The 55,862-nt window shown below is 64.7% G+C and carries 51 protein-coding genes (1 of these 51 running past the window's edge); 22 read left to right on the forward strand and 29 right to left on the reverse strand.

Translation table 11 applies throughout. The annotated features are described in order from the left end of the window. Position 1: 1 nt before the first annotated feature. Positions 2-2,647: an ATP-dependent chaperone ClpB gene (clpB, locus tag Q8S60_RS09880; protein WP_305668501.1), complete on the reverse strand. Its 2,646-nt coding sequence runs from the start codon at positions 2,645-2,647 to the stop codon at positions 2-4. 206 nt (positions 2,648-2,853) lie between these two features. On the opposite strand from clpB, the gene Q8S60_RS09885 reads away from it, so the two are divergent. Then, positions 2,854-3,627 carry an MOSC domain-containing protein gene (locus Q8S60_RS09885; RefSeq protein ID WP_305274808.1) on the forward strand — a complete coding sequence of 258 codons (774 nt, stop codon included), beginning with the start codon at positions 2,854-2,856 and terminating at the stop codon, positions 3,625-3,627. Here Q8S60_RS09885 and Q8S60_RS09890 read toward each other — a convergent pair. From Q8S60_RS09890 to Q8S60_RS09920, 7 genes are all read right to left on the reverse strand, one after another. After that, entirely contained in the window at positions 3,624-4,343 is a 720-nt protein-coding gene (locus Q8S60_RS09890; RefSeq protein WP_305274809.1) for a DUF4167 domain-containing protein, read from the reverse strand. The genes Q8S60_RS09885 and Q8S60_RS09890 overlap by 4 nt on opposite strands. 482 nt (positions 4,344-4,825) lie before the next feature. Next, the gene (gene prmC / locus Q8S60_RS09895; RefSeq protein ID WP_305668502.1) at positions 4,826-5,680 is read right to left on the reverse strand and encodes a peptide chain release factor N(5)-glutamine methyltransferase; all 855 of its coding nucleotides are present in this window, start codon (positions 5,678-5,680) and stop codon (positions 4,826-4,828) included. Continuing rightward, entirely contained in the window at positions 5,677-6,744 is a 1,068-nt protein-coding gene (gene prfA / locus Q8S60_RS09900; protein WP_305274811.1) for a peptide chain release factor 1, read from the reverse strand. Before prfA ends, prmC begins: the two co-directional genes overlap by 4 nt. Positions 6,745-6,804: 60 nt before the next feature. Next, positions 6,805-7,956, reverse strand: a complete 1,152-nt coding sequence (ispG, locus tag Q8S60_RS09905) for a flavodoxin-dependent (E)-4-hydroxy-3-methylbut-2-enyl-diphosphate synthase (protein ID WP_305274812.1) — start codon at positions 7,954-7,956, stop codon at positions 6,805-6,807. 339 nt (positions 7,957-8,295) lie between these two features. Beyond that, positions 8,296-9,384: a helix-turn-helix domain-containing protein gene (locus Q8S60_RS09910; RefSeq protein ID WP_305668503.1), complete on the reverse strand. Its 1,089-nt coding sequence runs from the start codon at positions 9,382-9,384 to the stop codon at positions 8,296-8,298. Positions 9,385-9,649: 265 nt separating this feature from the next. Next, entirely contained in the window at positions 9,650-11,917 is a 2,268-nt protein-coding gene (gene ptsP / locus Q8S60_RS09915; RefSeq protein WP_305274814.1) for a phosphoenolpyruvate--protein phosphotransferase, read from the reverse strand. Positions 11,918-11,976: 59 nt separating this feature from the next. Then, positions 11,977-13,236, reverse strand: coding sequence for an aspartate kinase (locus Q8S60_RS09920; protein WP_305274815.1), 1,260 nt, complete (start codon positions 13,234-13,236; stop codon positions 11,977-11,979). Between the two features lie 220 nt (positions 13,237-13,456). Between Q8S60_RS09920 and ubiG the strand changes: the two genes are divergently transcribed. From ubiG to Q8S60_RS09935, 3 genes are read left to right on the forward strand one after another with little or no spacing between them, the layout of a single operon-like run. Then, positions 13,457-14,218 carry a bifunctional 2-polyprenyl-6-hydroxyphenol methylase/3-demethylubiquinol 3-O-methyltransferase UbiG gene (ubiG, locus tag Q8S60_RS09925; RefSeq protein WP_305274816.1) on the forward strand — a complete coding sequence of 254 codons (762 nt, stop codon included), beginning with the start codon at positions 13,457-13,459 and terminating at the stop codon, positions 14,216-14,218. An 11-nt stretch (positions 14,219-14,229) separates the two neighbouring features. Then, a complete protein-coding gene (locus Q8S60_RS09930; protein WP_305274817.1) occupies positions 14,230-14,601 on the forward strand; it encodes a cytochrome c5 family protein in 372 nt (123 codons plus the stop codon). After that, positions 14,598-15,980, forward strand: a complete 1,383-nt coding sequence (locus tag Q8S60_RS09935) for a D-arabinono-1,4-lactone oxidase (RefSeq protein ID WP_305274818.1) — start codon at positions 14,598-14,600, stop codon at positions 15,978-15,980. Before Q8S60_RS09930 ends, Q8S60_RS09935 begins: the two co-directional genes overlap by 4 nt. Positions 15,981-16,081: 101 nt before the next feature. Here the strand turns inward: Q8S60_RS09935 and Q8S60_RS09940 are convergent, their stop codons facing one another. Genes Q8S60_RS09940 through Q8S60_RS09955 form a run of 4 tightly spaced genes read right to left on the reverse strand, consistent with a single transcriptional unit; the run spans position 16,082 to position 18,477 of the window. Further along, positions 16,082-16,519 (reverse strand): DUF1178 family protein, encoded by a 438-nt coding sequence (locus Q8S60_RS09940; RefSeq protein WP_305274819.1) that lies wholly within the window; start codon positions 16,517-16,519, stop codon positions 16,082-16,084. Then, complete coding sequence (locus Q8S60_RS09945; protein WP_305274820.1) at positions 16,516-17,379, reverse strand: carbon-nitrogen hydrolase family protein; 864 nt, start codon at positions 17,377-17,379, stop codon at positions 16,516-16,518. The genes Q8S60_RS09940 and Q8S60_RS09945 overlap by 4 nt, the downstream gene beginning before the upstream one ends. Positions 17,380-17,384: 5 nt before the next feature. Then, the gene (gene grxC, locus Q8S60_RS09950; RefSeq protein ID WP_305274821.1) at positions 17,385-17,642 is read right to left on the reverse strand and encodes a glutaredoxin 3; all 258 of its coding nucleotides are present in this window, start codon (positions 17,640-17,642) and stop codon (positions 17,385-17,387) included. A 58-nt stretch (positions 17,643-17,700) separates the two neighbouring features. Next, the gene (locus Q8S60_RS09955; RefSeq protein ID WP_305274822.1) at positions 17,701-18,477 is read right to left on the reverse strand and encodes a ComF family protein; all 777 of its coding nucleotides are present in this window, start codon (positions 18,475-18,477) and stop codon (positions 17,701-17,703) included. Between the two features lie 24 nt (positions 18,478-18,501). Here Q8S60_RS09955 and Q8S60_RS09960 point away from each other — a divergent pair, with 24 nt between their 5' ends. Continuing rightward, positions 18,502-19,497, forward strand: a complete 996-nt coding sequence (locus tag Q8S60_RS09960; protein ID WP_305274823.1) for a methyltransferase domain-containing protein — start codon at positions 18,502-18,504, stop codon at positions 19,495-19,497. Here Q8S60_RS09960 and Q8S60_RS09965 read toward each other — a convergent pair. The 4 genes from Q8S60_RS09965 to Q8S60_RS09980 form a co-directional block, all read right to left on the reverse strand. Continuing rightward, complete coding sequence (locus tag Q8S60_RS09965) at positions 19,494-19,655, reverse strand: Flp family type IVb pilin (RefSeq protein WP_305274824.1); 162 nt, start codon at positions 19,653-19,655, stop codon at positions 19,494-19,496. The genes Q8S60_RS09960 and Q8S60_RS09965 overlap by 4 nt on opposite strands. Positions 19,656-19,686: 31 nt before the next feature. After that, the gene (locus tag Q8S60_RS09970) at positions 19,687-20,121 is read right to left on the reverse strand and encodes a (deoxy)nucleoside triphosphate pyrophosphohydrolase (RefSeq protein WP_305274825.1); all 435 of its coding nucleotides are present in this window, start codon (positions 20,119-20,121) and stop codon (positions 19,687-19,689) included. A 97-nt stretch (positions 20,122-20,218) separates the two neighbouring features. Continuing rightward, positions 20,219-21,424: a bifunctional glutamate N-acetyltransferase/amino-acid acetyltransferase ArgJ gene (gene argJ, locus Q8S60_RS09975; protein WP_305275114.1), complete on the reverse strand. Its 1,206-nt coding sequence runs from the start codon at positions 21,422-21,424 to the stop codon at positions 20,219-20,221. Positions 21,425-21,699: 275 nt separating this feature from the next. Beyond that, entirely contained in the window at positions 21,700-22,566 is an 867-nt protein-coding gene (locus tag Q8S60_RS09980) for a peptidylprolyl isomerase (protein ID WP_305274826.1), read from the reverse strand. A gap of 260 nt (positions 22,567-22,826) precedes the next feature. Between Q8S60_RS09980 and secA the strand changes: the two genes are divergently transcribed. Beyond that, complete coding sequence (secA, locus tag Q8S60_RS09985; RefSeq protein ID WP_305274827.1) at positions 22,827-25,550, forward strand: preprotein translocase subunit SecA; 2,724 nt, start codon at positions 22,827-22,829, stop codon at positions 25,548-25,550. Between the two features lie 70 nt (positions 25,551-25,620). On the opposite strand, the gene Q8S60_RS09990 is transcribed toward secA, so the two are convergent. Beyond that, positions 25,621-26,982 carry an MFS transporter gene (locus Q8S60_RS09990; protein ID WP_305274828.1) on the reverse strand — a complete coding sequence of 454 codons (1,362 nt, stop codon included), beginning with the start codon at positions 26,980-26,982 and terminating at the stop codon, positions 25,621-25,623. A gap of 166 nt (positions 26,983-27,148) precedes the next feature. On the opposite strand from Q8S60_RS09990, the gene Q8S60_RS09995 reads away from it, so the two are divergent. Genes Q8S60_RS09995 through Q8S60_RS10005 form a run of 3 tightly spaced genes read left to right on the forward strand, consistent with a single transcriptional unit; the run spans position 27,149 to position 31,335 of the window. Further along, a complete protein-coding gene (locus Q8S60_RS09995; protein ID WP_305274829.1) occupies positions 27,149-28,339 on the forward strand; it encodes an epoxide hydrolase family protein in 1,191 nt (396 codons plus the stop codon). A gap of 8 nt (positions 28,340-28,347) precedes the next feature. Further along, positions 28,348-29,568: an epoxide hydrolase family protein gene (locus Q8S60_RS10000; protein ID WP_305274830.1), complete on the forward strand. Its 1,221-nt coding sequence runs from the start codon at positions 28,348-28,350 to the stop codon at positions 29,566-29,568. Beyond that, positions 29,569-31,335, forward strand: coding sequence for an SLC13 family permease (locus Q8S60_RS10005; RefSeq protein WP_305274831.1), 1,767 nt, complete (start codon positions 29,569-29,571; stop codon positions 31,333-31,335). Between the two features lie 10 nt (positions 31,336-31,345). Here the strand turns inward: Q8S60_RS10005 and Q8S60_RS10010 are convergent, their stop codons facing one another. Together Q8S60_RS10010 and Q8S60_RS10015 are read right to left on the reverse strand one after the other, a co-directional pair. Continuing rightward, positions 31,346-31,870, reverse strand: a complete 525-nt coding sequence (locus Q8S60_RS10010; RefSeq protein WP_305274832.1) for a PAS domain-containing protein — start codon at positions 31,868-31,870, stop codon at positions 31,346-31,348. 94 nt (positions 31,871-31,964) lie between these two features. Continuing rightward, positions 31,965-32,924, reverse strand: coding sequence for an acetyl-CoA carboxylase carboxyltransferase subunit alpha (locus Q8S60_RS10015; protein WP_305274833.1), 960 nt, complete (start codon positions 32,922-32,924; stop codon positions 31,965-31,967). Between the two features lie 234 nt (positions 32,925-33,158). On the opposite strand from Q8S60_RS10015, the gene Q8S60_RS10020 reads away from it, so the two are divergent. Genes Q8S60_RS10020 through Q8S60_RS10030 form a run of 3 tightly spaced genes read left to right on the forward strand, consistent with a single transcriptional unit; the run spans position 33,159 to position 35,046 of the window. Beyond that, the gene (locus Q8S60_RS10020) at positions 33,159-33,584 is read left to right on the forward strand and encodes a hypothetical protein (protein WP_305274834.1); all 426 of its coding nucleotides are present in this window, start codon (positions 33,159-33,161) and stop codon (positions 33,582-33,584) included. A gap of 17 nt (positions 33,585-33,601) precedes the next feature. Beyond that, positions 33,602-34,156, forward strand: a complete 555-nt coding sequence (locus Q8S60_RS10025) for a hypothetical protein (protein ID WP_305274835.1) — start codon at positions 33,602-33,604, stop codon at positions 34,154-34,156. Beyond that, positions 34,153-35,046, forward strand: a complete 894-nt coding sequence (locus tag Q8S60_RS10030) for a sigma-70 family RNA polymerase sigma factor (RefSeq protein WP_305274836.1) — start codon at positions 34,153-34,155, stop codon at positions 35,044-35,046. Before Q8S60_RS10025 ends, Q8S60_RS10030 begins: the two co-directional genes overlap by 4 nt. A 7-nt stretch (positions 35,047-35,053) precedes the next feature. Here Q8S60_RS10030 and xerD read toward each other — a convergent pair whose 3' ends face one another. Genes xerD through Q8S60_RS10045 form a run of 3 tightly spaced genes read right to left on the reverse strand, consistent with a single transcriptional unit; the run spans position 35,054 to position 38,121 of the window. Continuing rightward, positions 35,054-36,013 (reverse strand): site-specific tyrosine recombinase XerD, encoded by a 960-nt coding sequence (gene xerD / locus Q8S60_RS10035; RefSeq protein WP_305274837.1) that lies wholly within the window; start codon positions 36,011-36,013, stop codon positions 35,054-35,056. Positions 36,014-36,029: 16 nt separating this feature from the next. After that, the gene (locus Q8S60_RS10040; RefSeq protein ID WP_305274838.1) at positions 36,030-37,997 is read right to left on the reverse strand and encodes a hypothetical protein; all 1,968 of its coding nucleotides are present in this window, start codon (positions 37,995-37,997) and stop codon (positions 36,030-36,032) included. Continuing rightward, positions 37,978-38,121, reverse strand: coding sequence for a hypothetical protein (locus Q8S60_RS10045; protein ID WP_305274839.1), 144 nt, complete (start codon positions 38,119-38,121; stop codon positions 37,978-37,980). Before Q8S60_RS10045 ends, Q8S60_RS10040 begins: the two co-directional genes overlap by 20 nt. 242 nt (positions 38,122-38,363) lie before the next feature. On the opposite strand from Q8S60_RS10045, the gene Q8S60_RS10050 reads away from it, so the two are divergent. The 3 genes from Q8S60_RS10050 to Q8S60_RS10060 are packed head-to-tail and all read left to right on the forward strand — an operon-like array spanning position 38,364 to position 41,395. After that, a complete protein-coding gene (locus Q8S60_RS10050) occupies positions 38,364-38,990 on the forward strand; it encodes a shikimate kinase (RefSeq protein ID WP_305274840.1) in 627 nt (208 codons plus the stop codon). Then, complete coding sequence (aroB, locus tag Q8S60_RS10055; protein ID WP_305274841.1) at positions 38,983-40,101, forward strand: 3-dehydroquinate synthase; 1,119 nt, start codon at positions 38,983-38,985, stop codon at positions 40,099-40,101. The genes Q8S60_RS10050 and aroB overlap by 8 nt, the downstream gene beginning before the upstream one ends. A 1-nt stretch (position 40,102) precedes the next feature. Continuing rightward, positions 40,103-41,395, forward strand: a complete 1,293-nt coding sequence (locus Q8S60_RS10060) for an HlyC/CorC family transporter (RefSeq protein ID WP_305274842.1) — start codon at positions 40,103-40,105, stop codon at positions 41,393-41,395. Between the two features lie 19 nt (positions 41,396-41,414). Here the strand turns inward: Q8S60_RS10060 and Q8S60_RS10065 are convergent, their stop codons facing one another. Beyond that, a complete protein-coding gene (locus Q8S60_RS10065; protein WP_305274843.1) occupies positions 41,415-41,702 on the reverse strand; it encodes a BolA family transcriptional regulator in 288 nt (95 codons plus the stop codon). Between the two features lie 83 nt (positions 41,703-41,785). On the opposite strand from Q8S60_RS10065, the gene Q8S60_RS10070 reads away from it, so the two are divergent. The 3 genes from Q8S60_RS10070 (at position 41,786) to cobT (ending at position 45,567) form a co-directional block, all read left to right on the forward strand. Beyond that, positions 41,786-42,472 (forward strand): J domain-containing protein, encoded by a 687-nt coding sequence (locus Q8S60_RS10070; protein WP_370867244.1) that lies wholly within the window; start codon positions 41,786-41,788, stop codon positions 42,470-42,472. 164 nt (positions 42,473-42,636) lie between these two features. Further along, complete coding sequence (gene cobS / locus Q8S60_RS10075; protein WP_305274845.1) at positions 42,637-43,611, forward strand: cobaltochelatase subunit CobS; 975 nt, start codon at positions 42,637-42,639, stop codon at positions 43,609-43,611. Between the two features lie 36 nt (positions 43,612-43,647). Then, a complete protein-coding gene (gene cobT / locus Q8S60_RS10080) occupies positions 43,648-45,567 on the forward strand; it encodes a cobaltochelatase subunit CobT (RefSeq protein WP_305274846.1) in 1,920 nt (639 codons plus the stop codon). Positions 45,568-45,576: 9 nt separating this feature from the next. Here the strand turns inward: cobT and Q8S60_RS10085 are convergent, their stop codons facing one another. Continuing rightward, positions 45,577-46,200, reverse strand: a complete 624-nt coding sequence (locus Q8S60_RS10085) for a metalloregulator ArsR/SmtB family transcription factor (protein WP_305274847.1) — start codon at positions 46,198-46,200, stop codon at positions 45,577-45,579. Between the two features lie 149 nt (positions 46,201-46,349). Between Q8S60_RS10085 and Q8S60_RS10090 the strand changes: the two genes are divergently transcribed. The 3 genes from Q8S60_RS10090 (at position 46,350) to Q8S60_RS10100 (ending at position 50,295) form a co-directional block, all read left to right on the forward strand. Next, a complete protein-coding gene (locus tag Q8S60_RS10090) occupies positions 46,350-47,522 on the forward strand; it encodes an MFS transporter (protein WP_305274848.1) in 1,173 nt (390 codons plus the stop codon). A gap of 73 nt (positions 47,523-47,595) precedes the next feature. After that, the gene (locus Q8S60_RS10095) at positions 47,596-48,987 is read left to right on the forward strand and encodes an MATE family efflux transporter (RefSeq protein ID WP_305668505.1); all 1,392 of its coding nucleotides are present in this window, start codon (positions 47,596-47,598) and stop codon (positions 48,985-48,987) included. Between the two features lie 219 nt (positions 48,988-49,206). Further along, positions 49,207-50,295: an esterase-like activity of phytase family protein gene (locus Q8S60_RS10100; RefSeq protein ID WP_305274849.1), complete on the forward strand. Its 1,089-nt coding sequence runs from the start codon at positions 49,207-49,209 to the stop codon at positions 50,293-50,295. Here Q8S60_RS10100 and Q8S60_RS10105 read toward each other — a convergent pair. The 3 genes from Q8S60_RS10105 to meaB all read right to left on the reverse strand — a co-directional run bounded on the left by Q8S60_RS10105 (position 50,213) and on the right by meaB (position 52,503). Next, positions 50,213-50,893, reverse strand: a complete 681-nt coding sequence (locus tag Q8S60_RS10105; protein ID WP_305274850.1) for a hypothetical protein — start codon at positions 50,891-50,893, stop codon at positions 50,213-50,215. The genes Q8S60_RS10100 and Q8S60_RS10105 overlap by 83 nt on opposite strands. Positions 50,894-51,052: 159 nt before the next feature. Beyond that, positions 51,053-51,343, reverse strand: a complete 291-nt coding sequence (gene rpmB / locus Q8S60_RS10110; RefSeq protein WP_305274851.1) for a 50S ribosomal protein L28 — start codon at positions 51,341-51,343, stop codon at positions 51,053-51,055. A gap of 113 nt (positions 51,344-51,456) precedes the next feature. Beyond that, positions 51,457-52,503, reverse strand: coding sequence for a methylmalonyl Co-A mutase-associated GTPase MeaB (gene meaB, locus Q8S60_RS10115; protein WP_305275116.1), 1,047 nt, complete (start codon positions 52,501-52,503; stop codon positions 51,457-51,459). A gap of 208 nt (positions 52,504-52,711) precedes the next feature. Between meaB and Q8S60_RS10120 the strand changes: the two genes are divergently transcribed. Continuing rightward, complete coding sequence (locus Q8S60_RS10120; RefSeq protein WP_305274852.1) at positions 52,712-53,512, forward strand: DUF3108 domain-containing protein; 801 nt, start codon at positions 52,712-52,714, stop codon at positions 53,510-53,512. Between the two features lie 6 nt (positions 53,513-53,518). On the opposite strand, the gene Q8S60_RS10125 is transcribed toward Q8S60_RS10120, so the two are convergent. Together Q8S60_RS10125 and scpA are read right to left on the reverse strand one after the other, a co-directional pair. After that, positions 53,519-53,764 (reverse strand): hypothetical protein, encoded by a 246-nt coding sequence (locus Q8S60_RS10125; protein ID WP_305274853.1) that lies wholly within the window; start codon positions 53,762-53,764, stop codon positions 53,519-53,521. Positions 53,765-54,039: 275 nt separating this feature from the next. Continuing rightward, a protein-coding gene (gene scpA / locus Q8S60_RS10130; protein ID WP_305274854.1) for a methylmalonyl-CoA mutase crosses the window boundary here: on the reverse strand, positions 54,040-55,862 show its 3' portion. The gene runs 334 nt beyond the window's last position; 1,823 of the gene's 2,157 nt are visible here — the last part of the coding sequence; the start codon falls outside the window, past its right edge — the gene reads right to left on this strand; it ends in the stop codon at positions 54,040-54,042.

Consider the following 55,862-nt stretch of genomic DNA (forward strand, 5'->3'; position numbering starts at 1 on the left):
CTCAATGCACGACGCGCAGGCCCTTGTCGGCGTCGCCGTAATCCTCGCCGAAACTCGCGCCGCCGACTTCGTGGCCATCGATGATGAGGCCCGTGGCGCCGGCCGAGACCTGCACCGTTTCGCCGTCGGCGATCTTGCCGAGCAGCAGCAGTTCGGCGAGCGGGTCCTGCAGGTTGCGCTGGATGACGCGCTTCAAGGGGCGCGCACCATAGACCGGATCGTAGCCGGCATCCCCGAGCCAGGTCCGCGCCGCATCGTCGAGTTCGACGCGGATGTTGCGGTCCTTGAGGAGCTTCTGCAGCCGCCCGATCTGGATGTCGACGATCGTGTCCATCTGCTCGCGGCTGAGCCGGTGGAAGAGCAGGATCTCGTCGAGACGGTTGAGGAATTCGGGCCGGAAGCGCGAGCGCACGACATCCATCACCTGATCGCGCACGCCCTCGACATCCTCGCCCGGCTTCTGCTCGGCGAGATATTCGGCGCCGAGGTTGGACGTCATGATGATGAGCACGTTCTTGAAATCGACCGTGCGGCCCTGCCCGTCCGTCAGGCGCCCGTCGTCCAGCACCTGCAACAGCACGTTGAAGACATCCGGGTGCGCCTTCTCGATCTCGTCGAACAGCACGACCTGATAGGGCCGGCGGCGGACGGCCTCGGTAAGGGCGCCGCCCTCCTCATAGCCGACATAGCCGGGCGGCGCGCCGATCAGCCGCGCGACCGAGTGCTTCTCCATATATTCCGACATGTCGAGGCGGACGATCGCCTGATCGTCGTCGAACATGAATTCGGCGAGCGCCTTGGTGAGCTCCGTCTTGCCGACGCCGGTGGGCCCGAGGAAGAGGAACGAGCCGATGGGCCTGTTCGGATCCTGCAGGCCCGCACGCGCGCGGCGCACGGCACGCGACACGGCCGAGACCGCTTCCGCCTGGCCGACGACGCGGGCGCCGAGCGCCTTTTCCATGCCGATCAGCTTTTCACGCTCGCCTTCCAGCATCTTGTCGACGGGAATGCCCGTCCAGCGCGAGACGACCTGCGCGATATGCTGCTCGGTGACGGCCTCTTCGAGCATCGCGCCCTTCTCTTCGCGCTTCTCCGTTTCCGCGAGCTTCTTCTCGAGGCCCGGGATGATGCCATAGGCGAGTTCGGAGGCGCGCTCGAGCTTGCCCGCGCGCTGCGCCTGCACGAGTTCGTTGCGCGCATTGTCGAGCTCTTCCTTGATCTTCTGCGCGGAGGCGAGCTTCGACTTCTCGGCCGCCCATACGGCGGCGAGATCGGCGGATTTCTTTTCGAGCTCGCCGAGTTCCGTCTCGATCTTTTCGAGCCGGTCCTTGGATACCTGATCCTTTTCCTTCTTCAGCGCCTCGCGCTCGATCTTGAGCTGGATGACGCGGCGGTCGATCTCGTCGAGTTCTTCCGGTTTGGAATCGACCTGCATGCGGAGCCGCGAGGCGGCCTCGTCCATCAGGTCGATCGCCTTGTCCGGCAGGAAGCGGTCGGCGATGTAGCGGTCCGACATGGTGGCGGCGGCGACGAGCGCGGCATCCGAAATGCGGACGCCGTGGTGAAGCTCGTACTTCTCCTTGAGGCCGCGCAGGATCGAGATCGTGTCTTCCACCGTCGGCTCGTTGACGAAGACCGGCTGGAAGCGCCTGGCCAGCGCCGCATCCTTCTCGACATATTTGCGGTATTCGTCGAGCGTGGTCGCGCCGACGCAATGGAGATCGCCGCGCGCAAGGGCAGGCTTCAGGAGGTTCGAGGCGTCCATCGCGCCGTCCGTCTTGCCGGCGCCGACAAGCTGGTGCATCTCGTCGATGAAGAGGATGATGCCGCCATCGGCCGACGACACTTCGGCGAGCACGGCCTTCAGCCGCTCCTCGAATTCGCCGCGATATTTCGCGCCCGCGATGAGCGAGCCGAGATCGAGCGCCATGAGCGACTTGTTGCGGAGGCTTTCGGGCACGTCGCCATTGACGATGCGGAGCGCGAGGCCTTCCGCAATGGCGGTCTTGCCGACGCCCGGCTCGCCGATCAGCACCGGATTGGTCTTCGTGCGGCGGGACAGCACCGGGATGGTGCGGCGGCTTTCCTCGTCGCGGCCGATCACCGGGTCGAGCTTGCCCGACCGCGCATCGGCGGTGAGGTCGCGCGCGTATTTCTTCAGGGCGTCATAGGCATCCTCGGCGCTGGCGCTGTCGGCCGTGCGGCCCTTGCGGACGCTTTCGATGGCGGCATTGAGCGACTGCGCGGTGACGCCCGCGGTCTTGAGGATCTTTTCCGATTCGGTGCCCGGCGTGAGCAGCATGGCAAGCAGCAGCCGCTCGGCGGTGACATAGCTGTCGCCCGCCTTCTTCGCGAGGCTTTCGGCCTGATCGAAAACCTTGGCGATTTCGGGCGCGAGATAAAGCTGGCCGGCGCCGGAGCCCTCGACCTTCGGCATTTTGGAGAGCGCCGTCTCGACACCCTGCAACGCCTGGTCCGGGCGGCCGCCGGCCGCGCGAATGAGACCCGCCGCGAGGCCTTCCTCGTCGTCGAGCAGAACTTTCAGCAGATGTTCGGGTGTGAAGCGCTGATGCCCCGAGCGGACCGCGAGCCCTTGCGCGGACTGGATGAAGCCGCGGCTGCGATCCGTATATTTTTCCAGATCCATTTATCTTCCCTTTCAAGCACGCTTCCGAAACGGCCGGGAATACGCGCCCCGCGTCGTCTCATGCGCCTTATCCAACGGCACAACCCTCTTCGAGGCATTGAGCCCGATCAGATATTGGCGTTGCCCGGCGGCCACACAAGGGGCAAGCTCCCGGTCAGTTTGCCGCAGAAACCTGCCGGATTCGTTACCGGCGAGCGAGGACCCTCATGGGAGACAGCGCCACAATCGTCGGCCTCTACCGCTACCCGGTCAAGGGTCTCTCGCCCGAGCCGCTGGCCGAGGTAACGCTCAAGGCTGGAGAAACTTTCCCCTGGGACCGCGCCTTCGCGATCGAGAACGGCAAACACGATTTCGACCCGGCGAACCCGAAGCATTTTCCCAAGATCAAGTTCCTGATGCTGATGCGCGACGAGCGGCTGGCGGCGCTGAAGACGCATTTCGACGACGCGTCGACGACGCTGACGGTCGCGAAGGACGGGAGCGAGGTGCTGCGCGCGAACCTCATGACGGCGGAGGGGCGCGCGGCGCTGGAGGATTTCATGCGCGGCTATATGGAGAAGGAATTGCGCGGGCTCCCGCGCGTCGTCCATGCGCCGGGCTTCTCGCATTCGGACGCGCCGGCGAAGCTCGTCTCGATCATCAACATGGCGAGCGTGCGGGCGCTGGAGGAGAAGATCGGCGCGCATGTGAACCCGCTCCGCTTCCGCGCCAATGTCTATGTGGAGGGACTGGCGCCCTTCGCGGACCATGACTGGGTGGGACGGCGCTTCCGGATGGGAGATGCGGGGTTTCAGGGCATCCACAAGACGGTGCGCTGCGCGGCGACCAATGTCGACCCCGCGACGGCGGCGCGCGACATGGAAATTCCGGCGACCCTGATGAAGCATTGGGGCCATGCCGATCTCGGCCTCTACGCCGAAATAAAATCGCCGGGCACATTGAGGCCCGGCGATCGTCTCGTTCTCGAAGAGCAGGTTTAGTCGGCGCTGTCGACGACGGGCGCCGATTCGGCGCGCGGCGCGGCATCGCTGCGTTCACCGCCCGCCGCATCGCTGCGCGGACGGCGGCGGCGGTTCTGGCGGCGGCGCGGCTGGCCCTCGCCCTGCTCGCCACCCTGACCGGCCGGCTGACCTTCGCCCTGACCGCTCGCCTGCATGGCGGCGCTGTCCGCGGCTTCGTCGTCCATATCGCTCTCGGCATTTTCGGGCCGGTCGTCGCGGCGGCCGTTCATCTGGCCGCCATTGTTGTTCTGATGGTTCTGGCCGCCACCATTGTTGTTCTGGTTCGGGCCGCCGTTCTGGCGCGACTGGCCTTCCTGCTGATGCCAGGGCTGGCCGGGATGACGCGGCTGCGGACCGTCGGGCGTGTAATCGCCCTCGTTCTCGCTCTCCTCGTCTTCGTCGGGCCGGTAGCCGAGGCTGCTCTGCTGGCGCTGCTGGCCTTCCTGGCCCTGCTGCGTGGCCATGAGAAGCCGGTAATAGTGCTCAGCGTGCTGATAGTAGTTTTCCGCCGTTACGCGGTCACCCGCCGAGATCGCGTCGCGCGCGAGCTGCTGGTACTTCTCGCAGACAGTCGCCGCGGTACCGCGGACCTTCACGTCGGGACCGTTGCTGTCGTAAGCCCGGTTGGCCGAATGCTGCTGCGGCTTGCGGCCGCGTCCACGAGAGCGCTTGGAGTTGTTTTGCCCCTGCCTCATATCGTCTGATTTCTCGCTACTGGTTCAACTGTAATTCGGTGTGAACTCTGTCCTAGAGATAGATGCGAGCGCTTTCGTCCAAAGTCGATTGCGCTCTTCTTCGCGCGGTCGGCGTGTTACACACACAGCCGCCGATCCAGCTTCGCGGGAAGACATAGAGAGGTCTTTTCGCGAGATGGACTTCACCAGCACACAGATTCGCCGTCCATCAGGGACCGGTCATTCGGATGCTAAGAAGTTCCGATCCCATACCGCGCCCGACCAGCCCGGCGCTTCGATATGCGATCTAAAATGCGGGGCCGCCTTCAGCACCTTCCGAACCCGGCCCGGACGGCATCTGACTGCCCGGACTGTCGTCCCTGTTTTTCGGAGGACGGGGTTCGAGGAGCGAGGCGTATTCACCCGGCTCGTTTTCCCTAACCGAAACCTAGTACCTGACAGCCCGGATTCCAAACGATTTCTGCCTTCCGGAACCCGGAAAATCATCGTCGTGGCAGGCCTGCAACGAGCGCCCGGGGCGTGCCCGAAAGGTCCGGAACGATGCGCAACACGGGGCAACCCGCCGCTTCGAAGATATCGCGTACCGCCGCCGCCTGCCCCTGGCCGAGTTCGACGACGGCAACCCCCTCCTGCGTCAAAGTGTCCGGGAGCGCGGCCGCAATGGCGCGATAGGCATCGAGCCCGTCGGCGCCGCCATCGAGCGCGAGCAGCGGATCGTACTCGCGCACGTCCCGATCGAGCCCGGCAATCTCGCCGCTCGCGATATAGGGCGGGTTCGAGATGACGAGATCGAATTTTTCCGAAAGCCCCGCCGCCCACGAAGCCTGACGGAAGACGGCGCGGCCGGCGAGACCGAGCCGCGCGGCGTTCTCCCGTGCAACCTCAAGCGCCGCTTCGGAAATATCGACGCCGGTGCCGCTCGCATCCTGCCGCTCGTGGAGAAGCGTGAGCAGCAGGCAGCCCGTGCCGGTGCCGAGATCGAGCAGGCGCGGCTGCACGACGGATTCGAGAAGTTTCAGCGACGTCTCGATCAGCGTCTCGCTGTCCGGCCTCGGATCGAGCGTCGCCGCCGTGACGGCGAAGGCGAGGCCCCAGAATTCGCGGATGCCGAGAATGCGCGATACCGGCTCGCGGGCGAGCCGGCGGCGCTCGAACGCGGCGAGGCGCTCTTCCTCCTCCGCCGTCATCGGCGTGCCGGGCTCCCGGATCATCTCGATGCCGGAGGCGCCTGTGACGGCCTGCACGAGCAGACGCGCATCGAGCTCCGGCGTCGGCAGACCCGCCTGCTTCAGGCGCCAGCCGAGCATTCGCATCGCATGATCGCGGCTCGCCGTCACGCCTCGTCGCCCATTGCGGCCAGCCGTGCCGCCTGGTCCTCGGCAATGAGCGCGTCGATCAGCTCGCCCAGCGCCTCGCCTTCGAGCACCTGATCGAGCTTGTGGAGGGTGAGATTGATGCGGTGATCGGTGACACGGCTCTGCGGGAAATTATAGGTGCGGATGCGCTCCGACCGGTCGCCGGAGCCGACCTGCCCCTTGCGCGCGGCGGAGCGTTCGCGGTCGATCCGCTCGCGCTCGGCATCGAAAATTCGGGCACGAAGGATCTGCATCGCGCGCGCCTTGTTCTTGTGCTGCGACTTCTCGTCCTGCTGCGCGACCACGATGCCGGTCGGCAGATGGGTGATGCGCACCGCGCTTTCGGTCTTGTTGACGTGCTGGCCGCCGGCACCCGACGCGCGGTAGACGTCGATGCGGAGGTCCTTGTCCTCGATATCGACATCGACCTCTTCGGCCTCCGGCAGAACCGCGACGGTGGCCGCCGATGTGTGGATGCGTCCGCCGCCCTCCGTCACCGGCACGCGCTGGACACGGTGGACGCCGGACTCGAATTTCAGCTTCGCATAGACGCCGGCCCCGGAAATGCCCGCGATGATTTCCTTGTAACCGCCCATCTCGCCTTCGGAGGCAGCGATAAGCTCGACCTTCCAGCCCTGACCGGCGGCATAGCGCTCATACATGCGGAAGAGGTCGCCCGCGAAAAGCGCCGCCTCGTCACCGCCCGTGCCCGCGCGCACTTCGAGAATGACGTTGCGGTCGTCGGCGGCGTCCTTTGGCAGCAGCATGAGCTGAACGTCGTGTTCGAGCTTCGGCAGTTCCTCGTTGAGCCGCGCGATCTCCTCCTTCGCCATCTCCGCCATGTCGCGGACGCGCAGAAGCTGTTCGGCATCGGCATATTCGCGCCGCCGGGAGAGAAGCTTGCCGATCGCGGCGGCGACGGGCTCAAGCTCCGAAAATTCCTTCGATAGCGCGACGAACCTGTCGCGCGGCACATCGGAATTCATTTCGGATTGCACCGCTTCGAAGCGGGCGACGACGCTCTGGAGTCTTTCTTCGGGAATCATGTGACTTCGGTCTCGGGGAAAAGGATTGAACGCGGGCGGAAGGATTTCGATCCAGCCTCGCTAATCCCCGGCAAGCGCGCGCGGCTCGAGCGCCGCTTCCGCAGCTTCCTTCGCCGCTTCGATTTCCTTCGCCTTCTCCTCGACGAGCGAAACGAGATGCTCGACGATTTCCTCGTTCCTGATCTTGTGGTCGGTGAGACCCGCGAGATAGACCATGCCGGAACCGGCGCCGCCGCCGGTGAAACCGATATCCGTCTGCTCCGCCTCGCCCGGCCCGTTGACGACGCAGCCGATGACCGAGAGCGTGAGCGGCGTCGCGATATGCGCGAGGCGCTCTTCGAGAATCTTCACCGTCTCGATGACGTTGAAGCCCTGACGCGCGCAGGACGGGCAGGAAATGATGGTGACGCCGCGATGGCGCAGCCCGAGCGACTTCAATATGTCGAAGCCGACTTTCACTTCTTCCACCGGATCGGCGGAGAGCGAGACGCGGATCGTGTCGCCGATGCCGCCCCAGAGCAGCATGCCGAGGCCGATGGAGGATTTGATCGTGCCGGTCATCAGGCCGCCGGCTTCCGTCACGCCGATATGGAGCGGGCAATCGATGGCGTCGGCAAGTTGCTGATAGGCGGCGACCGTGAGGAAGGGGTCTGACGCCTTCACGCTGATCTTGAATTCGTGGAAATCGTGATCCTGCAGGATACGCGCGTGATCGAGCGCGCTTTCGACCATCGCCTCCGGGCAGGGCTCGCCGTATTTTTCCAGAAGGTCGCGTTCGAGCGACCCGGCATTGACGCCGATACGCATGGAGACGCCGTGATCCTTCGCGGCCTGCACGACTTCCTTCACCCGCGCCGCCGAGCCGATATTGCCCGGATTGATGCGGAGGCACGCGGCGCCCGCCTCCGCCGCCTCGATGGCGCGTCGGTAATGGAAATGGATGTCGGCGACGATCGGGATCTTCGTCTCGCGGACGATGTCCTTCAGCGCCTTCGTGGAATCTTCGTCCGGGCAGGAGACGCGGACGATGTCGCAGCCCGCCTCCTCGATGCGCCTGATCTGCTCGATGGTGGCTTTCGCATCCGAGGTGAGCGTGTTCGTCATCGTCTGGACGGAAATCGGCGCATCGCCGCCCACGGCCACGGACCCCACATGGATCTGCCGGCTCGGTCTGCGCATGATGTCGCGCCAGGGTCTGATGCTGCTGCTCATTTTCTCGGTCGGTTCTCACACGCGCCGCGCGGCATGTGGCTCACACGGGGGACGAGGCTTCCGGGCGCGGCTTCAATGAACCGCACCATCCTGCCTTCTCATAGCAGAAATATGGCGCCGACGCATATTTCCCACGTTTCGCGGGCGTGGACGGCTTCCGCTCTGCCACCCTCCCCCTGTGGGAGGGTCGAAAAATTCGAGCAAAGCGAAGAATTTTTCGGGGAGGGGTGACTCCTTGCCACACGGATTATCCGTCACCCGGGTCATGTGCGCTTACCCCTCCCCAAACGGTCTTCGACCGTTTGACCCTCCCATAGGGGGAGGGTGGAAGGAGAAAGATTATTCGACCGTGAGGATTTCACCCTGCACGGCGGCTTCCGCCGGCTTCGGCATGGAGGCCAGAAGATCGGCGTGATCCAGCGATTTGCCGGTCAGGACCAGCGTGGGCGGACCGGCGAGGCCGAGCGACTGGCCGTCGACCATGATTTCGAAGGCGCTGGCGTCGCGCGCGACCAGAATGACGCCCGGGCGAGACGGCGCGCGGTAGCTGTCGCCGGCATTGAAGGTCTGCTCGATGAGTACCTGCCCGGTGCCGTCCTCGACGCGCATCCAGGCGCCGGCCCGGCGGGCACGCACGACGACGCGGCCGTCGACATTTTCGGCGCCGTAGGGCGTGCCTTCGGGCAGCGGCGGCAATTCCGTCGTGGCGGCTTCCTCAAGCGCGGCCATGTCGACCTCGCCTGTGCCCTCAAGGGGGAGCCCTTCGGCGTCGACCGCCGCGGGCGCGGGGGCCGGCTCGTAGATCGATTGCGGCGCGAGGCCCGGGATGCGCACGACCGGCACGGCATCGGCGCTCGGGGTGGCGGCGGACGCACTGTCGCCGCGCGCGCCGGCGGGCGTCTGCGCTTCTTCGGCGGCGGGCGCCGGCGCGGGGGCCGCGACACGGGCGCTCATCATTTCATCGGTGGATTTCGTCAGCAGCCAGCCGCCATAGGCGCCCGCCGCGACGACGAGCGCGACGATGAGGGCCGTGCCCTTGGGCAGGCGGCGCTCCTCGGCGGCGTCCGGGAAGTTGAGTTCCGACGCCGCTGCTTCCAGGGCATCGAGTTCGGCCTTGTAGCGCGCCACGACGTGGCGGCTGTCGAGGCCGAGATATTCCGCATAGGAACGAACGAAGCCGACGGCATAGGCGCGGGCGGGCAGCGCGTCGTGGCGGCCTTCCTCAAGCGCTTCGAGCTGATCGCGGCGAATGCGCAAGGCCTGCGCGATGCTGCGAACATCCTCGCCCCGGCGCAGCCGCGCGGCGCGCAGATCCGCGCCGACGGACTCCGCCTCGACGGAAACTTCGTTTGTGATGTCGCGCAGATGCAGCCGCCGACGAGGCTCCGACCCATCGTTTCCGGTCGGCAGCATAGTGACTTTGTTCATTTCTCCGGGCTCTTCCCGAGCTGAGCCATCTCAATCCGCGTAGTTTTGATGCCTGTTCGGCCCCACGAATTGCCATGGACGTTTCAAAACGCGACAGCCGCACCCCCGCGAGCAGGCCTCCGCATATCGCCCAATGCATCTGAGAACCCAGAATAGAACAAAAGTCTTGACAAATCGCAACCGGAGATTGCTCCAAACCTATCATTATCAAGGTATTTTTAAGGTTCCATTCAGCGGGAACGGGAGCGGGGTCCCGCGCGGCGCTTCAGACGGCGACGCCATGCTCTTCGGCAAAGGCGGCGAGATGCGCGCGGACGCTTCTGTCCGGGAGCCCGTAAAGACCGGCCATGAAGGCTTCAAGGCGGCCCACATCGAGCGAGCGGACCATCATCTTGACCGGACCGACGGCGGCCGGCGACATGGAAACCCGCCGCAGCCCCAGCCCGACCAGCGCCATGGCCTCGAGCGGCCTGCCCGACATCTCGCCGCAGAGCGTGAGCGGCGTCTTGTGTTCGTCGCATTTGACGACGATGTGACGCAGGAAGCTGAGGACGGCGGGGCTGAGGAAATCGTAACGCGTGGCGACGCGGGGATTGCCCCGGTCGGACGCGAACAGGAACTGAAGAAGATCGTTCGAGCCGATCGACACGAAGTCGACCAGCGGCAGGAGCGCGTCGAGCTGCCAGGCGAGCGAGGGCACTTCGAGCATGGTGCCGATTTCGAGCGAGGCGGGCCTCTCCTTGCCGAACTTGTCGAGCCGGGCGAGTTCCTTGTCGACCAGGGCGCGGGCGCGGGAATATTCGGCGACCTCCGCCACCATCGGGAACATGATGCGCAGCGACCGGCCCGCCGCCGCTGTCAGCAGCGCGCGCACCTGGTGGCGCAGCAGCGCCGGACGGTCGAGGCTGATGCGGATCGCCCGCCAGCCGAGCGCCGGGTTCTCTTCCTTGAGCGCGGCGAGGTTCATGTAGGGCAGCATCTTGTCGCCGCCGATGTCGAGCGTGCGGAAGACGGCCGGCTTGTCGCCTGCCGCGTCGAGCACGGCGCGGTAGAGCTCGATCTGCTCGCGCAGCGACGGCAGCGTCGAGGCGATCATGAACTGCAGCTCGGTGCGGAAGAGGCCAATGCCGTGGGCGCCCGCCTCTTCGAGATGCGGCAGGTCGACCTGCAGGCCGGCATTCACGTAGAGCGCAACGTCGTGGCCGTCGAGCGTGACCGACGGCTCGCCCCGGATTTCCTTGTACTGTTCCTGCTTGCGGGCGCGGAAGCGGGCCTTCTCCGAATAGGAGGCGATGACTTCCTGCGACGGACGGATATAGATCTCGCCCGTGTCGCCGTCGACGATGATGGCGTCGCCCGGCTCGATATTCTCGAGAATGTCCTCGGCGCGGCCGACGGTGGCGATGCCGAAGGCGCGCGCGACGATGGAGACATGCGCGTTGGGCGCGCCGTCCTCGAGCACGAGACCCCGGAGCCGGCTCTTGTCGTAGTCGAGCAGTTCGGCCGGGCCCATGTTGCGGGCGATGATGATGGCATCGCTCGGCAGGTTCGCCGACAGCGAGGCGAGCGTGACGCCGGTGAGCTGGCGGAGCAGCCGGTTCGCGAGATCGTCGAAATCGTGCAGCCGGTCGCGGATATAGGGGTCGGCCGCGCGCTGGAGCCGGGCGCGCGTGTCGTTCTGCACGCGCTCGACGGCGGCTTCGGCGGTCAGACCCGTCTTCACCGCCTCGAGCATCCGCTGCAGCCAGCCGCGGTCATTGGCGAACATGCGATAGGCCTGCAGCACCTCCCGGTGCTCGCCCGCATGGGAGAGGTCTTCCGTCTCCAGCATGTCGTCGATGGAGCCCCGGAGCGCATAGACCGCCTGTTCGAGGCGCTTCAGTTCAAGCTCGGTATCCTCGGCGATCAGCTTCGTCACATGGACGCGCGGCTCGTGGAGCACGGCATGGCCGAGCGCGATGCCTTCCGAGAAGGAGGCGCCGACGATATGGACGGAGGTCGGCCGCCCGAGCAGGCGCTCTTCCTGCTGCTCGGTGACGAGATCGGCGGCGGCGACGACTTCGGCGAGCACCATCGCGACCGTCTGCAGCGCCTCGACTTCTTCTTCCGTGTAATGCCGCTTGGTGCGGTTCTGCACGACCAGCACGCCAACGACCTTGCCGCTCCGGAGGATCGGCACGCCCATCAGCGACTTGTAGATTTCTTCGCCCGTTTCCGGCCGGTAGGCGAAGCCGGGATGCGACTGCGCGTCGGCGAGGTTGAGGGGCCGCGCATGGGCGGCGATGTCGCCGACGAGACCTTCGCCGACCTTCAGCCGCGTCGCATGGACGGCCGTCGGCTTCAGGCCTTCGGTGGCCGACAGCTCAAGCTCGCGCGCGCCGTTCATGAGATAGGCCGAGCAGACTTCCGCGACCATGTTGGAGGCGATCAGCACGACGATCTTGTCGAGCCGCTTCTGCGCGCTCTCCGGCTCCGCCATGACCTCGCGCAGCCTCCGGAGCAGAATGCGCGGACCACCCACGGAGCCCGGCATCAGACAGGATCCCGTTTGCTGCGGATATGGAAAGAGGCGAGGTTCACGAGCCCTCCCCGCTACTCGGCGTCGAGACCGTAAGCCGTGTGCAGCGCGCGCACGGCAAGCTCGGTGTATTCCGAAGAGATCAGCACGCTGACCTTGATCTCGGATGTCGTGATCGCCTGGATGTTGATGCCCTTTTCCGCCAGCGTCTGGAACATGGTCTTGGCGACGCCGGCATGACTGCGCATGCCGATGCCGATGATCGAGACCTTGACCACGTTCGTATCGGTCTTGACTTCCTTGCAGCCGATTTCCTTCTGCGCCTTGCGGATAACATCTTCCGCGCGGTGCAGTTCCGCCTGCGGCACGGTGAAGGTCATGTCCGTGCTTTTGCCGTCGTCCGACACGTTCTGGATGATCATGTCGACATTGATCGAGTTGTCGGCGAGCGGCCCGAACACGCGCGCGGCAACGCCCGGCTTATCCTCAACCTTGACAAGCGTCACCTTGGCTTCGTCCTTCGAGTAGGCGATGCCGCTCACGACCTGCTGTTCCACGATTTCATCCTCGTCGCAAACTAGAGTACCGGGCCCGTTGGCCCCCGCGCCATACGCGCCGAACGGGGCATCGGGCGCATCGAAGCTCGAGCGGACCTGCAGGCGCACCCGGTGAACCATAGCGAGCTCGACGGAACGGGTCTGGAGCACCTTGGCGCCGAGCGACGCCATCTCCAGCATTTCTTCGTAGCTGATCTTATCAAGCTTTCGGGCCTTCGCAACGATGCGGGGGTCCGTCGTGTAGACGCCGTCGACATCGGTGTAGATGTCGCAGAGGTCGGCGCCGATCGCCGCCGCGATGGCGACCGCGCTCGTATCCGAGCCGCCGCGCCCGAGCGTCGTGATTCTGTTATCGGGGCCGAGGCCCTGAAAACCCGCGACGACCGCGACCTGGCCCTGGGAAAGGCGGCTTATGAGCTCGGTACCGTCGATCTCCTGGATCCGCGCCGCGCCATGCGCGCCGTCGGTGCGAATCGGTATCTGCCAGCCGAGCCATGAGCGCGCCGGTATGCCGATACGCTGGAGCTCGATGGACAGCAGCGAGACCGTGATCTGCTCACCGCTCGCGACAATGGTGTCGTATTCGCGTGCGTCATGGAGCGGCGCCGTTTCGCGCGCCCAGCTGACGAGCTGATTGGTCGTGCCGGCCATGGCCGAGACGACAACCGCCACTTCGTGGCCCGCATCCACTTCGCGCTTCACATGCTGCGCCACATTGCGGATCCGCTCGATGTCCGCCACCGAGGTACCGCCGAATTTCATGACCAGTCTGGCCATCGCCTCATCCACATCCCTGGGCGCATGGCCCCGTCAACAATTCCCGGCGCTCTGGACCGGACCGGGCGGAACGCCCTATATCATTCCCCAGATCGAAGATGGTGTTCGAAGATGGGAGCCGGGCCGCCGGGCGCGGCCATACATACAGGCCCCCGGGCGGAGCCGCAACCGGCGCAAAATGCGGCAAAAACCCACAAAGACGCAGGGGAAGGCTGGCAAAATGGCCGATACAACGCATAAAGCGGCGCGCTCGAGCATCGACCCCGGCGAGATCGCCCGATTTTCGGCCATGGCCGCCGAATGGTGGGACCCGGCGGGCAAATTCCGCCCGCTCCACAAGTTCAACCCGACCCGGCTCTCCTATATCCGCGAGCGAGCAACGGCGCATTTCGGCCGCGACCCGAAATCCACACGCCCCTTCGAGGGCCTGCGCTTCCTCGACATCGGCTGCGGCGGGGGCCTGCTCTCCGAACCGATGGCGCGGCTCGGAGCCACCATGGTGAGCGCCGACGCCTCGGAGAAGAACATAAAGACCGCGTCCGTCCATGCCGCCGAACAGGGCCTCGACATCGATTACCGCTGCACCACGGCCGAAGCACTGGCGCAAGGGGGCGAGAGCTTCGACGTCATCCTCAACATGGAGGTGATCGAACACGTCGCCGACCCCGTGAGCTTCCTGAAGGATTGCGCGGGCATGTTGCGGCCCGGCGGGCTCATGTTCGTGGCGACGCTCAACCGCACGCTGAAGGCGCATGCGCTGGCGATCGTGGGTGCGGAATATATTCTCGGCTGGGTCCCGCGCGGCACGCATGACTGGAAGAAATTCATCACGGTGAACGAGATGAAGGCCGGGATCGCGAGCACCGGGCTGACGCTGAAGGAACTGACCGGCGTGAGCTACAATCCGCTCACCGACAAATGGTCGCTCTCGGGCGACACGGACGTAAACTACATGGCGCTTGCGGAGCGGGCGCGGGACTAGACGGGGGACAGATGGGGCATCGGGGATGGCGCCGCGCCGTGCTGGCGGGGCTTGTGCTGGCGGGATTGGCGGGATGCGGCGAGGAGCAGGAAGCGGCTGCGCCCGTGGTGCTCGACGCGCGCGCGGCGGCGTTTTACGAACATAGTTGCAGCACATGCCACGAGGACCCAGCAACCGGCGCACCGCAAACGCATGACGAAGCGGCATGGGCGCCGCGCATCGCCAAGGGCGACGACCAATTGCTCGACAACATCGTGAACGGCTTCAACGGCATGCCGCCGCTCGGCCAGTGCATCGAATGCGACGCCGGCGACTTCATCGCGCTGACGCATTTCATGGCGTCGCCCGCCGCCGGCGAAAAGAACGGGGAGACGAAGGAATGAAAATCTCGCGCCGCCACCTGCTGCAATATGCGGCAAGCGCTTCGGCACTGGCCGCGACCGGCGCGATACCGGCCGCGCTGACCAGCGCCTTCGCCGACGAGCCGCGCCGCGTCATCCCGTGGAAGAACTGGTCGGGCGGACAGAGCTGCACGCCGGCCCTTCGCAGCGTGCCCGAAAGCGAAGCGGAACTGGCCGAACTCGTCGCAAGGAGCGCGACGCCGATCCGCGCGGTCGGGGCCGGGCATTCCTTCTCGCCGCTCGTGCCCACGGAAGGCACGCTCGTCTCCCTCGACCGCCTGAGCGGCTATGTCTCGCATAACGCGGCGACGCATCGCGCGACCTTCAAGGCCGGTACGCGGCTTGGCGCCATGGCCGCAATGCTGGCGGGAAACGGCCTCGCGCTCGACAACATGCCCGACATCAACAAGCAGACGATCGCGGGTGCGATCTCGACCGCGACTCACGGCACGGGCGCCGAACTGGGCTCGCTGTCGAGCTTCGTGACGGACCTGCGGCTCGTGACGGCGGCGGGCGAGACGCTTGACTGCAACGGAGGAAACGCGGACCTGCTCAACGCGGCGCGCGTGTCGCTCGGCGCGCTCGGTATCGTGACGGAGACGACGATGCAGGCGCGGCCGCTCTACAAGCTGAAGCGGCGCACATGGGTCGCGCCCGTGGAGGAGATGCTGGAGCAGGCGCCGGAACTGTGGGCGAAGCACCGCAATTTCGAATTCTACTATGTGCCCTATTCCGGCATGACCATCGGCATCATCAACGACGAAACGGACGACGCGGAGACGCCCGAGCCCGTCAACGAGGACGATGACGGCTTGCGGCAATTGCAGCAGTTGCAGGAATGGCTCGGCTGGGCGCCCTCGGCCCGGCGCTGGGTCATCCAGACGATCATGGACGGGATGGAGCCGGAGGAGCGCGTCGACTATTCGCACAAGACGCTTTCGGCGGAACGCAATGTGCGCTTCAACGAAATGGAATATCACCTGCCGCGGGAGGCAGGACCAGAGGCGCTGCGCGAGATCGTCGCGACGATAGAAGACAACAATATCGAGGTCTTCTTCCCGATCGAGTTCCGCACCACGGCACCGGACGACGCCTGGCTGAGCCCCTTCTACAAGCGCGAAAGCTGCTCGATCGCCGTGCACCGTTTCCACGAAGCGGACTACACGCCCTATTTCAGCGCCATTGAACCGATCTTCCACAAACATGACGGCCGCCCGCATTGGGGAAAGCTCAACACGCTGAAGGCGGCGGACTTCGCGGCGCTTTATCCGAAGTGGAACGATTTTCTTGAAGTGCGCGCCGAACTCGACCCGGAAGGGAAGTTTCTCAATCCGAATTTACGGGATGTGTTCGGGGTCTAGTAAGCTCTGAACAGTTTTGTGAGACGCCGCTTCGCGGCTTCTGGATTGCCGGCCTCCTTGATTACAAAGGAGGGCCCGGCAAAGACAGTAAATAGAGAGCCTCAATTCGCCTGACGCGGCGGCACGACCGGCAACGGCGCGACGTCGACGCCTTCCTCGACCAGCTCGCGGGCCTCGTCGAGCGTCGCCTCGCCGTAGATGTCGCGATGCTCCGTCTCGCCGTAGTGAATGCGTCGTGCTTCCTCGGCGAATTTGTCGCCGACATAATCGCAATTCTCCTCGACGTGTTTCTTCAGCGCGAGCATCTTCATGCTCATCTTCTGCGCCATCTCGGCCGGCGTCGAGGCATCCGGAATCTTCAAGCCGTTCTTCGTGCCCTTGCCGAGACTCGGCGCCATCAGCGCCTTGCGCACGTCGCCGCTGCCGCAATGCGGGCAGAGAATGTCGCGCGCCGCGACCTGCGCGTCGAAGGTTTCCGAGGAGGCGAACCAGCCATCGAATTCGTGATCCCGTTCGCAGACAAGCGCATAGCGGATCATGATGCCTGCCTCGCGGGGGCTTTTACCGGCAGGCTGAAACCGCGATCGTGCCCGAGACTCGGCACGCGCTGGCGCGCTTCGCCGATGCGGGTCGTATCGATCTCCGCGAGAACGATACCGGGTTCGTCGTGATCCGCCTCGGCGATGATTTCGCCCCAGGGCGCAATGACAAGACTGTGGCCGTAGGTTTCGCGGCCGCACTCATGGCGCCCGCCCTGTGCCGGCGCGAAGACGAAGCAGCCCGTTTCGATGGCGCGTGCCTTCAGCAGCGTGTGCCAATGCGCGGCACCGGTCTGGCGGGTGAAGGCGGCGGGCACCGTGAGGAAATCGGCACCGGCCTGGGCAAGCGTGCGATAGAGCTGCGGAAAGCGGAGATCGTAGCAAACGCTGAGACCGAGCCGCCCCCAAGGCAGGTCCGCGATCACAGCTTCGCGGCCCGGCTCGAAATTCTTGCTCTCGCGGTAGCTCTCGCCGCCCGCGAGATCGACATCGAACATATGGATCTTGTCGTAGCGCGCCGTGACGGCCCCTTCCGGCGAGATCAGGAAGGAGCGGTTGGCAAGCTTGCGCTCCGCAAGCTTGACCGGCAACGAACCGATCAGAAGCCAGATTTTCCTTTCCGCCGCGAGTGCGCGGAAGACGGGCAGCGCCTCGTCCTCTTCTTCCGGCCGCGTATGGGCGAAGAGGTCGTCGCTTTTCGTTTCGAGGAGCGAGGTCATCTCCGGCGTCAGCACAAAGTCCGCCCCCTGCGCCGCCGCTTCCGAGACGAGCGCAGCCGCCGCGGCGACATTCGCCGCCACGTCGCGCCCGGCGCGCATCTGCACGCAGGCGGCTGTGAAGGATTTGGGGGACGCCGTCATGCCGTTCAGGCGGCGAGCAGGGCGTCGAGCTTGCCTGTGCGGTCGAGCTCATAGAGATCGTCGCAGCCGCCGACATGCTTCTCGCCGATGAATATCTGGGGAACGGTGTGACCGCCATGCGCGCGGTTCATCATTTCCCGGCGTTTGTCCGCATCCATTCCGACATCGATCTCGGTGAAGGAGACGCCCTTCTTCTCGAGCAGGCCCTTTGCCCGGAAGCAATAGGGACACATCATCGTCGTGTAGATCGTCACATCCGCCATGGCGGCACTCCGGCAGGTTGAACAACGGGACAAATATTCCCGAAAACGGGCACTTGCATCATATAGATGCGCCGCCAGCCGGTACAACCCGGGCAAGGCAGAGCACGGAAACCTCCCGCGCACCGGCCCGGACGAGGACACGGGCGCAGGCTTCCGCCGTCGCGCCGGTGGTCATGACATCGTCGATGAGGACGATCCGCTTGTCCTTGACGAGGGCTGCCGCATCGCCCGCGAGACGGAAAGCCCCGGCGACGTTCCGCCGCCGCGCATCGCCCGAAAGCCCCACCTGGGGCCGCGTCGCCCGCACGCGGACAAGAAGCCCCGGCACGCAGGCTATGCCCGCAAGTTGGGCAACGGCGCGGGAAAGTTCCGCCGACTGATTGAAACGGCGGGAGAAGAGCCGCCGACTGTGAAGCGGCACCGGCGCGACGATATCGGCCTCCGCGAGAAGCTCGCCGCCCGCGCGCAGGAGCCAGCGGGCGAAGGCGGGCGCGGCTTCCATGCGGTCGCTGTATTTGAAGCGGTGGATGAGCGCGGTACAGCCTTCATTGTAACGCATGACCGCGCGGGCCTTCGCATAGGCCGGCGGGCTGGCGAGCGCGGCGGCACTGACCGCGCCCTGCCCCGCGTCGTAGGGAAACGGAACGCCCGTCATTTCGCAGTAGGGCCGCTCGATGAAATCGATGCGCGCCCAGCAGGCACCGCAAAGCGCGCCATGGACCTCCACCCCGCGCCCGCAGGAAAGGCAGAGCGGCGGCAGAGCGAGGTCGGCGAAGCGGGCGAAACCTGCCCTCGCCGCATCCACCCAACCCGCAAGCCCCGCCATCTGCCCCATGAAAAAATCCTAGCACAATGGCTGATGCCCGCGAGGGCCTTGCGGGCGGCGGGCGCGGCCATCATGATGCGCGCCATGCCGCCGCCCCCCGACAGCCAGATGCTTATCTTCGACCGCGCGACCCTGAGGCGCCGCCGCGACCGCGCGGCGCCGGGCTTCGCCGCGCATGATTTTCTGGTCGCCCGCGCGGCCGAGGACATCGCCGACCGGATCGCGGGCGTGAACCGCGACTTCGCGGTGGCCGCCGATCTCGGTTGCCATCAGGGCGCGCTGTCGCGGGCGCTCGGCGCGGGCGGACCGGCGGCGGGAAAGATCGGCATGCTGGTTTCCGCGGATATGTCGCTGCCGATGCTGCGCTCGGCGCCCGCCCCTCGCGTGGTCGCGGACGAGGAGGCGCTGCCCTTCGGCAATGCGAGCCTCAACCTCGCGACCAGCATTCTCTCGCTCCACTGGGCGAACGACCTGCCCGGCGCGCTGATCCAGATACGCCGCGCGCTGAAGCCGGACGGGCTGTTCGTGGCGGCGCTGTTCGGCGGCGAGACGCTGACCGAACTCCGGCAGTCGCTGACGGAGGCCGAAATCGAAATGGAAGGCGGGCTCTCGCCGCGCGTTTCGCCCTTTGCCGACCTGCGCGACGTGGGCGCGCTGCTGCAGCGGGCGGGCTTCGCGCTGCCGGTCGCCGATACCGACCGCGTGACGGTGCGCTATGCCGACCCATTCCGGCTGATGGCGGAGCTGCGCGGCATGGGCGAGACGAACGCGCTCGCCCAGCGCCGCCGGACGCCGCTTCGCCGCGCCACACTGATGCGCATGGCGGAAATCTACCGGGATAAATTCGGGCTGCCGGACGGCCGGATACCCGCGACCTTCGATATCGTGATTGCGACGGGCTGGGCGCCGCATGAGGACCAGCAGAAGCCGCTCAGGCCCGGAAGCGCGCAGACAAGGCTTGCCGACGCACTCGGCGCCAGCGAAATCAAGGCCGGCGAAAAGGCCGGACCGGGCGGCGAAAACTCTTAAAGCGCGAGGGCGTCGGAGATTTTTCCGTAAAGCGCATCACGAATCGTCTCGCCCACGGAGCCGACGGCGATGGCGATGACGATCGAAAGAGCACTGAGGATCAGTCCGTATTCGACCGCTGTGGCGCCGCTCTCGTCTGCCCAGAATTTCTTCATCATCGCGGTCGCCCCTGCCCTTGCTTCGCGCCCGCTAGAGCAGGTCGCGCAGTACCGCCACCAGCGGCTCATCCGCCGGGGGCATCGGATACTCCCGGAGCCTTGCCGGGCGCACCCATTCGAGCGCCTGTCCCTCGAGGGGCTGGACCCGGCCCTCCCAGCGCCGGCATACGTAAAGCGGCATCAGGAGGTGGAACCCCTCATATGCGTGGCTCGCGAAGGTGAGCGGCGCAAGGCACGCCTTCGCGACGTCGATCCCGAGTTCTTCCTTCAACTCACGGATCAAGGTCTCCTCGGGCACCTCGCCCGGTTCCACCTTGCCGCCAGGAAATTCCCACAGGCCCGCCAGAGGCTTGCCTTCGGGACGGCGGGCAAGCAGCACCCGCCCATCGGCATCGACAAGCGCGCAGGCCGCGACGAGCAGGAGCTTCCGTTGCTCACCCGTCAGGCTTTCGCGCTTATCGGCCATGCTGGAACTTTCCGGTTAACGCTTGGTAGCAAAATCGATCCGCGAGGGATTCGGAGGGATTTGCTTATGTTTTTAGTTAAAAACGGGTAACGCCCACTCAACTGCGATAATCGGCATTGATGCGGATGTAGTCGTAGGTGAGGTCGCAGGTCCAGACCGTGGCCGACGACTTGCCGACGCCGACATCGACCTCGATATCGATATCGGAACCCTTCATGTGGCGGGCGACCGGCGTTTCGTCGTAGCCGGGGACGGCCATGCCGTTCTTGGCGACATCGACGCCGCCGATGCGGATCGTGAGCCTGTCGCGGTCCGCGGCCTCGCCGGACTTTCCGACCGCCATGACGATGCGGCCCCAATTCGCGTCCTCGCCGGCGATCGCGGTTTTCACCAGCGGCGAGTTGGCGATGGTCATGGCGATCCGGCGCGCTGCCTGATGGCTCTCGGCGCCCGAGACCGCGATCTTCACGAACTTCGTCGCACCCTCGCCGTCCTTCACCACCTGATGCGCGAGGTCGAGCATGATCTCGTCGAGTGCAGCACGGAAACCACGGAGCCGCGCATCGCCCGCCCGCACGATCGGCGCCTCGTCCTTCATGGCCGCCCCCGTCGCGAAGACGAGTACGGTGTCGCTGGTCGATGTGTCGCTGTCGACGGTGATGGCGTTGAAACTGTCGCGCACGCCGAGCAACAGCAGCGTCTGCAGGATTTTCGCCGGGATCGCGGCATCGGTGAAGATGAAGACGAGCATGGTCGCGAGATCGGGCGCGATCATGCCCGACCCCTTGGCGATGCCGTTGATCGTGACCTCCGCGCCGCCGATCTTCACCTTGCGGGTGGCGGTTTTCGGATAGGTGTCGGTCGTCATGATGGCGCGGGCGGCTTCGTCCCACGCATCGTCCGAGGCGCCCGCGAGCGCCGCCTCGATGCCGGCAACGACGGGAGCCGGATCCATCGGCTGGCCGATGACGCCGGTGGAGGCGATGAAGACGTCCTTCTGGCGGCAATTGCCCGCTTGCGCGGCGGCGGCGGCCGTCGCCTTGACGGTCGCGACGCCGGCCTTGCCCGTGAAGGCGTTGGAATTGCCGGAATTGACGACGAGCATCCGGCCCTCGCCCCCCTCGGTCACATTGTTGCGGCACCACTCGACCGGGGCCGAGGCCGTCTTCGAGGTCGTGAAGACGCCCGCGACCTGCGTGCCTTCGATCATCTTCGCGACCAGAAGATCGGTCCGGCCTTTATATTTGATGCCGGCGGCGGTCGCGCCCAGCAGGACGCCGCCGACAGGCGAGAGCTTCGGCATCGATTTCGGCGCGAGTGGAGAAACCTTCGACGCCGCCTTCGCGGCTTTCGCGGCGGGCTTCACCTTTCGGACGGGCTTTTTCGGCTGCGCGGTCTTGCGTTGCGCCCGCGGCAGCTTCGCCTTGCTGTGCGGCTTCGCCTTGGCCTTCGGCCGCGCCTTGGCCTTGCCGCTTGTCTTGCGCTTGGGCTTCACCGAGGTCTTGGTGCCTGCCCGCGTGGTCTTCTTTACCGCCATCCGCCGCTCCGCCTGCTCGCGTCTCTATCCGTTTTGGACTTTCATTCCTGTGGCACGATCTGCGGGCGTCCGCCAGAGGGCGCCGCAGCCGATTCGGCACCGACGATCTCGATTTTTGCATCGGCACGCAATTTCTCCATGAGCTTTTGACCTTCCTCCCGCGCAAGCTGGCGGACGATCTCGTCATGCGCCTCCTCATAGGCGGGCTTCGGCAGATCGCGCAGCTCGACAAGCTGGATCACATGCCAGCCGAACTGGGTTTCGACCGGCTCGGAAAGCTCGCCCGGCGTCATCGAAAAGACCGCGTTGCCGAATTCCGGCACCATCTCCTCGCGGCGGAACCAGCCGAGATCGCCATCGGCGGAACCGGGGTCCTTCGAATATTCCTTTGCCGCTTCCTCGAAGCCCTTGCCGGCCTTTATCTCACCGGCGATCTTCTCCGCCTCCGCCTTGCTCTGCACCAGAATGTGGCGGGCATGGGCCTCCTGCTCCGCGGGGGCACCGGCAATGTTCTTGTCGTAATAGGACCGGACCGCCTCGTCCGTCACCTTGTCCTGCATGAGCTGGACCCAATAGACGTCGCGCAGCGCCTTTTCGTTGAAATAGTCCTGCCGCCGCTTCACCTGCGGATCGTCGTCGATATGCTTCTCCTTCGCCGCCAGCGCCACCACCCGGCGGTCGATCAACATGCCCAGGAGATACTGGAAGCGCATCTCCGGCTCGAGCCGCGCCAGCGCCGCGCCCATTTCCTCATCCGCCAGCGCAACGTCGGAATAGCTGATCGGCGAGCCGTTAACCGTGGCAATGGCCTCGTCCGGCGAGGGTTCGCCCTCCTGGGCAACCGCCGGCAGCGCCGCGAGCGACAGGATCAGCGCCATGGCGGCGGGGGCGTGACGGAAAAAGGTCATGGATGAACTTCCTGTAACAATGGCGGGAGACCCCTCTGCGGGGGCCTTTCGGGCAATCAGGCACAGATAACGAGGCCGAATTTTGGCGCGCCATAATGGGCCGCGCGCATCGGCCACACAAGCGCCGCACAAGGCTCCCCGTTGGCGCGGATTTCCCCACATTCGCGCCGCTTGCGGCGCCCGCCGGCAAAGCCCGTTCGATTGACAAGGGAGGGGCGCCCCCTTACATCGAAGGCGCACCGCAAGAGGAATTTCACCTGATGGCAAGCTTGGGCGCCTTCGCCAAGCGTCTTTTCGGTTCTTCAAACGACCGAAGGATCAAGGCTTACAAGGCCCGCGTCGAGGCGATCAACGCCCTCGAACCGGAAGTGACCGCACTCAGCGACGATGCGCTGCGGGGCAAGACGGCCGAATTCCGCGCGCGCCTCGCCGACGGCGCGACGCTGGACGAACTCCTGCCCGAAGCCTTCGCGGTCGTCCGCGAAACCGCGAAGCGCACGCTGGGCCAGCGCCATTACGATGTGCAGCTCATCGGCGGCATGGTGCTCCACGACGGCAACATCGCCGAAATGAAGACCGGCGAAGGCAAGACCCTCGTCTCGACGCTGGCCGCCTATCTGAACGCACTGGCGGGCAAGGGCGTCCATGTCGTCACCGTGAACGACTATCTCGCCAAACGCGACGCCGAATGGATGGGACAGGTCTTCCGCTTCCTCGGTCTCGAAGTCGGCGTTGTCCTGCACGGGCTCGACGACAACCAGCGCCGCGCGGCCTACGCCGCCGACATCACCTACGGCACCAACAACGAATACGGTTTCGACTATCTGCGCGACAACATGAAGTACCAGCTCGCCTCGATGGTGCAGCGCGGGCACGGCTTCGCGATCGTCGACGAAGTGGACTCGATCCTGATCGACGAAGCGCGGACGCCGCTGATCATTTCAGGCCCTCTCGACGACAAGTCGGACCTCTACCTTTCCATCGACGAAGTCATTCCCGAGATCGGCGAGGACGATTACGAACTCGATGAAAAGCAGCGGACCGTCAACCTCACCGAGGACGGTAACGAGCGCGTCGAGGAAGTTCTCAAAAGCCGCGGTATCCTGCTCGAAGGCAACCTCTACGATATCGAGAACATCTCGATCGTTCACCACGTGAACAATGCGTTGCGCGCGCACAAGCTTTTCCAGAAAGACAAGGACTACATCGTCAAGGCCGGCAAGGTCATCATCATCGACGAGTTCACCGGCCGCATGATGGAGGGCCGCCGCTACTCGGACGGGCTGCACCAGGCGCTCGAAGCCAAGGAACGCGTGCCGATCCAGCCGGAAAACCAGACGCTCGCCTCGATCACCTTCCAGAACTATTTCCGCATGTACGAAAAGCTGTCCGGCATGACCGGTACGGCGCTGACGGAAGCAAGCGAATTCGGCGACATCTACGGTCTCGACGTGCTGGAGATTCCGACCAACCGGCCCGTCGCCCGTATCGACGAGGACGACGAGGTCTATCGCACGGCGCGCGAGAAATACGAGGCGATGATCGTCGAGATCGAGGAATGCGCGGCGCGCGGACAGCCCGTGCTCGTCGGCACCACCTCGATCGAGAAGTCCGAGACGCTTTCCGAACTTCTGAAAAAGAAGAAGGTGAAGCACAAAGTTCTGAACGCACGCTACCACGAGCAGGAAGCGCACATCGTGGCGCAAGCGGGCGTGCCCGGCAGCGTGACGATTGCGACCAACATGGCCGGCCGCGGCACCGACATCCAGCTCGGCGGCAATCTCGACATGCGCCTGGCCGATGAAACGGCCGGCATCGAGAACGAAGCGGAGCACGCGCGCAAGGTCGCCGAAGTGAAGGCCGACATCGAGGCAAAGAAACAGCTCGCGCTCGAAGCGGGCGGCCTTTACGTGATCGGCACCGAACGCCACGAAAGCCGCCGCATCGACAACCAGTTGCGCGGCCGCTCCGGCCGTCAGGGCGACCCGGGCCGCTCGAAATTCTATCTGTCTCTCGAAGACGACCTGATGCGCATCTTCGGCACCGACCGCATGGACGGCATGCTGCAGAAGCTCGGTCTTGAGGAAGGCGAAGCGATCGTCCATCCCTGGATCAACAAGGCGCTTGAAAAGGCGCAGCAGAAGGTCGAGGCGCGCAACTTCGACATCCGCAAGAACCTCCTGAAGTTCGACAACGTGATGAACGATCAGCGCCGCGCGATCTTCGAGCAGCGCATCGAACTGATGCGGGCGGAAGACGTGTCGGAAACCGTGGACGACATGCGCCGTCAGGTGATCGACGACATGGTGGCCGCCCATGTGCCTGAAAAGGCCTATGCCGAGCAATGGAACATGGCGGGACTGAAGGAAGAGGTGAAGAAGAACCTCGACCTCGACCTGCCCGTGGAAAGCTGGGCCGAGGAAGAAGGGATTGCGGAAGAGGAAATCCGCGAACGCCTCTATTCCGCGTCCGACCGCCACATGGCCGCCAAGGCCGCGCAGGTGGGGCCGGACCTCATGCGTCAGGTCGAGAAAGCGGTGCTGCTGCAGACGCTCGACCAGCACTGGCGCGAACACCTGATGATGCTCGATCATCTGCGCCAGGCGGTGGGCCTGCGCGGCTATGCGCAGCGCGACCCGCTGAACGAATACAAGTCCGAAGCCTTCGAACTCTTCGAAAGCCTGCTGGCGCGCTTGCGTGAAAATGTGACCCGGCAGCTATCGGTTGCGCAGTTCATTTCAGAAGCGCCGCCCCGGATCGAGGAAGAGCCGCTGCCGGAAATGCACGCTCACCACACGAACCCCCTGACGGGCGAAGACGAGATGAGCGACGGCGATGTGGCGACGCTGCAGCGCCCGGTGCGAAACGATCCGGGCGTCGCCGCCAATCCGCTCGACCCGCGCACCTGGGGCAAGACCGCGCGCAATGCCCCCTGCCCCTGCGGCTCCGGCAAGAAATACAAGCACTGCCACGGCGCGCTTTGATCTGAAGCCGCCACCGCGAACGAAAAGAGCCGCGCCCTGAAGCGCGGCTCTTTCTTTTGGTGCGGAAGCGTCAGGCGCGATGGCCGCCCGACGCCGCCTTCTTCAGATGGTGGCCGGCGAGGAAATAATGCGCCGCCGCCCAGAGGTTCAGCATCGACGTGCCGAACAGCGCCCACCGGAGCGACTCCTTGCCGAAATCGAAGCTGTGGTTCAGCACGTCGGAGATGATGCCGACGAATTGCGGACCGAAGCCGAGGCCGATGATGTTGATGATGAAGAGCATTACGGCCGAGGCAAGCGCGCGTTTCGCGGGCGGCGTCAGCGTCTGGATCATCGCGAAGGACGGCCCGAGATAGAAGGCGCCGAGGAACGAGATCGGTATGTAGATGACCCAGAGGATCGAAACCGGATAGCCCCCGACATGAAACGCCGGCCAGTTGTCGGTGAGATAAAAGGCAACGATGAAGGGCACCACAAGTACCTTCGCCCAGGCGACGACCCATGTGTTCCAGCGCGTATCCTTGCGGGCGAGCCGGTCGGTCAGCCTGCCGCCGACATAGGCGCCGAGGCCGCCGACAAAGCCGACCAGCAGCGCGAGGAAGGTCGAGACCTCTCCGATCGACATGCCATGCGTGCGGATGAGGAAGGCGGGACCCCACATGACGCCGCCATAGCCGACGAAGGAGGTGATGGTGACGCCGATGACGACGTGGCGCGCCGCCGCCGTGCGCCACAGGTGATGGAAACCGTCCTTCACCACGGCGATTGCCGAGCGGAGATTGAGCGGCGCGCTCTTTTCGGGCGCCATGCCGTCCGCCCCGCCGCGCTCGGGCTCGACCAGCGTGAAGCGCACCAGCGCCGCGATGATGAGGCCCGGCAGGCCGACGACGAAGAAGGCCGCACGCCAGCCGTACCAGACCGCAACCCAGCCGCCGACGAGAAAGCCGATCATCACGCCGAAATAGACGCCGAGCGAATAGATCGCCATGGCGCTTGCGCGTTCGTTCGGCGGATACATGTCGGCGATCATGGAATGGGAAGGCGGGCTCGATCCCGCCTCGCCGATGCCGACGCCCACACGCGCCGCCGCAAGCTGGACGAAATTCGTCGCGAGCCCGCAAAGTGCGGTCATGCCGCTCCAGATGGCAATCGCCCATGCGATGATGTTGCGCCGGTTGCCGCGATCAGCCCAAAGCGCGATCGGAATGCCCAGCGTGGCATAGAAGACGGCGAAAGCGATGCCGGAGAGAAAGCCGAGCTGGGTGTCGGACAGGAGAAGGTCCGCCTTGATCGGCTCCATCAGGATGCCGACGATATTCCGGTCGACATGGCTCGATGTATAGCCGAGCACGAGTATCATGAGTGCGTAGCGCCGGTATCCCGGCGACAGCGTCGCGGGCGCGGCGTCTTTCATCACTGCGGCCTCGGCCATTCCCTGTCCCCTCGATTGTTTTGCATTTTTATGTACCAACTGTATCGGCGCCCGCCCAACGCCGCAATCGCCGCAGGCCCGAACCGCCGCGATTGCTTGCGGCGGCCCGTGCCGCTGCCATAATCCCCGGCAAAGAAAACAGACCGTGTCCAGGAGGCGCCAGATAATGACCGCAGCGAAACCCGTCCCTTTCACCATCGATATTCCGCAAGGGAAGCTCGACGCCATCATGGCAAAGGTGCGCGCCTATGAATGGCACGAAATGCCCGAGATCGCGCCCGGCGCCGACCGCTGGGCTTACGGCACGGACATGGAGTACATGCAGGCACTTTGCGCCTATTGGACCGGTACGTTCGACTGGCGCGCGGCGGAACGGAAACTCAATTCCTTTCCCCAGTTTCATGCCGATGTGGACGGCCACACGGTGCATTTCATCCATATGAAGGCATCGAATCCGAAGGCGGAGACGTTGCTGCTGACGCATGGCTGGCCGGGTTCGGTGTTCGAGTTTTACGACGTGATCGAGATGTTCCTCCATCCCGAGAAGTTCGGCGGCAAGGCGGAAGATGCGGTCAATCTCGTCGTGCCGTCGCTGCCGGGCTACGGCTTTTCGGGCAAACTGAAAAAGCCCATCGGGCCGCGGGGCACGGCTGCATTGTGGGACAAGCTCATGCGCGAGGTGCTCGGCTACGACACCTATATCGCGCAGGGTGGCGACTGGGGCGCGGTCGTGTCCGGCTGGCTCGCCTATGATCGCCCGGTAACGAAGGATGGCGGCTGCAAGGCCGTTCATCTCAACATGTACGGCGTCCGGCCGGCCGTTCTCCCCGAAACCGAGGAGGAACAGAAATGGGCGGCGGCGGCGGCGATGACATTCGAACTCGAGAGCGCCTATCTGCGGCTCCAGATGACCAAGCCGCAAACGCTCTCCTACGGCATGATGGACAGCCCCGTGGGTGCGGCAGCGTGGATCGTGGAGAAATTCAACACCTGGTCCGACCGCCGCGGACCCGATGGCCGCGAGCATATCGAGAACGCTTTCACCAAGGACCAGCTTCTCACCAACATCATGATCTATCTGGTGAGTGGAACCTTTAACACCGCCACGTGGTTCTACCGGGGCCTGTTCGAGGAAGGCGGCAACACCATGGCGCCCGGCACGAAGGTGGAAATACCGACGGGGATCGCGAACTATCCGAAGGAGTTCATCGCCTTCCCGCCGCGCAGCATGGTCGAAAAGGGCTACAACATTCTCCGCTGGACCGATTTCGAACATGGCGGCCATTTCGCGGCACTCGAGACGGGCAAGGTCTTTGCCGACGACGTCCTCGGTTTCGTGAAGCAGATAAAAGGCTGACCGCACAGATGTCCCACCGCATCATTCCCGCCGATCCCTTCTCGATCCATATTCCCGAGGAGGAGATCGCCGATCTGAAGCGCCGCCTGCAGCGCACGCGCTTTCCGAACGAACCGGAAGGCAACGAGCAGTGGGACTACGGCACGAGCCTTCCCTACATGGAGCGGCTGATCGAATACTGGCGCGACGATTTCGACTGGCCCCGAATGGAGGAAGGCCTCAACCGCTTTCCCCAATACCGCGCCACGCTGACCGACGACGACGGCGAAGACCACACCATCCATTTCATCTATGAGCGCGGCACCGGCGACAATACGGTGCCGCTCATTCTCACGCATGGCTGGCCCTCGACGTTCCGGGAATTTCTGGACGTCGTCGATCCGCTGGCGCATCCGGAAAAATATGGCCGCGAAGGCCCCGCCTTCGACGTCATCGTTCCCTCGCTGATCGGCTACGGCTTTTCGTCGCTGCCGCGCAAGCCCATCGGCCCCGCCGCCATGGCGGAGCTCTGGCACCGGTTGATGACTGAAGTGCTGGGCTACGACCGCTATGCGGCGCAGGCCGGCGACTGGGGAAGCTTCGTCACGTCGCGCCTCGCGCTTCAGCATCCCGACAGCCTGCTCGGCATTCACCTGACGATGCTGCCGCTGCGCCCGGTACTCAAGCATGCGAGCCAGGCACCGGTGAGCGAGGAAGAGGCGCACTGGATCGCCGCCATGCAGAAATGGTGGCGGCGCGAGGAAGGCTATCGCTCCATCCAGTCGACGAAGCCGATGGCGCTCGCATTCGGCCTGATGGACAGCCCCGCCGGCCTGGCGGGCTGGCTCGCCGACAAATATTACCGGCTTGGCGACACCGACAAGACCGACACGATGGAAGGCATGATCGCCCGCTTTCCTTTCGATCACATTCTCACCCAGTTTTCGATCTACTGGTTTACCGGCACGATCAATTCCGCAAACACGCTTTACAAGGCCGGCCCCGCCGAGGGCTCGGCGCAGTTGAAACCGGGGGTGAAGGTAACGGTGCCGACCGCCTATTCCGAATATCCGATCGATGTGCTGCCGGACACGCCGCGTTCATGGGCGGAGCGCAGCTACAACATCGTGCGCTGGCGGGCGATGAAACGCGGCGGGCACTTCGCTGCGATGGAAGAACCCGAACTTTTTGCCGACGATGTGCGCGACGCGTTCGGGGAAATGGGTCTCGGCCAGAGAGGCTCCGGATAAATGACATTCGAGCAGGGATTGTCGTTCGGCATCCTCGCGCTCGCGCTGGTGCTTTTCGCGTCGGGCAAGTTCCGCCACGACATCGTTGCGTTGATCGCACTCGTCGCGGTCTCGCTGGCGGGCCTTGTGGAGCGGGACCAGATCCTGTCGGGCTTCGGCCATCCCGCAGTCATCACCGTCGCCGCCGTACTTGTCGTTTCAGAAGCATTGCGCTCATCCGGCCTCGTTGACGTCATCGTGCAGCGGGTCGGCCCGCTGACTAAAACGACGGTCGGCCATATCGCCGTGCTGACCGGCATCGTCGCCCTCGCCTCGTCCTTCATGAACAATGTCGGCGCTCTCGCCGTCATGTTGCCTGTCGCGCTCGCGACGGCGGTTGAACGCGACCGCCCGCCCGCCATGCTTCTGATGCCGCTCGCCTTCGGATCGATGCTGGGCGGCATGATTACGCTGATCGGCACACCGCCCAACATCATCATCGCAAGCTTCCGCCGCTCCTACGCGGACGAAGCTTTCGGCATGTTCGACTTCGCCTGGGTGGGGTTGCCTGTCGCCGTTATCGGCATTCTCTTCATCGCCCTGGGCGGCTGGCGCCTGATCCCGCGCGAGCGAAAAGGCGGCGCCGCGGAAATGTTCAGCCTCGAGGAATACATCATCGAGGTTCGCGTGAAGGAGAAGAGCCCTCTCGTCGACAAACGGGTCGCCCATATGAAGAGCGCGATGCGGGAGGATGTGGCGATCGCCGCACGTGTGCGGGACGACGGCGAGCTCTACGAGCCCGAGAACTGGCAACCTATCGCGGCCGGCGATCTCTTCATCCTGCGCGCGGACCCCGCCGACCTGACGGAATTTTTCGACAAGCAGGGTCTGGAGCTGGTCGCGACGGATGGCTCCGGCGACGCTCACAAGCCCAACCTGAAGCTGGTCGAGGCGATCATCGGCCCGAACTCGCCCCTGATCGGCTTCGGTCCCCGGACACTGATGCGTCGCGCCCCGGACGACTTCAACCTTTTTGCCGTGGCGCGACAAGGCCAGCCCATCGGCGGCCGCCTTCACAACGTGCGCTTCCAGACGGGGGACGTGCTGCTGCTTCAGACGCATGACGGCGAGGAATCGAGTTTCCCCTCCGAACTTGGTCTTCTGCCGTTGCCGGAGCGCGGACTCCGGCTCGGCGGGCCGCGCCGTCTCGGCACCGCCTTTTCGATTTTCGCGGGCGCGATCCTGCTGTCCATGACGGGCATGCTGCCGCTCGCGGTCGCTTTCCTCGCGGCCATCGTTCTTTATGTAGTCATAGGTATCCTGCCGCTCCGCGATCTCTACCGGCACATCGACTGGCCGGTGATCGTTCTGCTCGGTGCGATGATCCCTGTCGGCCAGGCGCTGCAAAACACAGGCGCGGACGTTCTGATCGCCAAAAGCATCGTCGCCACCGCCGGCACGTTTCCGCCATGGGCGATTATCGCTCTCCTTCTCGTCGTCACGATGCTCATCACCGATGTCATCAACAATGCCGCCACGGCGCTCATCATGGCGCCGATCTCGATCGCAATCGGACAGGCCCTCGGCGCGAACCCGGACCCTTTCCTGATGGCAGTGGCCATCGGCGCGAGCTGCTCGTTCCTGACACCTATCGGGCACCAGTCGAACACACTCGTAATGGGGCCGGGCGGCTACAAATTTTCGGATTACTGGCGGCTGGGCCTTCCGCTCGAGATCGTGGTGACGCTCGTCGCCGTACCGCTGATCCTCTTTGCCTGGCCGCTTTAGCCGGGCCGGCTCATTCCGGAACGCCCGCGCCGATGTCGATCCACTTCGTATCCTCATAGCCGAGAATTGCGTAGGGACCGGGCTCGGATGCAACGGGCCGCAGCGTCGCGAAATAGGAAAGGATCATCCAACGGTCGGTCGGCCTGTACCGCAATGGCAGCGTCAGCACCTCTGCCTGGTCGATCATGCCTTCGCGGCGGCTGCGAATGATGTTCCAGCGGCCGCACGGAAATGAAAGCTGCGTGTGAATGAGTTTGATGTAGTCGGGACGCAGGTCAGGGGACATGAGGTCGAGGGCGTTCCTGCCCGTCGGGTCGAAACCCATCGCCCGGCAAACGCCCGTGCCAGTGAGACGCTGCGTGATCATGGTGTCGGAGAAGACTTCGAGGATCGTCACCGCGGGCATCAGCGCCGCGATCCGGACGGGATCGAAGGAACTCCGGTCCGGCACGACCCCTTCCTTGGGCAAGCTGTCCCAGTAGCCAAAAAAGCGCTTCGCGCCGGTTGTTTGCAGAACGTCTGGTTCGGCAAGCATGAGGAAACCCCTGCCTGAAAAGACGCAAGAATGCGCGCCCTTGCCAGTTCTAGGATGCCATGCTTAACGGGAAGTGAATCCGGCTGCGCCGGGATCAGGACAGGCCGATACGGCCCATCGCAAGGAATTTCTCCCGCCGCACCCGGCGGATGGAGGTGGCGTCGAGCTTCTCGAGGCCCTTGAGTTCCTCGGCGATGGCGTCGCCCGTTTCCTTGATCATCTGATGGCGCTCGCGATGCGCCCCGCCGATGGGCTCGGGCAGAACACGGTCGACCACGCCCAACTCGTGAAGATGCTGCGCCGTGATCTTCATGGCCGTCGCCGCCTCCTTCGCCTTGTCGGAGCTGCGCCACAAGATGGACGAAGCCCCTTCCGGAGAAATGACGCTGTAGATCGAATGCTCCAGCATCAGGACCCGGTTGCCGCAGGCAATGCCGATGGCACCGCCGGACATACCCTCGCCGATGATGACGGAAATGAGCGGCACTCCGAGCGACAGGCAGCGGTCCGTCGAACGCGCGATTGCCTCGGCGACGCTGCGCTCTTCGCTTTCCATGCCGGGATAGGCGCCCGACGTATCGGCGAGCGTGACCACGGGGATGCCGAAGCGCTCCGCGAGCGTCATCAGCCGGATCGCCTTGCGGTAACCCTCAGGCCGCGCCATGCCGAAATTATGCTTGATGCGGCTTTGCGTATCCGACCCCTTTTCGTGGCCGATAAACATGACCGAACGGCCGCGGAAGCGGCCAAGCCCGCCGACAATGGCCGAATCCTCGCCATAAAGCCGGTCGCCGGCGAGCGGCGTGAAGTCTTCCGCCAGCCTCTCGACATAGTCGAGGAAATGCGGCCGCGCCGGATGACGCGCCACCTGCACTTTTTGCCAGGGCGAGAGCGAGGCGTAGGTTTCCTGCAGAAGCTGAGCGGCTTTTTGCTCCAGCTTCGAAACTTCATCGCCGATGCTGACGGACGGGTCCTCCTGCGCAAGGAGCTTCAACTCCTGCACCTTGCCTTCCAGTTCCGCTATCGGCTTTTCGAAATCGAGATAGGTATGCATCGCGCTCCGGCAGCTCCCGCCCGGCCGCCTTCGCGGGAACCGGCCAGCGGTCCTCTCGCTGGGACCAGCTATTTTGCAAGTGCGCGGCACACTGGCCCGGCCCCGCCCGCTTGTCAACCGGGCGCGGTGGAGAGGGTAAATGGCGGAATCCTGCGCCTCTGCGGGGCGGTCACAAACGCCGCCCCTGCACCGTCTTTCTGGTGACAAAGCCCTTCGTTCCCGAGGAGAGACAAGATGACCATGACCACCGTTCCGGCCGCCGCGCGAACTCCCTTGAAAACGGGTGTCCTCGCTCTCTGGGGCCTTTTCTGGCTCGCCGTGGCGCTCTGGATGCTAGGCGACCCGGCGGGCTGGTATGCCGGCGTTGACGGCGTGCCGAATACCGGCCCCTACAATCCCCACTTCGTCCGCGACATCGGCATGGCCTATCTGACGCTGGCATTGCTTGTTTTTGCAGCCATTCGCTGGCCGGCGCAGGCCGTGCCGCTCGTCGGGGCGGGCGCGCTTTTCCTCGGTTTGCACGCCGTTCTGCACGTCTGGGACATCGCGGCGGGGCGCCTGCCGGCGGAACACATCCTGATGGATATGCCCGGCGTCTTCGTTCCCGTCCTCGTCTCGATCTTTCTCACCTGGTGGTGCGCGCCTGCGCGGGCCGCGTGATTCAAGGAGAAACGCTTATGCTGAAAGGCATTATTGAACGCATGATCCGCAAACAGGAAATCGCGACTGGCGAAAGCGCCGATTTTCTGCGGGATATGTACGGCGCGGCGCCGGGCGGTTTCTGGCGCTTTGCCTTGTTCGTGCCCATGAGCCGCTTCCGGCCGGCGCTGCCCCTCGACGCGGCCTGCGCGGTTCGGATTGCCGCCGTCCATGCCGAAGATTGCGGCCCCTGTCTTCAAACTGTCATAAATCTGTCACTCGCTGCCGGAGCCAGCCCGGAGGTGCTCCGCGCCGCCGTCGCGGAAGACCTCGCGGCGATGGACGAAAGGACCCGCACCGCGTTCGAATTCGCACGCGCGATCGCGGCACGCGACATCCATGCCGAAGACCTCAGGCCCGTCATCGAACGCTGGTGGGGCAAAGCGGGGATAACTGAAATCGCCCTCGCCATCGCGTCCACCCGCGTCTTCCCGACGGTCAAGCGCGCGATGGGTTATGCTCAGGCCTGCCAGCGCGTCGTGATCGAAGGCGAGGAAACGAATGCGCGGCTGAGAGAGGCGGCAGCAGCATGACCGCAACGGCGAAGCCAACCGATACGGACAGGATATTCGAGCGCCATCGCGGGCGCGCCTTCGCCGTCGCCTACCGCATTCTCGGTTCGGCGTCGGACGCGGAGGACGCGGTGCAGGAGGCCTGGCTTCGCTGGCGCGGCACCGACACGGCAGGTATCCGCAATCCCGAAGCCTGGCTCGTGACCACGGTGGCCCGGCTTGCCATCGACCAGCTCCGCACCGCCCGCGCGCGCCGGGAGACCTATATCGGACCCTGGCTGCCCGAACCCATCGTCTCGGCCGCGCGCGAAAGCGATCCGACGCCCGAAGACCGGCTCTCGCTCGCCGACGATATCTCGATGGCGCTGCTTCATGTTCTCGAGCGCCTTGCGCCGGAGGAACGCGCCGCATTCCTGCTGCACGACGCATTCGACTACGACTACGGCGAACTGGCCGCGCTGCTCGGCAAATCGGAAGCCGCCTGCCGCCAGACGGTGAGCCGCGCAAGACGGCGCGTGCAGGAGACGCATCCGCGCTTCGACACCAGCGCGCGCGAACATGCACGCCTCGCGGCTGCGTTCAGCGCCGCGATTTCATCCGCCGATCCGCAGGCGCTGATCGCGTGCTTTACCGAGGACGTCGTTTTCTATTCCGATGGCGGCGGCAAGGCGATCGCAGCGCTCAACCCCATCCATGGCGCCGACCACGTGATGCGTTTCTTCTTCGGCATACTGAAAAAGAGACCCGAGGCGCTCAACGCCCGGCCGGCTCTGGTCAACGGATTGCCGGGCTTCGTCATGACGGAGGGCGAGACGATACACTCGACGCTTGGTTTCGCCATCACCGGCGGAAAGATTTCCGCGCTCTACATGATGCGCAATCCCGACAAGCTCGGGCGCGTCGAACTCTAGAGCAGGGTCAGGACGCCTTGCCCTTCTTCGCGAGCGGGTGATGCGTCTGCACCAGCTCCTTAAGCCGCTCGTCCAGCACATGCGTGTAAATCTGCGTGGTCGAGATGTCGGCATGGCCGAGCATCTGCTGTACGGCGCGCAGATCGGCGCCGTTGGCGAGGAGATGGCTCGCAAATGCGTGGCGCAGCGTATGCGGCGACACGCGCGTCGCATCGAGACCTGCCGCCACGGCGAGATCCTTCAACAACTGCGCGAAACGGTGGCGCGTGAGATGCCCCTGCCGGCCGCGCGACGGAAAGAGCCAGGGCGACACCTGCTCGCCGAGGCGCATCGAGCGGAGCGGCAGATAGGCGTCGATCGCGGCGCGGGCGGTTTCGGAAAGCGGCACCAGCCGCTCGCGCCCGCCCTTGCCGCTGACGGCGAGAAAACGCTCCTGCCCCCGCACGGCCGAAAGCGGCAGCCCGACAAGCTCCGAGACGCGGAGGCCGGTGGCGTAGAGAACTTCCATGAGGCAGACGAGACGCGCGCGCTTGTAGGCGAGCACGGCTTCTTCCTGGGTGCGGCCGTCTTCCGCGCGCTGCGCGGCGGAGAGAAGCGCATCGACCTCTTCGACCGTCAGCGTCTTCGGCAAGGGCCGCGCGCGGCGCGGACCCTCGATGGAACCGCAGGGATCGTCGGGACGAATGCCCTCGGCGAACAGGAAACCGTGAAATTGGCGAATGGCGGAGAGACGCCGCGCCGCCGTCGAGGCGGACAGCCCCTGCTCGGAGAGGCTTTCCAGATAATTGCGCACATCGCTTGCTGAGGCTTGAACAAGACTGCGGCCATGCGAGGAGAGAAAGCCGGAAAAATCCTTCAGATCGCGTTCATAGGCGTCGAGCGTATTGCGGGCAGCGCCGCGCTCCGCGCTCAGCATTTCAAGAAAGGCTTCGAGATGATGCCCGCGCTCCTGAGACTCTTTCGACATGTAACTCACCCTTTACTCAACCGCGACCGGCAGTGCTCCGCGCCAACAGCGCTTCAAGCGCGAGGTGCCGTGCGTCGTTTTCCAGATTGACAGCTTTGAGCGCGGCAACGGCCTGCGCCGCCGCTCTCGGATGAACCGCCCCCGGACCGGCCTCGCCGATCGCATCGAGCGTCAGCATGACCGTTTCGCCGACCGCGCCGTTCCGCCCGGCGGCCTGCAAATTGTTGAGAACCGCCTCGGAGGGCACCGCACCGCCGAGAGCTCCACGCGCATCGAGCAGCGCTTCCCACACCGCCGGCGTCAACTGGAACCCGAGAGCGTCGAGCAGCATCGACTCCGATGCCGCGTAGACCTGCGTCGCTTTCACACCCGATTTGAGGTCGGCGATGATCTCCGCCGACACGGCCTGGGTGTCGAATGCCTGCGGCGACCCGCCGGCCACCCGCATGAGACCGCTGAGTTCGCGTGCATCGCGGCCGATCGTCTGGCCGCCGGAAGTCATCAGCGAGAACCATGCCTGTGCCTTGGTGCGCTCGCCGATCGCAAGGAAGGCGCGCGTCGCGGCGGGTGCAAGCGGCCGCAGCGCATCGGACGGCGTCAGGCTCTCCAGTTCGGAATAAAGCGCCTCGACGGTCGGGTAATAGAGGCCCGCGGATTCGGCCGTCGCGAAGGCAAGCTTGAAAAGCTGGATACGCTCATCCGCCGCAACCGCCGCGCCGATGGCCTGATAGATCATCGCGCGCCGGAGCGGGGAGGCTTCGGGAATATCCGAGGTCAGAAGCCCCGCCATCTGTTCCGGCGTGAATTCCGGCTTGCTGTAATAGGCTGCCAGCTCCCTGCCCGGAATGAGGCCATAGGCCGCCGCGCGCTCGGCGGCGGCGACTTTCATCCGGTCGGGCACGGAGGGATCGGCGAGGAGACCCGGCAACAGGGCCGGCTCCGCAATCTCGACCGCATTGGCCGGCAAGTCGCGTTTGGCCAGCCTGTAGAAGGACGCATCGACAATGCCGAGCCTGTTCGGCTCGGGCGCGCGCAGCACGATACCGGCAGCAGCCTCCCCCGCAAGCGAATAGAAAAGCGGGTCGTCGAACCCTTCCTCGCGCGCGAGATCGACCGTGAGGCTCGCGATCTCGGGATTGCCCGCCGATATCTGGCAATAGGTACTGAGCTTCACCGTGAAGGCGGCCATCTCGTCATGGGCCGGATCGTTGCCGGGAGGAATATCTTTCAAGGCATCGCAGGCGAGCCTGTCGTCGCCTTCCGCAAGCGCCGCCCGCGCGATGCCGGCCGCGACGGCGGGCGGTCTTTCGTTGCCTGCCGCCTTGCCGAGTTCGAGCGCCGCTTCCGTTTGGCCGGCCGCAACCAGCCGGTTGAGCCGCGTCGCCATGAGCGAAGTCCCGCCGCCGGCTCCTTCAGGCGGCTGCGCGCCCGTGAGAAGGAGGCGCCGCGCGAGATCGTTCATGACCGGCGAGCGCGTCGCGACGGGCAGGCGTGCAAGATACTGGTCGATATCGGCACGCGACGCGCCCTGCCACATCGAGGGGCCGAAACCGCCCTCCTGCTGGCTGAGCATGCCCGTGCTCGCCGCATCGACGCCGGAGAGCGAACCGATCTCGATACCGGAATTGGCGCTGCCGGGAATGGCGCTCAGGGTGCGGACGGCCGGTTCCGTCGCGCGCTGCCCGGCAGGAAAGAACCGGGAGGGGCCGGAAGGTGCCTCTTCGGGCTGCGCGGATGAGGGATTGGCCGCGCCATAGCCGGGCGGCACGATGCTCTGGGGACCGCTCGCCGCGCCCTGGGCGCCGGCAGGGGACGGCTGCGCCAGCGACGCCGGCACGGGGCCGGCCGGGCGTGCGCCCTCGGGCGCCTGCAGCACATTTGCTTCCTGTGCGAAAGCGCCGCCGGCGGTCAGGGAAATCGAAGCGATAAGCGCGAAGCCGGCGGCAAGCGGCCGCCGCCCCGACTTAACGCGAGAACTGGTCATTCGGGAGAACCTTCTCCACAGTCTGCACCTCCGGCGCGACCGCCTGGTCCAGATAAAAAAGCCCGCCCGCGAACACCGCCACAAGGATGACGACAACGACGAGAAAGCTGGTAGCACGGCTCATGATTCTTCCTTCTTCTGGACCTGAGCGGCCCTTCGGGTTCATGCCGCCGGGACAGCCCTTCAGCCTTAGGACCCGGTTGCGGCGAAATTTGGGCGCGACGGACCCGCCGGAAAGCCTTATCTACTGCGCCAGCCGGGCTGCAACCGTGTTAACAATCGTCTAGGATGCGCGTTTCCGGGCAGACATACGGCCGGGAGATTACATCAGCAAGGTTAAGGCCGCCAAAACGCGGCCGAAAGAGGATGACGAGCGAGAACGGACAGTTCAGAAAGGCCGGCCCGGAGGCAGGCGAGTTGCTCGAGCCGGTGCCTCTGGCCGAACGCTCGGTCGTGCTGGTGGGACTCATGGGCGCCGGAAAGACGACCGTCGGCCGGCGCCTCGCGCGCCGTCTGGACCTTGCCTTCGTGGATGCCGATGCCGAAATAGAACAGGCGGCGGGCGAAACCATACCCGAGATTTTCGAGCGCCACGGCGAGCCGGCCTTCCGCGCGGGAGAGCGCCGGGTCATTGCCCGGCTGCTGGCCGGCGCGCCGCAGGTACTGGCGACGGGCGGCGGCGCCTTCATGGACCCGACGACGCGCGCGAATGTAAAAGCCCGCGGCATCTCGATCTGGCTGAAGGCGGATCTCGACGTGCTCGTCAGGCGCGTCGGCAAGCGCGGCGACCGGCCGCTGCTCCAGACGGGCGATATAAAGGCGACGATGAAACGGCTGATGGACGAGCGCTATCCGGTCTATGCCGAAGCCGACATCGTGATCGAAAGCCTCGAGGGGCCGCATGAGGCGGTCGTCGAGACCATTCTCGAAAAGCTGGAGGAGTTCCGCGCCGAACACGCGGAACATGCACATGCCGGACCCGCACATGACTGACGCCACCCGGAAAGTTACCGTCGCTCTCGGCGACCGCGCCTACGACATTCTGGTCGGTCCCGGCCTCATCGCGGGCGCCGGCGCGCATCTGAAGCCGTTGCTGCGGCGCATGCGCGTCGCCATCGTGACCGACGAGACGGTGGCAAAGCTTCACCTGCCCGCTCTCGAGAAAAGCCTCGATGCCGCGGGCATCCGGCACTCCTCGATCAAGCTGCCGGCGGGCGAAAGCACGAAATCCTTCGCGCAGCTCGAGAAGCTGACCGAATGGCTGCTCGGCGAGGGAATCGAGCGCGGCGACCTCGTGATCGCGCTGGGCGGCGGCGTCATCGGCGACCTCACGGGCTTCGCCGCATCGATCCTGCGGCGCGGCGTCGATTTCGCGCAGATCCCGACGACGCTTCTCTCGCAGGTCGACAGTTCCGTGGGCGGCAAGACCGGCATCAACACGAAGCACGGCAAGAACCTCGCGGGGGCCTTTCATCAACCGCGCCTCGTGCTCGCCGATACGGACGCGCTTGCGACGCTGCCGATGCGCGAATTCCTCGCCGGATACGCCGAAGTCGTCAAATACGGGCTTATCGGCGACCGGGATTTCTTCGACTGGCTCGAAGCCAGTATCGACCGGCTGAAGGAAGGCGACGTCGAAACGCGCATTCAGGCCATCGTCAAAAGCTGTCAGGCGAAGGCCGCGACCGTTGCCGCCGACGAGCGGGAAAGCGGCGTGCGTGCGCTTCTCAATCTCGGTCACACGTTCGGCCATGCGCTGGAAGCGGCGACCGGATTTTCGAACCGTCTCGTGCATGGCGAGGGGGTGTCGGTCGGCATGGCGCTCGCGTTCGAATTGTCGGCGCGGCTCGGCTTCTGTTCCGGGCAGGACGCGGCGCGCGTGCGCAGCCATCTCGCACGGGCGGGCCTGCCCTGCCGTCTCGCCGACGTGCCGGGGACGCTTCCCGATGCGGAGGGCTTGATCGCGCTGATGGGGCAGGACAAGAAAGTGGTCGACGGCAAGCTCACCTTCATTCTCGCCCGCGGTATCGGCGAGGCCTTCATCACGCGCGATGTCGACCCCGACAAGCTGCGCGCGCTGCTGCGGGAAAGGGAACCCGCCTGACATGGTGTCCCTGGGACTCGGCGCCATACTCGGCGCGATCATATTGCTGCTGCTTTTCTCCGCGTTCTTTTCCGGTTCGGAAACGGCGCTGACCGCGGCATCGCGCGCGCGCATGCACCGCCTTGCGGAAGAGGGAGACAAGCGCGCCCGCCTCGTGCTGCGGCTGACGGAAGACAGGGAACGCCTGATCGGCGCCGTTCTGCTCGGCAACAACCTCGTCAACATCATGGCGTCGGCCCTTGCGACGAGCCTCTTCCTCGCGCTCTTCGGCGACGCGGGCGTGGTCTATGCGACGCTGGTCATGACGGCGGTGGTGCTGGTTTTCTCCGAGGTCGCGCCGAAGACGTTCGCCATCACGAACACCGATCGCGTTGCGCTCGCCGTCGCTCCGATGTTGCGCGTGGTGACCGTTTTCTTCGGTCCGGTGACGGCCGCGGTTCAGTTCATCGTCCGCCATTCGTTCCGCCTCTTCGGTCTCAATGTCGACGACACGCAACAGGTTCTCTCCGCGCATGAGGAACTGCGCGGCGCGATCAACCTTCATCATCATGAAGGCAGCGTGGTGAAGATCGACAGGGACATGCTGGGCGGCATTCTCGATCTGCGCGACCTGGAAGTGAGCGACATCATGGTTCATCGCAAGAACATCGCGATGATCGACGCCGCGCAACCCAACAGCGCGATCATCTCCCAGGCCCTTGCCAGCCCGCATACGCGCATACCGCTCTGGCGCGACGAGCAGGAAAACATCATCGGCGTGCTTCATGCGCGAGACCTTTTGCGCGCCATTGCGGATGCCGGCTGGAAACCCGACGCGGTCGACATTCCGGAACTTGCATTCAAACCGTGGTTCGTGCCCGACACCACGACGCTGCAGGACCAGCTCAACGCCTTCCTCAAGCAGAAGTCCCACTTCGCACTCGTCGTCGACGAATATGGTGTGTTGATGGGCCTGATCACGCTGGAGGACATTCTCGAGGAGATCGTCGGCGACATTTCCGACGAACACGACATCGAAGTCGCCGGCCTGCGCGTGCAGCCGGACGGCTCGATCGTCGTGAGCGGTTCCGTGCCGATCCGCGACCTCAACCGCGCACTCGAATGGTCGCTGCCCGACGACGAGGCGACGACGATCGCGGGTCTCGTCATTCACGAGGCGCGCACCATTCCCGATGTTGGGCAAGCCTTTACTTTCCATGGCTTCCGTTTCGAGATCCTGCGCCGTCAGCGCAACCAGATCGCCCAGTTGCGGATCGCACCCGCCCGCAACCTGAAGACGGGGGCGGCGGACTGACCCGGCCGGCGGCGTCCGGTCAACGCTCCGCGACGGCGGCGGCTTCCTCCGGCGTCATGGTTTTCATCGAAAGCGCGTGGACGGGGTTGCCCATCTCGTCCTTGAGCGCGCCCGTAACCAGCCGCTGGCGCTCGACCCGCGACTTGCCCGCGAAGCCCGCGGCGACGACAGTGACCCGGAAATGGGTTTCGACGCCCGGCCGGTGGCCCGCATGCCCCTTGTGGAGATGCGACTCGTCCACAATCTCCAGCCGCTCCGGCATGAGCGCGGCCTCCAGCTTGCGACGTATGGTCTCCGCGACCGACATGAAACGCTCCACTACGCTAATCGTTAACTCCGCGCGCGCCATGCTTCCTTGTTTTGCAGGCGCCGCCAACCCATAATTTGACCGTGAAGCTGACCTCGAAATATTTCGATTCGATACGGATCGCCCCGCGCAAGCAGCGTGGCGTGGAACAGCCGCCGCATGTCCGCCGCATGCAGCGCGAGGAAGCGCCGAAAACCTGCGAATGGGCGGGCTGCCGGGAAACCGGCCTGTTTCGCGCGCCAAGGGAACGGGCGCCGTCGGCAAGCGCCCTCGAAGCGGGCACGGCCGACGCCCAGTATGTCTGGTTCTGCGAGAACCATATCCGCGAGTTCAACCGGAACTACGATTTCTTCAAGGGCATGAGCGACGCCGACGTGGCGAGCTTCCAGCGCGACGCCCTGACCGGCCACCGGCCGACCTGGAATCTGGGGGTCAATGCCGCCAATGCGGCCTTCGGCACCCCCTTCGCCTCGCGCCTGCGCCGGGAACAGCCTTTTCGCGACCCGTTTGGCTTTTTTGACGAACCGCCCGGTTCGGGCGCGCGGGAACAGGCGGAAACGCGACGGAAGCCGCGTGCGCTGGAGCAACAGGCGCTCGATACGCTGGACCTTCCCGCATCCGCGTCCTTGAATGAGATCAAGGCACGGTATAAGGAACTGGTAAAAAGGCACCACCCGGACGCGAATGGCGGGGACAGGTCTGCCGAGGAGCGTCTGCGCAAGGTCATCCAGGCCTACGATTACCTCCGAAAAAGCGGCTTCTGCTCCTAGGCGGCAGCCCGCACAGGCAGGCTAGAGAGACCGTCTGTCCGGACGGTACGCGGCCCGGAAGGCCGCGCGCCCCGTCCATTTTGAATAGCCGGCCATAAAACGCCGGTCCTGAACATCTAAAGTACGGAAGTAGGCCAAGGATGAGCTTCGAAGCGAGAAACGGCATGTCGGAGAATCTCCCGGACAAGAAAGTGTCCGTCCGCGAGACGTTCAAGATCGACCTTGATATGGAAGTACCGGCGTTTTCCGAGCCGAACGAGTATGTGCCGGATTTCGATCCGGACTACCTCTTCGACAAGGACACGACGCTCGCGCTGCTGGCCGGCTTCGCCTTCAACCGCCGCGTGATCGTTCAGGGCTATCACGGCACCGGCAAGTCGACCCATATCGAACAGGTCGCCGCGCGCCTCAACTGGCCCTGCATCCGCATCAACCTCGACAGCCATATCAGCCGCATCGACCTCGTCGGCAAGGACGCGATCGTGCTGAAGGAAGGCAAGCAGGTCACCGAATTCCGCGAAGGCATCCTGCCCTGGGCGCTGCAGCACCCCGTCGCGCTCGTCTTCGACGAATACGACGCCGGCCGCCCGGACGTGATGTTCGTGATCCAGCGCGTGCTCGAAGCCTCGGGCAAGCTGACGCTGCTCGACCAGAACCGCGTCATCCGCCCGCACCCCGCCTTCCGCCTGTTCGCGACGGCAAACACCGTCGGCCTCGGCGACACGTCGGGCCTCTATCACGGCACGCAGCAGATCAACCAGGGCCAGATGGACCGCTGGAACATCGTGACGACGCTGAACTACCTGCCGCACGCCGAAGAAGTGAACATCATGCTCTCCAAGCTGAAGAGCTATAACGAGACGGAAGAGGGCCGCAAGCAGATCGCCGCCATGGTCCGCGTCGCCGACCTCACCCGCTCCGCCTTCATCAACGGCGACATCTCGACCGTCATGAGCCCGCGCACCGTGCTCACCTGGGCCGAGAACACGAAGATTTTCGGCGGCGATGTCGGTTTCGCGTTCCGCGTTACCTTCCTCAACAAGTGCGATGAACTGGAACGCCCGACGGTTGCGGAGTTCTACCAGCGCTGCTTCGGTCAGGACCTCCCGGACTCGGCAGCAAACATCAAGGTCGCCTGATAAGGCAGCTTGCGGCCGCGAGCGATTGATTACGCCATGAAGTCGAAGGAAAGCCCCGTCGAACCGTTCAAGCGCGCGCTGACGATGACGATGCGCACGATTTCGGAACAGCCGGAGCTCAATGTCAGCTTTGGAACGGAAGCGCCGGGCCTGCGGGGCCTGCGCGCGCGGCTGCCCTTGCCGAGCCGCACGCTGCCGGCGGAAGAGGTCGCGCAGGTGCGCGGCGTTTCGGACGCCTATGCGCTCCGCCTCGCCCATCACGACGAGAAGCTGAACGCGAACTACCAGCCGGAAGGCGGCAACGCGCTTGCCGTGTTCGATGCCGTCGAGCAGGCGCGCTGCGAGGCGATCGGCGCGAACCAGATGGCGGGCGTATCGCAGAACCTGACCGCCGCCCTCGAACAGCGCTGCACCGCGCGCGGCTATGACCGCATCACCTCGCGCGAGGAAGCGCCGCTTTCCGAGGCGGTCGCACTGATGGTGCGCGAGAAGCTGACGGGCGAAGCCCCTCCCCTTTCGGCGCAGAAGCTGGTCGAGCAATGGCGCCCCTGGATCGAGGAAAAGGCTGGCCCCGACCTCGACCGCCTTCAGGACCTGATCGAAGACCAGGCGGCATTCGCGCGCGCGACACGCGACATCCTCGTCGATCTCGACATGGGCGACGAACTGGGCGAAGCGCCCGACCAGTCCTCGGAGGATTCCGAGGAGCAGGAAGGCGACAGCGACGACAGCTCCGACCAGAGCCAGTCGGGCGAAGCCGAACAGCCGGAAGGCGCCTCCGCCGAGCAGGTCGAATATTCGGAAGGCGAAGGCGAGGAAGGCGACGAGCAGACCGTCGAGGTCGACGCCGACGACATGCCGATGGACGGCGAGACGGACGAGACGAGCGAAGGCAACCAGCCCTGGCGGCCGAACCAGCAGGGCGACGACCGCAACCGGCAGTCCTACAAGATATTCACGCCGCAATTCGACGAAGTGATCGTGGCGGAAGACCTTTGCGACATCGAGGAGCTGTCCCGGCTGCGTCAATATCTCGACCAGCAGCTCCAGCAGATGCAGGGCGTCGTCTCCCGGCTCGCGAACCGGCTGCAGCGCCGTCTTCTCGCGCAGCAGAACCGCACATGGGAATTCGATCTCGAGGAAGGCATTCTTGACGCCGGACGCCTGACCCGCGCCGTCGTCGACCCGATGCAGCCGCTCGCCTTCAAGGTCGAGCACGACACGAATTTCCGCGACACCGTGGTGACGCTGCTGCTCGACAATTCAGGCTCGATGCGCGGACGCCCGATCACCGTTGCCGCCATGTGCGCCGACATCCTGGCGCGGACGCTCGAACGCTGCGGCGTGAAGGTGGAAATTCTCGGCTTCACGACCCGCGCCTGGAAAGGCGGGCAGTCGCGGGAACGCTGGCTGGCGGAAGGAAAGCCCGCGCAGCCGGGCCGCCTGAACGATCTCAGGCACATCATCTACAAGGCGGCGGACAGCCCGTGGCGTCGCGCCCGACGCAATCTCGGCCTGATGATGCGCGAAGGCCTGCTGAAAGAGAATATCGACGGCGAGGCGCTCATCTGGGCGCATAACCGGCTGCTCGCGCGGCCGGAGCAACGCCGCATCCTGATGGTAATTTCCGATGGCGCGCCGGTGGACGATTCCACGCTCTCGGTGAACGCGGGCAACTATCTGGAAAAGCACCTCAGAAGCGTCATCGAACAGATCGAGACGCGCTCGCCGGTGGAACTGATCGCCATCGGCATCGGCCACGATGTCACACGCTATTACCGGCGCGCGGTGACGATCGTCGATGCCGAACAACTCGGCGGTGCGATGACGGAAAAGCTCGCCGAACTCTTCGACGACGAGGCGACGTTGCGCAGAGGCCAGTTGAAGGCACGCGGGCAACAGGCACCGAAGAAGCAGAGCTCCGCTACCGTGCGCGCCGCACGTTCGGTCCGCTGATCTCCGCTCCTAAATCTTCGGCCTGATCCGGTAGCTGCAGCGGCGCCCGCCGTCGATCAGATAATCCGCGCGTTCCACGACGGCATCGGGACCGAGGACCATTCGGAAAATCGAAAGCTCCGAGCGGCAGAAGCCCTGGCACGCGGTTGCGGCGGCACAGATCGGGCAATGATCCTCGATCAGCAGGAAATCGCCGCCATCGCGCTCGACCCTCGCCATGTAGCCTTCGCTCGCGCGCAGCTCCGCCAGCGCCTGCACCCTGTCGGCAAGGGTGCCTTTGCCTTCCATCGCCTTTTCATAGCCGAGACGCATGTCGCGCTCCCGCTCGGCGATGAGGCGATCGAGCCCCTCCTCGCCAAACACACGGCGGATATCCCCGATCATCTTCACGGTGAGATCGGCATGTGCGTCAGGAAACTGCGCATGTCCCTTGCGGCTGAGCTGCCAGAATTTTCGCGGACGGCCCACGCCTTCGATCCGGTCGTAGCTTTCGACCAGTCCGGCGGCGAAGAGCGTGTCGAGATGGCGCCGCGCACCCACCGACGTCATCGCGAGCGCATCGCCGAGCATGTCGGCGGTTTGCGCACTGTGTCTTTTGAGCAGATGGAGGATGCGGTCGGCTGCAGGATTCATGGAACAATAATGCCACGGGTCGCTAATTTTTCAACGTTTTAATTTTTAAAAATACCAATGAGAATCAATGGATTACAAGAATATCGAAAAATATCTTCTTTTTATAAACAAAAAAGTTTATTTATTTTCGGTGCTTACAGGATCATGCCATGCCCGCCTCCCTGCCCATCCAGCCCCGTCACAAACGCAGCCTCGCGGCGGCCATCGTCTCCATGGGCATGGTCAACCTGTCGATGGGCATCGCCTTTCCGCTGACGGCACTCATCCTGGCACGGCAGGGCGTCGAACCCGGCATGATCGGCCTTTCCACCGCCGCACAGGCAGCACCCGTCTTTCTGATCTCGCCTTTCGCACCGCGCATCATGCGCCATTTCGGTCCCGCCAATGTGATGATCGCCGGCCTGTTGCTGGCCGGCGTCTCGTTCGCCTTGATGGGCCTCTACGCCAATCTTCTCGCCTGGTTTCCTCTCCGCTTCCTGCTGGGCTCCGCCGGAACGCTTCTCTGGGCGACCAGCGAGGCATGGATCAATTCGCTCGCCAGTGAAGAGCGCCGCGGCCGCATCATCGGCCTATACGGCGCGGCGGCGGCGGCGGGCTTTGCGCTCGGCCCGACGACGCTCGTGTTTGTCGGCACAGGTGTGGAGCCATTCTTTCTCGGCGCGGCGCTCATGATCGGAGCGGCGGCGATCGTGGCGACAGCCGACCGGAGCCGCAACCATTTCGAAGCGGGTGAAAGCTCCTCCGCCATGTGGCGGCTCGTGCTGATCGCGCCCGCGGCGCTGCTGGTCAATTTCTTCTTCGCAGCCGCGGAGGAATCGCTGGTGACGTTTTTCCCTCTCTATGCCATTCGCTCCGGCATAACGGAGAGCATGAGCCTTGCCCTGCTCACCGTCGCCTCGCTCGGCGCCATCGTGATGCAACCGCTCATCGGTGTGGTCGCCGACAAGGTCGACCGCCTCACTCTCCTGATATGCCTCGTGGTCGCGACGCTGGCCGGCTATCTCGCGCTCCCGTTCGCGCTGCCGGTATTCATCGCGACCGGCGTCGTTCTTTTTCTGGTGGTCGGCCTCGCCAACGGCATTTTCACACTGGGCATGGTGCTCGTCGGCGAACGGTTTCGCGGTTCGGAACTGGCAGGCGCGAGCGCCTTCACGACGGCAATGTGGGGCACGGGCGCATTGGTCGGCGCACCCCTTTCGGGTGCGGCGATGCAGCTTTGGGACCCGCACGGTCTCATCGCCGCCGTACTTTTGATTTTCCTCGCCTATCTGCCCTTTCCGGTCATCGCCCGCATGCGTGCACGAAAATATGCCGTGGACTGAAAATACTCCTTGAGCTTCCCGGTAAGAGTAATAATCTGCGCGGCTTTTCTTTTGCCAAATGAAGCTGCCGCACATGCATGCCGGGCTCGCCACATTCAGAACCGACAGACATCTCTGGACCGCCGAGATAAAGGCGACGCTTGCGCTTGCGTGGCCGCTCATCGCAACCAATCTCGCGCAAGTCGCGATCAATGCGACCGATGTCGTCATGATGGGATGGCTGGGCCCCAACGCGCTTGCGGCGGGCGCGCTCGGCTCCAACATGTATTTCGCGCTGATGATTTTCGGGATCGGCATCATGACGGCGGCCGCACCCATGATCGCTTCCGAACTCGGCCGGCGGAGCCATTCGGTGCGCGACGTCCGCCGCACGGTCCGGCAAGCCTTCTGGGCGGCGGCGACGATCAGCGTGCCGTTCTGGATCGTGCTTTCGCAGACGGAAAACATCCTCGTCGCACTTGGCCAGGAGCCCGCGCTCGCCCTGCAGGCGGCGTCCTATACAGGCGCGATGCAGTGGGCCTTGCTGCCGACTTTTCTTTTCGTCGTGTTGCGCATTTTCATCGCCACGCTCGACCGTCCCCGCTGGGCGCTTGTCATCGGCGGTCTCGCGATTCCCTTCAACGCCTTCGCCAACTGGTGCCTGATGTTCGGCAATCTCGGCATGCCGGCGCTCGGTCTTGTCGGCGCCGGCATCGGCAGCGTCATCACCAGCCTCTTCATGCTGGGCACGTTGAGTGTCGTCATTCTGTCCGACAGGCAGTTCCGCCGCTATCACCTGTTCGGCCGCTTCTGGCGCGCGGACTGGCCCCGCTATGGCGAATTGTGGCGGCTCGGCCTGCCGATCGGCATGACGCTCGCCTTCGAGGTTCTCGTCTTCAACGCAGCCGTGCTGCTGATGGGGCTGTTCGGCGCCACCGCGCTTGCGGCGCATACGATCGCGCTCCAGATCGCCGCCATCTCGTTCATGGTGCCGTTGGGCTTCTCGCAAGCGGTGACCGTGCGCGTCGGCCGGGCCTTCGGCGCGGGCGACCGCGACGCCATGACCCGCGCGGGCTGGACGCCCTTCGTGATGGGCGTGACGTTCATGGCCTGCATGGCGTTGCTGATGATCCTCTTCCCCCATGCGCTGATCGGCGTCTTCCTCGACCGCACCGATCCGGCAAACGCCGAAGTGATACGGCTTGCGGTTTCCTTCCTCGCCATAGCCGCGCTTTTTCAGGTGTTCGACGGCGCGCAGTCCATCGCGGCGGGAATGCTGCGCGGCCTCCACGACACGAAAGTTCCGATGATATATGCGGCCGTCGGCTATTGGCTGATCGGCCTCAGCCTCGGTGTCATTCTGGCGTTTCCCTTCGGCATGCAGGGGGTGGGTGTCTGGATCGGTCTCGCGACCGGCCTCGCCACTGTATCCGTGCTGATGCTCTATCGCTGGCTCCGCCGCGACAGGCTGCCGGCCGCCTTCTGAAACACCGCCTTCCTGCAAAATTCGAGAGGAGATTTCCTCCTTCTCTTGTGCCGCCAACACACCCCGATATGATGCCCGCACCGGACAGACCTCCGCCGCGTCACGAGCGGAGGCGCGAAATGTGCGGGAACAGAGGGGTAAGCCGAATTGCGTACACTGCGCCGCGCCACGCGGGTTCTTGTCGTTTGCACCGCAATTGTGGCCGCGGGCACAGGCTGGATGGCGACCGAGGCCGGCGCCGCTTCCGAGAATGTGGAACTTTCCACACGTACGCTGCTCTGGAATCCCGATGATCGCAGAGAGGTCGAAGCCGGCAAGCTCCGTTGGGCGGGCGGCATTGAAATCACATCGCCAAACAAGGAGTTCGGGGGCTGGTCCGGTCTCGCCATCAGCGGCGACGGCACGACGCTGCTCGCCGTTTCCGACGAGGGCCGCTGGTTTTCCGCAATGCCTCTCTATGACGAGCGCGGGCGGCTGTCGGGGCTGGCCGAGGGGCGCATGGCGCCGATGCTCGGACTTGAGGGCGAACCTCTCGCCGGCAAGGCCCTGGGCGACGCGGAAAGCCTCGTGGTCGATGTCGGGCCGGCCGAGCCCCTCGCCGGAAATGCCTATGTCGGTTTCGAACGCGCACACCGCATCTGGCGCTACGATCTCGCCAAGGACGGTTTCGCGGCCCGCCCCGAACAGTTGCTGACACAGCGGCATTTCGGCCGCCTCAATCCGAACGGCGGCATCGAAGCCCTCGAGCTTCTGCCGCCATCCACGCCGGGCGGAGAGCCGCGCATTCTCGCGATCACCGAAGACACGCTCGATCCGCGCGGCCACATAAAGGCGTTCGTCGCCGATGGCCGCCGGATTTCACGCTTCGCCGTGAAGCAGCGGGCACCCTACAAGCCGACCGACGCGGCGCTGCTTCCGAGCGGAGACCTGTTGCTGCTGGAGCGCCGCTTCTCGATGCTCGCCGGCGTCGGCATGCAGTTGCGGCTGATCGACGGGAACGACATCGAGGAGGGCGCCATTGTCGACGGCGAAGTGCTGCTCGATGTCGGGCAGCGCTATTCGATCGACAATATGGAAGGGCTGGCGGTCCGGGCAGACCGGAATGGCGACCTGCTGCTCTACGTGATTTCGGACGATAACTTCAATCCGCTGCAACGGACATTGCTGCTGATGTTCCGCATGCCGGCCGCCGTTTCGCCGGTGCTGGCACCGGCGGAGGGAACGCTTACGCTCCCCCGAACCCCGGCAGAGGCCGGATCGTCCGGCGAAGCATCAGCGTCGGAAGGAGCTGCGCCAGCGCCCAACTGAAATGAATGGCGCCTTCGACGGCGAGCCTGCCGCCGAGAGCCGCATCCCACACCAGGGCCGGGCGGGTGTTGAAGGCGACGGCGAAGACCATGCCGCCGGCAAAGGCCGCAAGGAATGGCGCCTTCCACCACGGAATGCCCCTGAGCCAGTCGAACAGCAGAATGTTCACGAGCTGCGCCACCGCCATGGCACCGACGAAGGAGGCCGCGACCGCATAGGGAGCTATTTCCTCTTGAAAGTCTCCGATCAGCCCTTCGCGAAGCGCCACCAGCACGGCGCCTCCCATGACCACCCAGGTGATGAATGACGCGGTGAGCGTGAGCGCCGCGCCGTAGCGCCGGCTCGTCAGATTGAGGATGAAGAAGACGACCGGGAGGACGAGGAAGCCCTGGTTCATCCAGTCCGACGGGTCGAGCAGGGGATCGATTTCGGCGAGGGCGGCCAGCCCCGGCACGGGCATATCGCGCAGGGCGAACGAGAGCGCGAAAGCGGCGCAGAGTGCCACGACCGGCGCAACCAGACGAATGACCGCCGTGACGAAGCGGGAAACGAATCCCGGCCGGCTGACCGGTACGCGGTCGACACCCCTATCAAGCATACTGCTGCGCCCCCGAAACTATCCCGGCGCAGTCTAACGGCGCCCGCGGAGCCCCGAAAGCCCGGCGCCGCACTTTCCGCAAACTCGGTAAAAATTCCCGGCGCCAAAGAAAAAGGCGGTCGTGGAGACCGCCTTTTTCAGTCAATTCGGAGGAAAGCCTCAGGCTGCGACGGCCTGGACCTTCTCGATCGCCCGCTTCAGCTTCAACGCGCGCGAGGAAAGCTGCGCATCCGCCGCCTTGAGCAGGAAGGGATCCAGACCGCCATTATGCTCGACCGAGCGAAGGGCATGGGCCGAGACCCGCAGGCTGACCTGACGGCCAAGGGCGTCGCTGATGAGCGTCACCTGGCAGAGATTCGGCAGGAACCGGCGGCGCGTCTTGCGGTTCGCGTGGCTCACATTGTTGCCGGACATCACGGCCTTGCCGGAGAGTTCACAACGGCGGGACATAGGGGACTTCCTTTTGCAAAATCGGTGGGGCCGCCGCAGTTTCCCGCGCAGCCCGGACAGGCGGGCACGTATAAAAGGCCCATGCGGGCGCGTCAAGGGCCGATAGCGGGCCTTCAGGCGTCTTTCTGCCCCTCCTCGCCCAGAACAAGGGCGAGAAGCCGCCGCGCCGCCGCCGTGGGCGTGGTCTGGCCCTCGGCCACGTCCCTCTCCAGCTCCGGGATGAGCCTGGCGGCCTTCGGATGGGCCTTGAGGGCGGCGAACAACCCCTCCCTGATCTCGGTCCACATCCAGGCGCGGGCCTGCGCGGCGCGGAGCCGGTCAAGCTCTCCAGCCCCCGCCAGGGCATCGTGGTGACTACGGGCCGTCTCCCATACTTCCGGCAGCCCCTCCCCCTTCAATGCCGAAGCGAGAAGCACATCCGGTTGCCAGGCGGCGCTTTTCGGCCGCATCAAATGCAGCGCGGTCTTGTATTCCACCTGGGCACGCCGTGCCGCCGGAAGGAGGTCGCCATCGGCCTTGTTGACCACGATAAGGTCCGCGAGCTCCATGATGCCGCGTTTGATCCCCTGCAACTCGTCGCCGCCGCCCGGCGACAGAAGCAGCACGAACATGTCCACCATGTCCGCCACCGCCGTTTCCGACTGGCCGACCCCGACGGTTTCGATAATGACGACGTCGTAGCCGGCGGCTTCCGTAAGGAGCATCGCCTCTCGCGTGCGGCGGGCAACGCCGCCCAGCGTGCCGCCGGAAGGCGACGGCCTGATAAAGGCGTTCGGATCGCGCGCGAGGAGCTCCATGCGGGTCTTGTCGCCGAGAATCGAGCCGCCCGTGCGCGCCGACGACGGATCGATCGCCAATACCGCGACCTTGTGCCCTTTACCGGTCAAAAACCGGCCAAAAGCCTCGGTGAACGTCGATTTGCCGACGCCGGGCGCCCCGGACAGGCCGAGCCGGACGGCCTTGCCGGTCTCCGGCAGCAGCTCCGCAAGCAGGGCCTGGGCTATTTTCTGATGATCCGCGCGCGAGGATTCCACCAGGGTAATGGCGCGCGCGAGCGCGGTCCTGCTTCCCGCGCGAATGCCCCGGGCAAGTTCCCCCGCATCGGGCGAGGCCCGATTGAAGGCGCGGCGCTGCGCGTGTTTTTTTTCTGTTCCGCTCATCGTCTCAGTTGCATACTTGGCCGGACCGGCCCCGTCCAGCCCTCGCGCCAGACCCGCCGCCAACCGTTCAGGTGCGGTTCAGGTTAAAGATGCGACGCTCGATGCCGTTGGCCCTGCGGAAAAGGAGAAAACATCCTTGGCCGTTACTGGAAGCATATTCGGACGAAGAAATGCCGTTCTTGGCCTGGCTCTGCTTCTCGCGGCCAGCATGAGTAACGTCGCGTCCGGCGCCGTCACGCCAGCGCCCGCCACGCCGACGGGCACAATCCCCGATATTCACGCCGATTACACGGTCTATATCGGCGGCTTCATGTTCGCCGAAGGTTCGATGAGCGCTACGTTGAACGGCGAGGCCTACCGGCTGCAAAACCAGCTTGGCTCCGCCGGTTTGCCGGGCAAGGTCTGGGATGCGAGATGGACGATGACGAGCGAGGGCCGCATCGCGGAAGACAAGCTGCGCCCCTCCCGGTTCGCCTTCGCCGCAACGGAAAAGAACGAAACCAAGAAGCGGCTGATCGTTTACGACGCCGGCGGCACGCCAAAACTCACCTTCGATCCGCCTTTGTCCCCCGAAGAAAGAAACGCCACGCAGCCCTACGAGCGCCGGAACACGCTCGATCCCGTCAGTGCATTTCTTGTACCCGTGATCGCGGATGGAAACCCTTGCGACCGCAAGATCCCGGTTTTTGACGGCAAGCGCCGTTACGACCTTCACCTTATCTTCGACCGGAACGATACCGTTGCGACACGTAACAACGGCTATAGCGGCGAGGCCGTGCGCTGCAAGGTGCGCATCGCGCCGGGCGCGGGCATGGAGCGAGGAAAACTCACGACGATGATGCAGCGGCGCGACGACACGTGGATCTGGCTCGCGCCGGTGGACGGCAAGAACCTCTACATTCCCGTCCGTGTCCAGATGAAGACGCCGATCGGCGGTGCCGTTCTCGATGTGGTGAAGCTGGAGCGCCATGCGGCCAATGAACAGCCAGGCGGAAAAACGGTCGAATGACCGTCGTTATTTCTCGGGACCTTCCGCGCTGCCGACGTGGCCTTTCACTTCCTTATGGAGTGCACGCAAGCGTTTGACGAGATCGTCCTCCGGTGAGGTGCCGGCGATTTCGATTTCCTGCAACAAGCCCTCGAGACGCGTTGCCAGCATCCCGTAATAGGCATTCTGCCGCTCGTCCTGGTTCACCCTTTTATCGACGGGTTCGACCAGCCGGCGCCGCTTCGGGCGCGCCATACCTTCTTCGGTGCTCATGGCACCTCCGCGGATCTCGCATATGTGAATCATATGTCGGCAGCCGCGTGTTCCCGGTGTTCCCGATCCGGAAGGGCACAGCTTGCCCGGTATCGCCCATGGGCGGCGGCTCGGAGATCGTTGAGCGCCGCGTGCGATGCCAACCCGGATCTGTGTCCGGGCAGTTGCGGGCTCAAATAATCTCGCGTGTAAGCGGTTGCAACAAAAAAGCGGCCCAAGTGCTTATTTGACGCACACAAAGCCGCTTTTTTAGGCAGATTTCCAGCCGCCGCTTTTTAAGCCGCCTGGCGTCTTTTTTCGCGGATAAGAGCCAGAATTTCGCGGGCTGCAACGGGAATATTCGTGCCTGGGCCGAAAATGGCCGAGGCACCCGCCTTCTTGAGGAACTCGTAATCCTGCTGGGGAATGACGCCACCGCAGATGATGAGGATGTCATCGGCACCCTCGTCCTTGAGCGCCTTGGCAAGCGCCGGAACAAGCGTCTTGTGACCCGCGGCAAGGCTCGAAATCCCGATGACGTGCACATCGTTTTCGATCGCATCCCGCGCCGCTTCCTCGGGCGTCTGGAAGAGCGGCCCGACATCAACGTCGAAGCCGAGATCGGCAAACGCCGTCGCAATCACCTTGGCGCCGCGATCATGCCCGTCCTGCCCCATCTTCACGACCAGCATGCGCGGCCGCCGGCCTTCCGCTTCCGCAAAAGCTTCGATCTCTCTGGAAATCTGCATGAAGCCCTCATCGCCTTCATAAGCTTGAGCATAGACACCCGAGATGGATTTGATCTCCGCCCGGTGCCGTCCGAAAACTTCTTCCATGGCGTCCGAAATCTCGCCGACCGTCGCCCGTGCCCGCGCCGCGTCGATGGCAAGAGCCAGCAGATTTGCATTGCCGCGCGCACCTTCGGTGAGAGCGGCAAGCGCCGCCTTGCATTTCGCTTCGTCGCGCGCCGCACGCACCTGCTTGAGCCGCGTCACCTGCGAAGCGAGCACCTTTGCATTGTCGATATCGAGGATCTCTATCGGATCGTCTTTCGACGGGCGGTACTTGTTGACGCCGACGATGACCTCATGGCCGCGATCGACCTTCGCCTGCCGCCGCGCCGCCGCTTCCTCGATCCTGAGCTTCGGCATGCCGGTTCCGACGGCCTTCGTCATGCCGCCCAATTCCTCGACTTCCTCGATGAGCTTCCACGCTTCCGTCGCGATCGAATGAGTCAGACTCTCGATGTAGTAGGAACCGCCCAGCGGGTCGATCACGTTGGTGATGCCCGTTTCATGTTGCAGAACGAGCTGCGTGTTGCGCGCTATGCGGGCGGAGAAGTCCGTCGGCAAGGCGATCGCTTCGTCGAGCGCGTTGGTGTGGAGGGACTGTGTTCCGCCGAGCACGGCCGCCATCGCCTCCACTGTCGTGCGGATGACGTTGTTGTAGGGATCCTGCTCCGTCAAAGAGACGCCCGACGTCTGGCAATGCGTTCGGAGCATCGACGATTTCGCATCCTTCGGATTGAACTCGGCCATGATCCGCGCCCACAGGAACCGCGCCGCCCGCAGCTTCGCAATCTCCATGAAGAAATTCATGCCGATGGCGAAGAAGAAGGAAAGGCGCGGCGCGAAATCATCGACGTCGAGGCCGGCGGCCAGCGCGGCTCGCACATACTCGCGTCCGTCGGCAAGCGTGAAGGCAAGCTCCTGCACCTGCGTCGCTCCCGCCTCCTGCATGTGATAGCCGGAAATCGAGATCGTGTTGAACTTCGGCATATGCTTCGAGCAGTAGCCGATGATGTCCGCAATGATCCGCATCGAAGGTTCGGGCGGATAGATGTAGGTGTTGCGGACCATGAACTCTTTCAGAATGTCGTTCTGAATGGTGCCCGACAGCTGCTCGGGCTTCACGCCCTGCTCTTCCGCCGCCACGACGTAATTTGCGAGAATCGGAATCACGGCACCGTTCATCGTCATGGAAACCGACATCTCGTCGAGCGGTATCCGGTCGAAGAGAATTTTCATGTCTTCAACGCTGTCGATCGCGACGCCCGCCTTGCCGACGTCGCCGATGACACGGGGATGATCGCTGTCGTAACCGCGATGCGTCGCCAGAT

This window comes from Parvibaculum sp. (assembly GCF_030694575.1).
GTDB lineage: Bacteria > Pseudomonadota > Alphaproteobacteria > Parvibaculales > Parvibaculaceae > Parvibaculum.

What these genes read in the sequence shown, in the direction of transcription:
- rpmB (WP_305274851.1), bottom strand. Translation starts at nt 51,343, where the DNA reads ATGTCCCGCCGTTGTGAACTCTCCGGCAAGGCCGTGATGTCCGGCAAC.
- Q8S60_RS10010 (WP_305274832.1), bottom strand. Translation starts at nt 31,870, where the DNA reads ATGCTTGCCGAACCAGACGTTCTGCAAACAACCGGCGCGAAGCGCTTT.
- ubiG (WP_305274816.1), top strand. Translation starts at nt 13,457, where the DNA reads ATGGCCGATACAACGCATAAAGCGGCGCGCTCGAGCATCGACCCCGGC.
- Q8S60_RS10095 (WP_305668505.1), top strand. Translation starts at nt 47,596, where the DNA reads ATGCATGCCGGGCTCGCCACATTCAGAACCGACAGACATCTCTGGACC.
- Q8S60_RS09885 (WP_305274808.1), top strand. Translation starts at nt 2,854, where the DNA reads ATGGGAGACAGCGCCACAATCGTCGGCCTCTACCGCTACCCGGTCAAG.
- Q8S60_RS09970 (WP_305274825.1), bottom strand. Translation starts at nt 20,121, where the DNA reads ATGGCCGATAAGCGCGAAAGCCTGACGGGTGAGCAACGGAAGCTCCTG.
- Q8S60_RS09935 (WP_305274818.1), top strand. Translation starts at nt 14,598, where the DNA reads ATGAAAATCTCGCGCCGCCACCTGCTGCAATATGCGGCAAGCGCTTCG.
- Q8S60_RS09910 (WP_305668503.1), bottom strand. Translation starts at nt 9,384, where the DNA reads ATGAACAAAGTCACTATGCTGCCGACCGGAAACGATGGGTCGGAGCCT.
- cobT (WP_305274846.1), top strand. Translation starts at nt 43,648, where the DNA reads ATGAAGTCGAAGGAAAGCCCCGTCGAACCGTTCAAGCGCGCGCTGACG.
- Q8S60_RS09955 (WP_305274822.1), bottom strand. Translation starts at nt 18,477, where the DNA reads ATGGGGCAGATGGCGGGGCTTGCGGGTTGGGTGGATGCGGCGAGGGCA.
- Q8S60_RS09990 (WP_305274828.1), bottom strand. Translation starts at nt 26,982, where the DNA reads ATGGCCGAGGCCGCAGTGATGAAAGACGCCGCGCCCGCGACGCTGTCG.
- Q8S60_RS09930 (WP_305274817.1), top strand. Translation starts at nt 14,230, where the DNA reads ATGGGGCATCGGGGATGGCGCCGCGCCGTGCTGGCGGGGCTTGTGCTG.
- Q8S60_RS10030 (WP_305274836.1), top strand. Translation starts at nt 34,153, where the DNA reads ATGACCGCAACGGCGAAGCCAACCGATACGGACAGGATATTCGAGCGC.
- Q8S60_RS10090 (WP_305274848.1), top strand. Translation starts at nt 46,350, where the DNA reads ATGCCCGCCTCCCTGCCCATCCAGCCCCGTCACAAACGCAGCCTCGCG.
- Q8S60_RS10025 (WP_305274835.1), top strand. Translation starts at nt 33,602, where the DNA reads ATGCTGAAAGGCATTATTGAACGCATGATCCGCAAACAGGAAATCGCG.
- Q8S60_RS09890 (WP_305274809.1), bottom strand. Translation starts at nt 4,343, where the DNA reads ATGAGGCAGGGGCAAAACAACTCCAAGCGCTCTCGTGGACGCGGCCGC.
- cobS (WP_305274845.1), top strand. Translation starts at nt 42,637, where the DNA reads ATGTCGGAGAATCTCCCGGACAAGAAAGTGTCCGTCCGCGAGACGTTC.
- Q8S60_RS10125 (WP_305274853.1), bottom strand. Translation starts at nt 53,764, where the DNA reads ATGAGCACCGAAGAAGGTATGGCGCGCCCGAAGCGGCGCCGGCTGGTC.
- secA (WP_305274827.1), top strand. Translation starts at nt 22,827, where the DNA reads ATGGCAAGCTTGGGCGCCTTCGCCAAGCGTCTTTTCGGTTCTTCAAAC.
- aroB (WP_305274841.1), top strand. Translation starts at nt 38,983, where the DNA reads ATGACTGACGCCACCCGGAAAGTTACCGTCGCTCTCGGCGACCGCGCC.
- Q8S60_RS10120 (WP_305274852.1), top strand. Translation starts at nt 52,712, where the DNA reads ATGAGTAACGTCGCGTCCGGCGCCGTCACGCCAGCGCCCGCCACGCCG.
- clpB (WP_305668501.1), bottom strand. Translation starts at nt 2,647, where the DNA reads ATGGATCTGGAAAAATATACGGATCGCAGCCGCGGCTTCATCCAGTCC.
- Q8S60_RS09980 (WP_305274826.1), bottom strand. Translation starts at nt 22,566, where the DNA reads ATGACCTTTTTCCGTCACGCCCCCGCCGCCATGGCGCTGATCCTGTCG.
- Q8S60_RS10050 (WP_305274840.1), top strand. Translation starts at nt 38,364, where the DNA reads ATGACGAGCGAGAACGGACAGTTCAGAAAGGCCGGCCCGGAGGCAGGC.
- prfA (WP_305274811.1), bottom strand. Translation starts at nt 6,744, where the DNA reads ATGATTCCCGAAGAAAGACTCCAGAGCGTCGTCGCCCGCTTCGAAGCG.
- Q8S60_RS09960 (WP_305274823.1), top strand. Translation starts at nt 18,502, where the DNA reads ATGCCCGCGAGGGCCTTGCGGGCGGCGGGCGCGGCCATCATGATGCGC.
- argJ (WP_305275114.1), bottom strand. Translation starts at nt 21,424, where the DNA reads ATGCCGAAGCTCTCGCCTGTCGGCGGCGTCCTGCTGGGCGCGACCGCC.
- Q8S60_RS09945 (WP_305274820.1), bottom strand. Translation starts at nt 17,379, where the DNA reads ATGACGGCGTCCCCCAAATCCTTCACAGCCGCCTGCGTGCAGATGCGC.
- Q8S60_RS10045 (WP_305274839.1), bottom strand. Translation starts at nt 38,121, where the DNA reads ATGAGCCGTGCTACCAGCTTTCTCGTCGTTGTCGTCATCCTTGTGGCG.
- Q8S60_RS10020 (WP_305274834.1), top strand. Translation starts at nt 33,159, where the DNA reads ATGACCATGACCACCGTTCCGGCCGCCGCGCGAACTCCCTTGAAAACG.
- Q8S60_RS10015 (WP_305274833.1), bottom strand. Translation starts at nt 32,924, where the DNA reads ATGCATACCTATCTCGATTTCGAAAAGCCGATAGCGGAACTGGAAGGC.
- Q8S60_RS09920 (WP_305274815.1), bottom strand. Translation starts at nt 13,236, where the DNA reads ATGGCCAGACTGGTCATGAAATTCGGCGGTACCTCGGTGGCGGACATC.
- Q8S60_RS09965 (WP_305274824.1), bottom strand. Translation starts at nt 19,655, where the DNA reads ATGATGAAGAAATTCTGGGCAGACGAGAGCGGCGCCACAGCGGTCGAA.
- Q8S60_RS10060 (WP_305274842.1), top strand. Translation starts at nt 40,103, where the DNA reads ATGGTGTCCCTGGGACTCGGCGCCATACTCGGCGCGATCATATTGCTG.
- meaB (WP_305275116.1), bottom strand. Translation starts at nt 52,503, where the DNA reads ATGAGCGGAACAGAAAAAAAACACGCGCAGCGCCGCGCCTTCAATCGG.
- Q8S60_RS10000 (WP_305274830.1), top strand. Translation starts at nt 28,348, where the DNA reads ATGTCCCACCGCATCATTCCCGCCGATCCCTTCTCGATCCATATTCCC.
- xerD (WP_305274837.1), bottom strand. Translation starts at nt 36,013, where the DNA reads ATGTCGAAAGAGTCTCAGGAGCGCGGGCATCATCTCGAAGCCTTTCTT.
- Q8S60_RS10005 (WP_305274831.1), top strand. Translation starts at nt 29,569, where the DNA reads ATGACATTCGAGCAGGGATTGTCGTTCGGCATCCTCGCGCTCGCGCTG.
- ptsP (WP_305274814.1), bottom strand. Translation starts at nt 11,917, where the DNA reads ATGCCGGGCTCCGTGGGTGGTCCGCGCATTCTGCTCCGGAGGCTGCGC.
- grxC (WP_305274821.1), bottom strand. Translation starts at nt 17,642, where the DNA reads ATGGCGGATGTGACGATCTACACGACGATGATGTGTCCCTATTGCTTC.
- Q8S60_RS10100 (WP_305274849.1), top strand. Translation starts at nt 49,207, where the DNA reads ATGGCGACCGAGGCCGGCGCCGCTTCCGAGAATGTGGAACTTTCCACA.
- Q8S60_RS09940 (WP_305274819.1), bottom strand. Translation starts at nt 16,519, where the DNA reads ATGATCCGCTATGCGCTTGTCTGCGAACGGGATCACGAATTCGATGGC.
- Q8S60_RS10085 (WP_305274847.1), bottom strand. Translation starts at nt 46,200, where the DNA reads ATGAATCCTGCAGCCGACCGCATCCTCCATCTGCTCAAAAGACACAGT.
- Q8S60_RS10040 (WP_305274838.1), bottom strand. Translation starts at nt 37,997, where the DNA reads ATGACCAGTTCTCGCGTTAAGTCGGGGCGGCGGCCGCTTGCCGCCGGC.
- ispG (WP_305274812.1), bottom strand. Translation starts at nt 7,956, where the DNA reads ATGAGCAGCAGCATCAGACCCTGGCGCGACATCATGCGCAGACCGAGC.
- Q8S60_RS10065 (WP_305274843.1), bottom strand. Translation starts at nt 41,702, where the DNA reads ATGTCGGTCGCGGAGACCATACGTCGCAAGCTGGAGGCCGCGCTCATG.
- Q8S60_RS10105 (WP_305274850.1), bottom strand. Translation starts at nt 50,893, where the DNA reads ATGCTTGATAGGGGTGTCGACCGCGTACCGGTCAGCCGGCCGGGATTC.
- Q8S60_RS09995 (WP_305274829.1), top strand. Translation starts at nt 27,149, where the DNA reads ATGACCGCAGCGAAACCCGTCCCTTTCACCATCGATATTCCGCAAGGG.